This is a genomic window from Pseudomonas rosaeacicularis, from assembly GCF_057128745.1.
This window is the reverse complement of sequence record NZ_JBSKHT010000003.1, coordinates 385,130-442,800: the sequence shown is the minus strand read 5'-3', so window position 1 is coordinate 442,800 and position 57,671 is coordinate 385,130. Positions and strand designations below refer to the sequence as shown.

Sequence of the window (57,671 nt, the reverse complement as noted above, 5' to 3'; positions counted from 1 at the left end):
AGTGGGTAGTAGCAGCCAGTTCGGCATTGCCGCGCTGACGGAAGTTGATCAAGGTCACCAGCAGTGCCAGGACAGCCAGCGCGGCGGCCGCCAGCGGTACGCGGGTCAGGCCGAAGCCTTGTTCGATGACGGTGCCGCCGATCCAGGCGCCCAAGGCGTTGCCGACGTTGAAGGCGCCGATGTTCAGGGTCGACACCAGGTTTGGCGCATCCTTGCCGAAGGTCACGACATTGATCTGCAGCGCAGGAACGGCGGCGAACGCGGCGGTGGCCCACAAGAACAGGGTGATTTCGGTAGGGATCAACGCAACGCTGGTCCAGGTCAACGCGGTGGAAACCACGGCCATGGCGATAAACACGCCAATCAGCGTTGCTGCCAGACGTCGGTCTGCCAGCTTGCCGCCGATAATGTTGCCCAGCGTCAGGCCCAGACCGATCAGCAGCAGCGTCCAGGTGATGCCTTTGGGCGAGACGCCGGTGACTTCACCCAGCAGCGGTGCGATGTAGGTGAACAGGGCAAACATCGATGCCGAGAACAGCGCAGTCATGCTCAGCGACAGCCAGATGCCGGCGCCTTTCAACGCGCCCAGCTCGGCGCGCATGTCGAGCTTTTCTTCGTCGCGCTTGGTCGGCAGGAAACGAATCAGGCCGATCAGCGCGATGACGCCAATCACCGTGACGGCGAAGAACGTCGAGCGCCAGCCAGCGTATTGGCCCAGCGCGGTACCGAGCGGCACACCCAGCACGTTCGCCAGGGTCAATCCAGTGAACATCAGCGCCACAGCCGAAGCGCGACGGTTGGCCGGAACCAGCCCCGCTGCCACCACCGAACCGATGCCGAAGAACGCGCCGTGGCACAGGGCCGTGATGATCCGGGCGAACATCAGGATGTTGTAATCAGCGGCCACCGCACACAGCAGATTGCCGATGATGAAAATGCCCATCAGCGTGACCAGCGCAGCTTTGCGCGGCAGTTTGGCGGTGGCCATCGCCATGAACGGCGCACCGATGGCCACGCCCAATGCATAACCGGTCACCAGCCAGCCAGCGCCCGGAATCGACACGCCAAGGTCGGAAGCCACTTCGGGCAGCAAGCCCATGATGACGAACTCGGTCGTCCCGATAGCGAAGGCGCTCAGGGCCAGAATGAGAAGCGAAAGAGGCACGTGGCGTCTCCTGAAAATGGGTGGGTCAGAGCTGTTCTGAAAGCTCTTTCAAAAACGCCTCAATGGCGTCGTCGTTACGTCTGAAGAAATGCCACTGACCGTACTTTTTGCTGCTGATCAGGCCGGCACGTTGCAAGGTCGCCAAGTGGGCGGAAATCGTCGACTGAGACAGGCCGGCACGTTGGTCGATCTGACCTGCGCAAACACCGTTTTCCAGCGAGTGCTCCTGATCGGGGAAGCACGCCTGTGGGTCTTTGAGCCAGTCGAGGATCTGACGGCGAACCGGATGAGCCAGGGCTTTTATTATTTCGTCGAGGTCGATAGGCATGTCGTTCTCAATATGAGGTTTAGCGGTATATCGCGATGGGGCGAACTTTATATTGGTAGTTCGCGATATACAAATATGAAGGCGTGCTAAGGACAGTGCGAAACGGTATATCGGGTTATATCGATATAGGCTCGTTCGGGAAATTGGCGTAGGCTCGAAGCGCAGTGGATTGGCACGTCGATGATCCTGTGGGAGCGGACCTGTCCGCGAAGACGTGAGTACAGTCGCCACTTCTTATCGCTCGAACCTTTTGTATTCGCGGACAGGTCCGCTCCCACGGCATCGGGTATTTTCAAAAAATGCGGCAATTTCCAACAGGTAATCCATGAACTACCTCGCCCACCTCCATCTCGGCGGCCAACGCCCTGAGCAGTTGCTCGGCAGCCTGTACGGCGATTTCGTCAAAGGGCTGCTGCCGGGACGGTTCCCTTTTGAGATCGAGCAAGCCATCCGCCTGCACCGTCGCATCGACGCTTTCACCGACACTCACCCGCTCATCAAACAAGCGCTGGGCCGTTTCCCGGCAGAGCGTCGTCGTTACGCGGGGATCGTGCTGGACGTGTTTTTTGATCACTGCCTGGCGCGAGATTGGCAGCACTACGCCGATGGGCCGCTGGACGCGTTCACCGACAACGTCTACCGCGTGCTGGCCGACGAACCGCAATTGCCCGAGCGCCTGGCGTTCATCGCGCCGCGCATGGCCGCGCAGGACTGGCTGGGTTCGTACCGGGATTTTGAAGTGGTGGACGATGCGCTGGCCGGCATTGCCCGGCGCTTGTCACGCCCCGAAGGGCTGGCAGGCGCGATGCAGGAACTGCGCGGGCTCTACCAGCCGTTGAGCGAGGATTTCAAAGAGTTTTATCCACAGGTTCAAGCGTTTGCTCAAGCCGCTTTGGATTCAGGACGCGACACCACGGCCTGAGGGATCTCGCCGAACAAGGCCACTTGCACCGCCTGCTGAGCTTGGAACGCCAACGCCGCGCGTTCTTTGCCCAAGGTTTCGATCGGCGTCAGCAACTGGATATGCACATCGCCCTGTTCATTGGCGAACAGCCGACGCAGGTGCGACAGCAGGTCGTCATCCCCAATGAAAGGAGCAATCGGATCAGGTTTGCCGTCGCGCAAATACTGAATCGCCACCGGTTGAAGCGCGACGCCGGTTTCCACCGCGCTGGACAGCAGCCGCCCGTGGAAGGTACGCAGGCTGCGGCCGTCAGTGGTGGTGCCTTCGGGGAAGATCATCAGCGGATGATTGCCCAACAGATGTTGGCCGATCTGCTTTTGGATGAGTTTGCTGTCGCCCGAACCGCGACGAATGAACAGCGTGCCTGCTTTGAGTGCCAGCCAGCCCGCAACCGGCCAGGTCCGCACTTCGGCCTTGGACAGAAACGACAGCGGCGCGAGCATGCCCAGCAGCGGTATATCGGTCCACGACACATGATTGCTGACCCACAGCATCGGCCGTGTCGGCAGTTGCCCGCTGACGGTGACGCGAAACGGCAGCGCTCCAGCCAGATGCGCCATGAACCAGCTGCTCCAGCGTTGCCGACGGGCCATGGAATGACCGATCCGCAGGCGTTCCATCAGCGTAAAGGCGCCAGCGATGGTCAGCCCCAGCGCGATGACCCACAGCACCCGTGCGACGCGCGCATAGCTGCGCAACCGGCTCATTACACCGCTGCCTTGAAGTGACGGGCGTAACGCGGGCACAACTCGTCGCGCTTGAGAAGGATGAAGACGTCGGCCACCTGGAAATCTTCGTCCCAGCACGGCTCGCCGCAGATCTTCGCGCCCAGGCGCATGTAGGCCTTGAGCAGCGGTGGCATTTCGCAGATCACGTTGTTGGGCAGATCAAGATTGGGCAGCGGGTTTTTCGGTTCGGCGCGCAGGTTTTCGGTGCACAGATAACGTTCGCGCAGGCGCTGCATGATTGCGTGGGCCTGAATCCCGCCGTCCTGCATCGGGATGCTGGCGCAGCCCATCAAGTAGCTGTAGCCGCCTTCGTTGAGGATCTCGGCCAACTCGCTCCACAACACCGCGATGGTGCCGCCGTTGCGGTAGGCCGGGTCGACGCAGGTGCGGCCCAGTTCGAGGATCGGGCCCTTCAGATGGCTGAGGCCGTGGAGGCTGAATTCTTCTTCGCTGTAGAACTTGCCCAGCGTGCTGGCGGCCTTGTGGTCCAGCAGGCGGGTGGTTGCGACCAGTTGCCCGGTGGCCAGATCACGTACGCCAATGTGGGCGCAATGTACGTCGTAGTCGTCGATATCAAGACCCAGTTCGGCACCCTGGAGTTTGGCGTTGAACTCACCACTGAACACGCTGAACCGTAAAGCCTGGGCTTCCTGCAGGGCTTTGCTGCCAATCAGGCGTTCGGCCTGAAGTCGTCGGTCTGCGCGGGTGTCTCGAATGCTGGCGATCTGAGTCATGCGTCGTCTCCGTGGGCCAGCCGTGGAGTAAGGGCTGGTCGACTGTATGGTTTGAACCATTGCTTCACAGATGCAGGCTATTTAGGGGCGATGTCACCACCATTACGCTTTGGTGATGGTTGCGTGACATGGGCCGGTGACGCAGCGATGCTCGGCGCGCGAAAGAATGGACGCGGTACATTCGATACGTTGCGTCGTCAGCTTCGCGGGCAAGCCTCGCTCCAACGAGGATCTGGGCACCGCTGAAATCGGGGGATGGCGCAAAACTTGTTGGAGCGAGGCTTGCCCGCGAAGCTAACGACGGGTTTTTTCAGATGTACCGCGTCGGGCCTTCTCGCCAACAAGTCGGCTCCTACTGAATCCATGGCTTGTCATGAATCGCTGCTACGGTTTTCGAAGTCCTCTCCAGAGATGTTTCCATGGTCCGCCGTCTGTCTCTGTTCCTCGCGGTATTTCTGATTGCCTTTTCAGCCACCGCCCAACCCTGGCCCGGCGAGCACTGGGCCGCACAACCCGCAGCCACAACCCCGGCGCTGGCAGACCTTGAGCATTACGCCTTCCCACCCCGAGACGATCAGACCCGCAAGGGCATCCGCACCGATGCGTTGCTGGTCATCCGCGACGGCGAAATCATCTACGAGCGCTACGCCGCCCCAACCAGCGCAGACACGCCTCACCTCACTTGGTCGGTCAGCAAAAGCGTGATGGCGACAGTGCTGGGCGTGGCGTACGGGGAAGGGCGCTTCAAACTGGATGACCCGGTGACGATGTTTTACCCACCGTTCAGTGCCCATCCCGACGTGAGGATGCAGGACTTGCTGCACTGGGCGTCCGGGCTGGACTGGCAGGAAGACTACGAGTACGCGCCGCTCAATTCTTCGGTGGTGGCGATGCTCTACACCCGAGGGCGCGGGGACATGGCGCGCTTCACCGCCGAGCACAACGTCGCCAGCGCGCCGGGCACCTCCTATCGCTATTCCAGCGGCGACAGCACGGTATTGGCGGCGGCCCTCAAAAACATGGTGGGCGACAAGGCGTACCCCGACTATCCGTGGACTGCGCTGTTCGACCCGCTCGGTATCAAAAGCGCGACGTGGGAAACCGACACCACCGGCACCTTCGTCGGCTCGTCTTACGCCTACATGACCGCCCGGGATCTGGCGCGCATCGGTTTGCTGATGCAGCGCGGCGGTCGCTGGCAAGCGCATCAATTGCTGCCCAAGGCCTGGGTCGATTTCAACCTCACGCCCTTCACTCAAAGCGCGCCATTGCCAGCCAATGAAGTGCCGGGGGGCCAGTGGTGGCTCAATCGCCCGAGCACCCGTCAGGCAAGCCCGTGGCCCGATGCTCCGCAGAATACGTTCGCTGCGCTTGGGCATTGGGGGCAAGCGATGTATGTGATTCCTGACGCTAAGCTGGTCGTCGTGCGTTACGCCGATGATCGCGACGCCACCTTCGATCACAACCGGTTACTCAAGCTGGCGCTGGCCGCGTTCAAACAGGAGGGCAGGCCATGAGCCCAGGTTCTGGCGTTCTGCGTCTGCGTCCCTTGAGTCGTGTGCTAATCATCATCGCAGTGGCGCTGGCCGCTTTGATCTGGCAATACCGCATCCAGCTCCAGGCCTTTCCCGACATCATCAGCGCCTACACCGCCAAGGAATATTGTTCGTGCCGCTACGTGATGAACTACCCGGCCGAGTACTGCCGTGCTTACGTAAAGCAGTGGCTGCCCAGCGATGTGCAGGACGATGAAAGCAACAGAACGGTAAGCGCCAATGGTCTGGGCCGCAGCAACAGCGCGGCATGGATCGGTGCGCGACAAGGCTGTCGATTGCTGCCTCCCAAGCCGTAATACGAATCCCCCCGAACATAGCGGTTTGCCAGCGGTCAGACAGGCGGATAAGGTTGCCCCAATTGCTCATCTGGAGTTTGCATGCCCACCTTGATCTGCCCACTGCCGCGATGCACCTCGCTTGCTGACGTCGCCCCCACTTGTTTAGCCACAGCAGCAGCGCGCTGATATGGCCGGTGCGATTTTTCCATGGCGTGAAGAAAACAAGTTCGAGCTGTTGATCGATGGCCCTGCGTTTTTCCCGCGCATGATCCAGGCCATCGAGAAAGCTGAGCAACAAGTCGAGCTTGAGTTGTACCTGGTGGAGGCGGGGCTGTGCGCCGAGGCAGTGGTTCAGGCCTTGGTGGACGCTGCCAAACGCGGCGTCATCGTGCGCTGCCTGTTCGATGATTTCGGCTCGCTGGCCTTTACCCTCGGCCTGCGTAATCGCCTGACCGAAGCAGGCGTTATCCTGCGGTTTTATAACAAGGTCAACTGGCGGCGCGGCATTCGTAATTTCTACCGCGATCACCGCAAGCTGCTGCTGGTAGACAAGCAATTGGCTGTGGTGGGCGGCACCGGCGTAACGGACGAATTCTGGCGACCCAACCATGACACCAGCGAATGGCATGAGGTGATGGTCGAGATACGTGGGCCGCTGGTCATCGACTGGCAGGCGCTGTTTGATCGTCAGTTTCACGCCAACCAGCGGCGTACAGCCTGGCGTCCGGCGCAAAACTTCGGCTTACCGCGTCTGCCGCCAGCGCCTGTGATTGGGGAGGGGCTGGGACGCGTGGCCTATGCCGATGCCCGTCAGCATCGCGATATCCTGCAATCGCTGGTGCGCGCGCTGAACAGTGGCAAGCAACGGATCTGGCTGGCGACACCGTATTTTCTGCCGACCTGGAAAGTCCGGCGTTCGCTTAGACGCGCCGCCGCCCGAGGCATCGATGTGCGGCTGCTGCTGACCGGCCCGCGCACCGACCATCCCTCCGTGCGCTACGCCGGTCATCGCTACTACCCGCGTCTGCTCCGCGCCGGCGTGAAAATCTTCGAATACCAGCCGTGTTTCCTGCACCTGAAAATGGTGTTGATCGATGACTGGGTGAGCCTGGGCTCCTGCAATTTCGATCACTGGAATCTGCGCTTCAATCTGGAAGCCAACCTCGAAGCGCTGGACCCGGCGCTGACCCTGGCGGTCGCCCAAAGCTTCGAAAAGGACTTTGCGGTCAGCAATCTGGTGAGCCTGGAAGACTGGAAAGCCCGACCCCTGTGGCGCCGGGTGCAACAGCGGGTATGGGGCTGGCTGGACCGGCTGGTGGTCAACGTGCTGGATCGGCGGGGGTGAGTGTTCTGCAGGAGCGAACCTGTTCGCGAGAAGATATATCTGGCTCACCGCGTGAGTCTCTCTCGCCAACAAGTTGGCTCCTACAGGTGAACCCCAGCCACCCGTTGTAGTACTACGCTGTTACCCACCGGTGTCGATGCGCCTCAATACTTGGCCACATCAGACAACCACTCACCCGGAGGACAGCGGTCATGGCGGCAAAGAAAATTCTTATGCTGGTCGGCGACTACGTCGAAGATTACGAAGTCATGGTGCCGTTCCAGGCGCTGTTGATGGTCGGCCACACCGTGCATGCGGTATGTCCCGGCAAGAAGAAGGGCCAGACCATCCGTACGGCGATTCACGACTTCGAAGGCGACCAGACCTACAGCGAAAAACCCGGCCATAACTTCGCCTTGAACTTCAGTTTCGAGGACGTGAAGTCCGCTGATTACGACGCTTTGGTAGTGCCCGGTGGTCGCTCGCCGGAATACCTGCGGCTGAACGAACAAGTCCTGCAGCTGGTGCGTGAGTTTGGTCGCGACGGTAAGCCAATCGCCGCGGTTTGCCACGGTGCACAATTACTCGCGGCGACGGATGTGCTCAAGGGCAAATCTTGCAGCGCTTACCCTGCCTGCGCACCGGAAGTCCGACTGGCGGGCGGCGAGTACGTCGAGATCGGCATGGATGAAGCGCACACTGACGGCAATCTGGTAAGCGCTCCGGCATGGCCTGCACACCCGGCCTGGCTGGCAGCGTTTTTGAAAGTGCTGGGTACGCAAATCATTTTGTGATGGCGCAGATTCTGTAGGAGCCAACTTGTTGGCGAGGTTTAACCCGGTGTGTCAGGCAAGTCGTCTCGCGAATAAATTCGCTCCTACAGATTGATCAGGAGGTTTAACCATGTGCGAACTCTACGTAAAAGCAGACCCGATTCTTTACGAGTCCCGCTCGCGCTCACTGCGCATTTGCGGCGTGGTCACGACGTTGCGTCTGGAAAATCAGTTCTGGGACATCCTGTCCGAGATCGCTGGGCACGACGGCATGACCACCAATCAGCTGATCAGCAAGTTGTACGAAGAAGTCATGGACTACAGAGGCGAAGTCATCAATTTCGCCTCGTTTTTGCGAGTGAGCTGCATGCGCTACCTGAGCCAGCACAGGACCGTTGCCACGCCGCTGAGTCTGGTACGCGGCGTCTCGGCGATGACCGATACGGTGCTGGCGACAAGGTGATCAGTCCTGATCACCCGTCGAGAATTAGCTTTGTGTTTCACAGGTCACTGCGAGCTTCTTTGGCGCCCTTATTGCGGCGTGTACAAATGTTTGCTCGCCAGCTTGAAGTGTGGGGCGTCGCTGAACGGACCATGTTTGTGACCGAATACCCGCTTTAACACCGAGATTTTGGTGACGGGAGCGGTCGTAGCGCCTCCGTGTAATTTGCCGCTGACTCTGGCGGGCCCTTGCAGCGTGGCGACCCCGAGCAGGTGAATCTTGCTTCGGTATGCCTCGACCGGTCGCTTCAGCACGTTGGCAACGTTCTGCGCCGCTCCGGTTTTTCCCGCCCAGCAGGCCAGCAGCACGATTTTCTGTCCCTCCGGATAGCCCATGGCGGCCAGTCTTGGCGCGATGAGATGAGTCGCGACGTTGATTGCCGAGTCGGCGCTGCCTTGAGCATTCATGAGCTGGCCAAACGGGCTGCCGTGGGTGACGAAGGCTGCGTAGTCGTCATCCCAGAGCCGTTCGATGAACGCAACGTCACTGCTCCCCGGTTTTTTCTCGAACAGGACGTCAGCCTTACCGATTCGGTGAGCGACCCGAGGCGAAGCGGGTGCTGCGGCCAGACGCGATCCTGCGCGGCCCGAGCCACGTGCGGCGCGGGCCGACAACCTGCTGGCGGCGGCTGGCGCCATTTCCAGCCCCACTCCAAACAAGCCAGTGCCCAACGACACCCAGCCCAGAATGCTTGCGGCTTTTTCGTCGTGGCCGGTCGCTTCCAGAATCATCGAGGCGACGCCCGTGCCCAGCGAGATGGCGCTCAGGGTCGCCGCGCTGATGGCCATGGCGCCACTGGCGGTCAGCGCCGAGAAGCCAACCGCATACAGCGATGCAATGGCCGGTGACGCAGCGCCAAAGCTGGCAACCATGGCCGCCACGCCCAGTGCGATGCCCAGACCGCCCGTAAGCCAGGTCGACCAACTGTGGCCGTCCGGGTCAACGCGGTTGACCGGATCCCCGCCGCAATAAGCGTAAGGATTCAAACCGCCTCGTCCGAATGGGCTTTCGCTGTCGGGGCTGAGGAAGCACATCAGCACTGGATCATAGGGACGATAGCCGCCCGGGATCAGCCAGCCGGTGAAGCCATCGACGCGTTCACCGGCAAAGCCGAACGGGCTGCCAGAATGATCACGGGGTTCTGCGCCGTGAGCGGTATACGAACGTCTGCGTAACTGACCGTTGTCCTCGATACGCACGCTGCCTTGGCCGTCCGTGCCTAGCAGGGTGGTCTTGCGCACACCGGCGGCGAGCTTGCTCAGCGCAAACAGCGAACTGCCCTCTGCGATCAGGCTCAAGGTCTCATCGCCGCACTGCTCATGGGTCAGTTGTCCGCTGCTGAAGAAGCTGCGGGTCAGCGTGTCGTCGATTGTTCGGTCGGTCAGGTTGCCTGCGGGATCGTAGGCGTATTGGCAGGTTTTTCCCTGATAACTGACGCTGGCCAGCCGGTCCTGCGCATCCCAGGTGATAAGGCGTCCGAGGCTGTCTTCGATCAACCGGCCGCAGGCGTCGTAGTGCAGGTCGATGCGCGCCGGCCAAGAGGGGTGGGTGTGGGTGATCTGTATCACTTGCGTCGGATCAGTCGCGGCATAGCTGAACAGGGCTGTGTCTTGCGTGCCGTCGGCGAACTCGCTGATCACCTGCTGATAGCCATCCAGCGCATTGAGGGCAAATACCTGGCGCACGATGCGGTTGCCGAAGGGGTCGGTGGGTGCCGCGATGGCGTTGGCGGTGTAGAGAATCAGTCGGCTGCGAAGATCGTAGGCGTAGGTTTCCTCGCCTTGCTGAGCGCCATCGTTCCAGCTGCGCGAAATCACCTGATCCAGCGCCGAGTAGCCCAAGGACTGAACAAGGGTCTGCTGTTCGCCGTCTGTCGTCACCTCAAAAGTGCAACTGTGCTCACGGCCGAGCGTGTCGTACGCCAGGGTTTTAACCATTCGCTGACCACTGAGCCCGTCTTGGGTCGTGACCGAGGCTGGACGCGAAAACGCGTCGTAGGTGACGAATGTCTGCGTGGCACCGACGGTCAGTTGTTGCAAGCGGCCAAAGGCGTCGTATTGGTAGTCGTGGGTTATGCCGGACGCATCGTCAAAAGCGACCAGCAAACCGTTGAGCGAGTGGCGCCACGCAGTGGTGTGCTCTTGATCATCGACCGCCCACGTGTCCCGGTCAGGCAGGCCGGAAGCGGTGTAGCTCCAACGCTGTTGTCCGAGTTCTCCGCTGGCCGATACCTGCTGCGCCAGTCGTGGGTCATAGACGATTTGATGTGCGTTTTGGTTTTCCACCTTGACGCTGAGCAGTTGGTTATCGAGTTGTGGCTCATAGGTGAAGTCGATGCGTTTGCCATCGGGCAGCGTGTTGGCCCCAGGCGGCAACTGGCCGGTGTGGTAATGAAAGCGGGTGACACGCGTGCCGCTCTGGACAGTGCGTTGCCGACCCAGGCCATCGAAGGTCTGGCGACCGATAATCTGAGCGGCAGAAAGGGGAAGGTTCGTGCTCATGTTTGTGCCTCCTTGGCGGGTGTAACGCTGACGGTCTCTGGATGCTCCGCATCGCTGTGTGGCGCATACGTCCAGCTGATGAGCGTGCCGTCAGGCAGTTCGCGCTCGACCACACGCGAATAGGTGTCGAAGCGAGAGCGGGTGACGATGTCGGCTTGTCCATCGATCTTGATGCGTTCCTCGATCACGCGATCCAGGCCATCACGAACCAAGAGCGTGGTGCGGATCAGGCGGTCCGTTTCGTCATACAGTTCTCGCTGAGCCAGGCTTCCTGCGGTGTTGTTCAGGGACACTGTGCGGGGGCCGAGTCGAGTACCACTTTGTTGCCACTGCTCGGTGCAGCGCATCACCGGGTCATGACGGGTATGGGCGATCACCCCGTCCGGCGTTTCAATCTGGGAGACATTGCCCCAGTCGTCATACCGTTTGAGCGTGCTCAGCGCTAACGGCTGATCGATCCCGGGCAGCCAGTCCTGCCGAGTCTGCGTGATGTCTCGACCTTGTGCATCGTAGGCGGTGCGCGCGATTTCGCGGAATACGCCCGGTGCGTGGTCCAGGTCTTCCAGTTCCACCCGTATGGTCCGTCCCGCGCCGTCGAGCCAGCTGCGGCGACGTTGACCGGTCACGTCCGTTTGCTCGACCAGAACAGCATTTGCGCCGTCGATTGAATGGCCTTGGAGGTCGGATTGTGCGATGGCGTACCGAGCAGTTTTCACAGCCTCATACGGGCTGCCCTGAGCAACAACCGTTCGCACCACACGGCCAAGCGCATCGTATTGGTAGCCGGTGCGCATGCCGGTTTCATTCTGCTCGTAAGTCGTCAGTCCGCTGAAAAGCGATTGGGCGCTGCTGCTGGTGGAGCGGTTTTGCGGGGTGTTTTCAAATCCGTCGACAGTGACGTGCGTGATCAATTGATTTTTGCTGATCTCGTACCGATATGAAGTGGTCGTAGCTTTGCCATTGAGTGTATTGACCGAATGAATCTGGCGGCCATGGTGAGCGTCGCCGGTATCCGCATAGAGCTGCCGGGTGATTTCGATGACCTGATCATTGGTGGTGTCATGTGCCTGCTCGCTGACCACGACGGTATGGGGCGGTCCGTCTTGCAGCAGTGATTTGAGGGTTTGGTAGCTGTAAGTGATCGCGATCACCGCCGCCTCGGTCCCTGTCGGGCTATTGCCGCCGGCCGGGATAATCGTCTTTTGCTTGAGATATCTGACCATGCCAAGCCCGTCGGCCGGGCACCCCTCAGTGGCCGTCGCCGGGTAGTACTCGCTGCGTTCCTCCACACCGCTGGGGTAACGAATGAACAAGACATTGCCGTACTCGTCATAACGGGATTCGGTTTGCTCGGTGCGCTGAGCATTGGGCTTGCTGTGATCGATGTAGGTGGTGATTGTTTTGTGAGGCAGTTGGCACCACGCAGGTTGCTGCTCCCAGGTCAGATGGGGATCGATTCCATAGGTGGTGCTGACACGAACTTCACACTGGCGATGGGTCGATACTTCCTGGATCTGCAGGTGAAACCTGTTCCAGGTTCGAGTGATGGTGGCGAGCAATTGGTCATCGCGATCGCGCTGGGTTTCGACGACCTCGTACTCATAGTCACTTTCGACCTGATAAAGATTGTCGCGCCCCTGCTGCCAGTCGAAACGCTGGTCGCTGCCGAAGCCCAGAAAGTTGCGCTCGCCAATCCATTGATAGGTCCGATACAGCTCACCACCCGGCTGCCCTGAGGAGTGTGTCCAGCTCGCAACCCGAGGCAGGGATTGAAACGGTGCGTCTTCTGGCATTCGGTGGCCGTGCTCGCCTGTTGCCCAGTTCACGCTGTCCCAGGCTCCCAAAGGGCCGGAAAGTCCGTCCGGGCACAGCCAGTCGGCACCAGGCGCCACCGGGTATGTTTCATAGGAGAAAGCAAACGGCTGATCAATCTCCGGCACAAAAACATCACTAAGCCGATCATTACTCAACATCAGGCGCAGGGTGCTGCGGGCCTCTTCTTGGTCGGGATTGCTGATGACGTGCACTTCGCCTTCTTCGCGCACGATCTGCAGCAGCGTTCTGGTTTCATCGCGAATGGCGTCGACGATGCATTGACCGTTTTCGATGGGCAGCCAATCGACAAACACCCGCCGTCCTTCGGCTGTGCGCAGCTCGGCGAGGTAGTAATGACCGTTTTCCTGCTGTGTGAGGATTTCGCTATCGCCGGACTTGAGGTCCACACGGAAACTGGTCTCGCTGATCCGCGTGACCACCAGTGATCGCAGCTTGTAGTCGAGAAACACCAGTTTGCCGCCAATGCTGAGATCGGAGTTATCCCAGTCCACGGCGAACTGCTCTCCCGAGGTCAGACGCAGTGACGTGGCGTCCGGGTCAAGGGACAGCTGTGACAGATTAAGCGCCCAGCCGAGGCCGAACCCTCTGTTCTGCGTCGAGCCCATGCTGCTGAAGGCCAGGGTTGGCGTCAGTGCAGGTCCCGCCAGGTTGTTGGCCGGCGGCAGCGGCAGACTCATGGCAAGGGTGAATTGCCCGGTTCTCGGGTCGACTCCGGTTTTGACGAAGCCCAGATAGTTGCTGGCTTGGGAGTGAATTTCGTGCGTTGACATGATTTACCTGCTGGCGTGTTTGGCAATAAAGGCGCGCGGCGAGATAGCCCGGAATCACAGCCAGGGTTTATCCGACCGCACGTCTGGATCGTTTGAAGGGGTCAGCGGGTTTCAGTCAAAACGCTTGAAACCGATACGGTTGCCGTCGTCGGTTTGAGTGAATTCAATTTGTCGTTCATTACCGTACTGGTCAAAAACGCTCCAGATGCTTCGCTCCGATTCGTCTTCCGGCCTGTTGTAAATAAATTCGTCAGTCACCGTGCGAAGCAGATTCATCTGGCCTGCCCGGTGGTTCAACGTGACGGTGCTCGTGCCGAGGGTGACGTTTCGTTTAGGGCTGATCTCGAACGCGTAATGAGTTCGCCATGTGGCAATAGTGCTGAAATTTTCTCCCGTCCTCGTTGTGTGGCAATGACGGTAATACCAGTCCTCGTTATGAAAGTCGTTCCAGGACTCGCTGTAGTACTCGCTATGCGGAGCAGATTTGACAATTCGAAGTTTGGGGTTTTTGAATTTAAAAAAGTAAATGTCGATATCGGTAACACCGGTCCTCAGCGCATTCTCGGCATTGAGTTCAAAGTCGCTTTCTTCGTAACGCAGCGGGGTAATCGATTCCACAGTGATTGAAGAGTTGAACGAACCGCCATCGGTAACATGATGCGTGTTGCCGTCTTTTGAGATGCAGGCATAAATCTGATCTATCGAGCCACCGCCGCGCGACGACGAAATATAGAACCGCTTGCGTCGCACCGGCCCATTGAGCTCCAGATTGCTGGGCGGTGAACCGGTATCTGCGTAGTACTCATAAGCGGCGTCCCGTTCAGACGAAGCCTTGAGCTGTCCACTGAGTTCTCGATAGACACCGTCATCATCAAGCGTGACCAATGCAATCGAAGCCAGTTGTGCGTCGGTGATCGTTCCGCCGTTACGCGGGGCTACCGTTACAGTGGCTTCCAGCTGCTGGCGGCCATTGCCAAACACCCGGTTGGTGCTGGAGGTGATGTCGATTTTGAATCGGCTGAGCCAGGTATTGGCTGTGTTCGAGATATTCATAATTCCATCCTTGGGTTGTGAATGGAGTCCATTGAATAGCGTTGCGATGTTGCGGGGGAAATACATATTTATCGTGGTTGCCCGACCTTGTTTCCTGTTATGTACGGATGTTGTGGAGTGCAGCGCAATAAAAAGCCCGGCACAGTGGCCGGGCTTTTCGGGTGTTTCTGACGAAGGACTTACTGCACTTCTACTGCCAGACTCTCACTGATCTTCTTCTGCCAGATAGCAGGACCTGTGATGTGTACCGACTCACCTTTGCTGTCTACTGCAACCGTCACCGGCATGTCTTTGACCTCGAACTCATAGATCGCTTCCATGCCCATCTCAGGGAAGGCCAGCACTTGTGATTTCTTGATCGCCTGAGCGACGAGGTAAGCAGCGCCGCCGACGGCCATCAGGTAAACGGCCTTGTAGTCCTTGATCGCTTCGATGGCAGTCGGGCCGCGCTCGGATTTGCCGATCATGCCCAACAGTCCGGTTTGCTCCAGGATCTGGCGGGTGAACTTGTCCATGCGCGTGGCGGTGGTTGGTCCAGCAGGCCCCACGACTTCATCGCCCACCGGGTCGACCGGGCCGACGTAATAGATGAAGCGACCTTTTAGATCGACCGGCAGGGTTTCACCCTTGTTGAGCATCTCGACCATGCGCTTGTGCGCGGCGTCGCGACCGGTGAGCATTTTGCCGTTGAGCAGGACGGTTTCGCCCGGCTTCCAGCTCTGCACGTCTTCAGGGGTCAGGGTGTCGAGATTGACGCGACGGGCAGACGGGCCAGCTTCCCAGACGATTTCCGGGTAGGCATCCAGCGGGGGCGCTTCCAGGGAAGCCGGGCCGGAACCGTCGAGCACAAAGTGCGCGTGACGGGTGGCGGCGCAGTTAGGGATCATGCACACCGGCAAGGACGCCGCGTGGGTCGGGTAATCCATGATTTTGACGTCGAGCACGGTGGTCAGACCGCCCAGGCCCTGAGCGCCGATGCCCAGTTGGTTGACCTTCTCGAACAGCTCGATGCGCATTTCTTCGATACGGCTGGACGGGCCACGCTTGATCAGGTCGTGAATGTCGATGGACTCCATCAACACTTCCTTGGCCATCACCGCGGCCTTTTCAGCCGTACCGCCGATGCCGATGCCGAGCATGCCCGGTGGGCACCAGCCCGCACCCATGGTCGGTACGGTTTTCAGCACCCAGTCCACGATCGAATCGGACGGGTTGAGCATCGCCATCTTCGATTTGTTTTCAGAGCCGCCGCCTTTGGCCGCCACGTCCACTTCCACGGTATTACCCGGGACGATGGAGTAGTGAATGACCGCAGGGGTGTTGTCCTTGGTGTTTTTGCGAGCACCTGCAGGGTCCGCGAGGATCGAGGCACGCAGGACGTTTTCAGGCAGGTTGTAGGCGCGGCGCACGCCTTCGTTGATCATGTCGTCCAGGCCCATGGTGGCGCCGTCCCAACGCACGTCCATGCCGACGCGTACGAAAACGGTGACGATGCCGGTGTCCTGGCAGATAGGACGATGACCGGTCGCGCACATGCGCGAGTTGATCAGAATCTGCGCCATGGAGTCCCGTGCGGCGGGCGACTCTTCGCGCAAATAGGCCTCGTGCATGGCCTGGATGAAGTCAACGGGGTGGTAGTAGGAAATGAACTGCAGGGCGTCTGCGACACTCTGGATCAGATCATCTTGCTTGATCACGGTCATTGGGGCGCGCTCCTCTGATTTGGCGGGAACATTCGATTTGCTGTTTTCGACAGTACCGCTATGGTCTGACGAAAGCATCTTCATTAAGCGTTAGGCAGACTTGCCGGCTTTACAGACTCAACAGTCAGGCTCGGCAGTTCGGGCATAAAAAAGGCGCGGCAGTATAACCCGTGGTCGGAGCGGGCACATCGGTTCGTGGGTAATCATTGGTCGATGAGCGCACGGTTTTTTTTGTGCCAAGTGTCACTCAAGCAGAGCAGTACGGTTGTCTGGGGGCACTAGAATTAATTAGTCAATTTTCAGCGTAACCACTACAGTGGCAGGCTGCCTGCATCGCTGATCAGTCATTGGAGATTGGCCGCATCGCCTCGTTGGGCGATGCTGCGGGGCATCTTGCAATATGGGATGGATCCTTTTTTACGCATGATGAGTCATCAAGTGACCGACAAAGCCATACAACGCCTGTTGCTGAAACGGTTCGCCCTTGCTGCCGGCACCTACTTGCTGGTCATCGGGCTTGTCTGGGTGGCGATATTCGCCGGCTACTATCAGGCGCCCAAGTGGGTGGCAGTGATCAGCACTTCCCTTGTGCTGCTGATGCTGGCAACCCTGGCAATCGTTTTCCTGTCCGGTTTCAACTGCCGCTTCAAAGACCCGAGTCTCACTGAACTGCAAGTGTTACTGGCGCTCGGTTGGCAAACCTACCTGATCAGTCACCTCGACAGCGCCCGTGGCACCTTCTTGCTGGTCTATGTGCTGATTCTGCTATTTGGCCTGTTTCACCTTCCGCCGAAAATATTCGCCCGTGCAGCTTTGCTGGCGCTATTGGGTTTTTGCGGCCTGAATCTGTGGGAGGTCGTGAACCAGCGACTGCGTGACCCCAACCTGGCCGCGTTGCAGATATGCGCCCTGTTCATCGCGCTGTTCTGGTTGTGCCTGTATGCGCGTTTTGTGCAGCACTCACGCTTTCGCATGCACCAGCGGCGGGTGACGCTGCAAGCCCATCAGGACACCCTGCGGGGCATGATGTTTCAGCTTGAAGAACTGGCTGCGACCGACGAATTGACCAATCTCTATAACCGCCGCCATTTCCTGCGCATGGCCATGCGTGAACTGGAAAGCATGGACGGTAATTACACCCAAGGGCTGGCGTTGATTGACCTGGATCACTTCAAGCGTGTGAATGATGTTCACGGCCACGCCGCCGGGGACAGGGTGCTTCAGGCATTTGCGGCCAGCGCGATCAAATGCCTGCGTGAAGACGACATTCTGGCGCGCTATGGCGGTGAAGAGTTTGTACTGCTGATCCCGCGTTGCACCCGGGCGCAACTGTTCGATTGCTGCGAAACAATTCGTCAGATGTTCGAGCAAGTCCAGGTGGCCGGCCTGGCTCAACTCGATTTGAGTCTGTCCGTCGGCATGACCCTGCTCGAAACCGGCGACGACATGGACAGAGCCTTGCAGCGTGCGGATCAGGCGCTGTATCGCGCCAAGCATGATGGACGCAACCGCTGCATCGGGGCATGGGAACACGCTGATGCCTGAGTTACGTGTGGGCGATCGACATTGGCCGGTCGTTGCCTCCAGCAATCTGCTCGATGCATTGAACAGCGCCGGTGTTGCCGTGCCTTATAGCTGCCGTGCTGGCAGTTGTCATGCGTGTCTGGTGCGATGTGTTTCCGGTGAACCACTCGACGCGTTGCCGCAGGCTTTGGACGACAGCAAGCGTGAGCAAGGCTGGCGATTGTCCTGTCAATGCCGGGTGATCGAGGATCTCACTATTGAGGTCTTTGACCCGCTGCGCGACGGGAGGCCTGCGAAGGTCATCGGCGTGGATTGGCTCAGTGCCGATGTATTGCGCCTGCGCCTTGAACCCGAGCGGCCCCTGCGTTATCGCGCTGGTCAACACCTGGTGCTGTGGACCACAACCGGCGTTGCCCGGCCTTATTCTCTCGCCAGCCTGCCCGGCGAAGATTCGTTTCTTGAGTTTCACATTGATTGCCATCGTCCTGGCGCATTTGTCGATGCCGCTCGAACGTTGGCCATCGGCGATCCGATTCGCCTGGGGGAACTGAGAGGAGGCGCACTGCAATACGATCCCGACTGGCAGGATCGACCGCTGTTATTGCTGGCGGCCGGAACCGGGCTTGGTCCACTGTGGGGCGTGTTGCGAGAGGCGTTGCGTCAGGAACACCAAGGCCCGATTCGGGTGATGCACGTGGCGCGCGATAGCAGTGAACACTATCTGGTGGATGACCTTGGTCGACTGGCTGTCGACTATCCACAGTTCCAGTTCGAGTTGATCGCTGCGGCCGGTTTTGACGCAGCGATGGCGAGTTTGAGGATCGCTTCTCGTCAGACCATCGCACTGGTGTGCGGCTCGCCGGAGAGCGTGGAGCGTTATCGTAAACGGCTGTATATCGCCGGGATGCCGAGGGGGCAGGTACTGGCGGATGTGTTTGTCGGCCGTGAGTAGTTTGCTGCCCCTGTAGGAGCGAATTTATTCGCGAGGTTTTGCATCTCGGTTGCAGCATGGAGTGCTCGCCAACAAGTTGGCTCCTACAGATGCTCGTCTAATTACCTGCTAAAACAAAAAGCCCCGACTCTTGCGAACCGGGGCTTTGTTGTCGCTGCTGTCGTCTTAGACCATCGGGTCGCCGACGTGCAGGATCTTCATGCCATTGGTGCCACCGATGGTGTGGTAGCTGTCGCCCTTGGTGAGGATGACCCAATCGCCTTGCTCGACCAAACCGCGCTTGAGCAGTTCGTCAACCGCAGCCTGGCTGACTTGACCTGGCGGCAGGGCTGCCGGGTCGAATGGCACGGTGTATACGCCGCGGAACATGGCGGCGCGCGCCTGAGTGCCACGATGCGGGGAAAACGCATAGATCGGCACGGAGGAGCGGATGCGCGACATGATCAACGGGGTGTAGCCACTTTCGGTCAGCGCGATGATCGCTTTGACGCCAGGGAAGTGGTTGGCCGTGTACATGGCCGCCAGCGCAATGCTTTCGTCACAACGGGCGAACGAGTGGCCGATGCGGTGGCTGGACGTCTTGCCGGTCGGGTGACGCTCGGCGCCGACGCAAATCCGCGCCATGGCTTCGACCGCTTCGACCGGGTACGAACCTGCTGCAGATTCAGCCGACAGCATGACGGCGTCAGTGTAGTCGAGCACGGCGTTCGCCACGTCCGACACTTCAGCGCGAGTTGGCATCGGGCTTGAAATCATCGATTCCATCATCTGCGTTGCCACGATTACCGCTTTGTTGTGGCGACGTGCGTGCAGGATGATTTTCTTCTGAATGCCGACGAGCTCCGCGTCGCCGATTTCCACACCCAAATCGCCACGGGCAACCATCACTGCGTCACTGGCGCGGATCAGGGCATCGAGGGTTTCGTCGTTGGCAACGGCTTCAGCGCGTTCGATCTTCGCGACCAGCCAGGCAGTACCACCGGATTCGTCACGCAGCTTGCGGGCGTATTCCATGTCGGCAGCATCGCGCGGGAAAGAAACGGCCAGGTAGTCCAGGTCCATTTCAGCGGCGAGCTTGATGTCTTGCTTGTCTTTTTCGGTCAAGGCCGGGGCTGTCAGGCCACCGCCGCGGCGGTTGATGCCTTTGTGATCAGACAACGGGCCGCCGATCAGCACGGTGCAATGCAGTGAGTCAGCGGTCTGCGTATCGACACGCATGACCACGCGTCCGTCGTCCAGCAGCAGTTCGTCGCCTACGCCGCAATCTTTGACCAGATCGGGATAGTCGATGCCTACGATTTCCTGGGTGCCGTCGGTCAGAGGATGGCTGGTGGAGAAGGTGAATTTGTCACCAACTTTCAGCTCGATCTTCTTGTTGGTGAACTTGGCGATACGGATTTTCGGGCCTTGCAGGTCACCCAGCAGCGCCACAAAGCGACCATTTTTGGCAGCAATGTCACGAATCAGCTTTGCCCGGGCTTTGTGCTCATCGGGGGTGCCGTGGGAGAAGTTCAAACGGGCGACGTCCAGGCCCGCGAGAATCAGCTTCTCGATAACTTCTGGCGAATTACTTGCAGGGCCAAGTGTGGCTACGATTTTGGTGCGGCGAACGGACATGCACAAACTCCTTAAATGAAGCGCAGCGAGAGGCTACTACTCTCCGGCGCTGTAGTCATTGTTCCTTTGCACTACCTTGCTCCCGGATGACTGGGCAATCGGCACCTCAAACGGCCTTGAAGAATTGCCGGCAGGCGCCGATACAATGCAGAGCACAGGAGAGTCTCATGCGAATCGTGATGATTATAATCGTGATGGCCGCACTCGGCGGTTGCACACGTTGGTCGATGAACAGCCATTTGAACAATGCCAACCGCGCCTATGCGCAGGGTGACTGCGATACGGTCCTGTACAACCTTTCAAAAGTGGACCGGGAAAGCCGTTCGCGCCGCTATGTTCAACCGGAAGTTTCGATGCTGCGCGGGCAATGCCTGGAGCGGCAAAAGTTTTACCTCGATGCGATGCAGACCTATCAGTTCATCATCACCAACTATCCTAATAGCGAGTATGCCTACAGAGCTCAGGCGCGCATGGACACCTTGCAGCAGCTTGGGCATGACCGTGGCGCGCAGCCCGCAGTCGTCAAACCTGCTTCACTGTGATTACACCTGAACGGATGGGTGGTATCGTTTTGGATGCCTCGGTAACGATCTTCAGCTAGGCTGCCACTGGCAGAGAGATGAAAGCGCGATGCTCGGAGGGGGACAGCGGCTGGTTATCGTGAAACGAATATCGGCGCGTGACTTCGAGCGATATTGGTGTGTCAGATGACGTTCCCGTCGTATAAATAGGTAGGTTCCATCGTTACGCCGTTATGTTGTCTCCTGCGATCGAATCTTCAATGCACTAGCGCGACCGTGCTAAATGGTAATTCCAAGGCGAATGTCCAATGCTGATCGAAAGGCGAATCGAGCGTCATCAGTTGCCGTACTACCTTCAGGTTATCAATCGATACACCAATAAACCGATTGGGTGCCTGGGCAACGTATCCGAGCATGGCCTGATGCTGATCAGCGACTTGCCGGTGCTCGTGGGAGCGGATTATCAACTGCGACTCCAGGTGCCCGGTTTGCAGAACGAACCGACGATTATCGACATCAACGCCAGTTGTCTGTGGTGTCAGGAAGATGAAACACCGGGAGTCTGGGATTCCGGATTCCGGTTACAAGCTGCGCCGTTGGAATACCACCAACTGATTCAGGCCTTACAGCGCTATTTCAGCTTCCACACGCTGGAAGCATCAGCCTAACGGCGGCGCCTGTTTACAAGGTGCCGGCTCTCTTCCAGCTCAGGTAACGACTGACCAATTCTGGCCCCAGCGCACCGGGGCGTACATCCAGCACGGGAATGCCATGAGCGATCAGACGCTCATGCAGCGTGGCGCGTGCGTTGAGAAAGTCCACGGCCCCGCAGTAATCCAATGCCTCCTGCCACGTCTCGATTGGCGTCTGACGCAGGTCATCAAGCACCTCCTCGCGCAGACTGGCGACTAAAACCCGGTGATGCCGGCTCAGCTGCTTCACGGCGGCCAGCAACTCCTCATCGTCCTCGTCGCGCAGGTTGGTCATCAACACCACCAGCGCACGGCGCTTCTGTCGGATCAGCAGGGCGCCAATCGCTGCACTGTAATCGGCCGGACGTTGTGTGCTGTCAAGGTCATACACCGTATTGAGCAAAAGGCTCAACCGCGCCGAACCTTTCACCGGAGCCAGGTAGCGGTTGTGCTCGGCAGCAAAGGTCGACAATCCCACAGCATCGCCCTGGCGCAAGGCGACGTGGCTGAGCAGCAGAGCGGCATTGAGTGCGTGGTCGAAGTGCGTCAGGTCGCCATCCTGACTGCGCATGCGGCGACCGCAATCGAGCATAAACATGATTTGCTGGTCGCGTTCATCCTGATATTCCCGAGCAATGGGGACGCGTTGACGGGCGGTGGCCTTCCAGTCGATCTGACGCAGGCTGTCACCCTCCCGAAATTCCCGAAGCTGATTGAATTCCAGACCCATGCCCCGGCGCTGACGCTGACGGACGCCAAGCTGGCTCAGCCAATTATCCACAGCCAGCAGTTGACCGCCATGTAGCCGAGCGAAGTCAGGGTAGACCCGCGCTGAACTGACAACGGACAGGTAGCGTCGCGAGGACCACAAGCCAAGCGGAGCCGGGATGCTGATTTCGACCCTTTCGAAGCTGAAATGACCACGGCTGGTGGGACGTAGCCGATAACCCAGTTCAGCGGTCCGATCAGGACGAAGCAGGATGGTCTGCGCAAGGCTCTCCACATCGAAGCGGTTAGTCAGGCCGGCTGGTCCGTGATCGATGACGCTTAACAGCAGCGTTCTGCGGTACTCATGCTCAATCGCAATGCGCACTTCGCTCCAACGGCCCAAAGCGAGGCTGCCGCCCAGTTGACGCCTCAGGCGTGGCGACGGCATTCGCCACAGCGAGGCTGCATCCAGCACGCTCAGCAGTCCCAGCACCAACAGCAAAGTCCAGAAAACGCCAGCAAGTTTTGCCGTAGGACCCAGGCTCAGTGCGTCCAGTATCCCCAGCAACACTGCCACCCCCGACAGCAGTGTCAGGCAGCGGAGCAAGCGCGAGGACGGCTTGAGCATTTGCTTCATTGACGAGGCGCCGGCACCTGGTCGAGCAATTGCCTGAGCACCTGATCTACGGACATCCCTTCTATATCGAGTTCAGGCGATAAGCGGACCCGGTGTCTCAATACGGCTAATCCGCAGCCTTTGATGTCATCCGGTATGACGAAGTCGCCACCGCGCAGCAACGCTCGAGCCCGAGCGCCTCGAACCAGTGCGATGGACGCACGAGGGCCGGCACCGAGTGTCAGTCCTGGCCACGTTCGAGTGGCGCGCGCCAGCCGTACTGCGTAATCGAGCACATGCTCGTCCACCGGCAGGTCCCCGGCAATGCGCTGCAATGCCAAAACGTCTCTGGCTTGCAGCAGCGTGCGCAGAGGCTGTACGTCGAGCATGTCGGAGCGCGTCGATTTGCTGACTTGCCGAACCATTTCCAGCTCCTGCGCGGCGTCGGGGTAATCCATGCGCACCTTTAGCATGAAGCGATCAAGCTCGGCTTCGGGCAGGGGATATGTGCCTTCCTGCTCGATAGGGTTCTGCGTTGCCAGCACCATGAACGGTTGCGGGATCGGCAGGGCTCGGCTTTCGAGAGTTACCTGGCGCTCCTGCATTGCCTCCAGCAAGGCTGCCTGAGTCTTGGCGGGTGCTCGGTTGATTTCATCCGCTAGCAGCATGTTGGTGAACAGCGGGCCTTTGCGCAGTTTGAATTGTTCGGTGTGCATGTCATAAACGGCATGCCCCGTGATATCACTGGGCATCAGATCGGGGGTGAACTGTATCCGTGCGAATTCGCCCCCGAAGCACCGGGCGAGCGCTCGAACCAACAGCGTCTTGCCCAAGCCCGGCACGCCCTCCAGCAGCACATGGCCGCCGCCGATCAGCGCGGTCAACACATCGTCAATGACCGCATCCTGGCCGATAATCGCCTTTTGCAATTCGTGCCGAATAGCCTGGGCCAGATGAATGGCACGTTGGCGTTGCTGCGCCGGGTTGCTGGTGGGTGTCGGCGGTTCGCTCGCTGCATGTTCGGGTACAGCAGGCCCCGATACTGGATCAGTGACAGTCTCAAGGCTATTCGCCGGGTCGGTCGGGAGATCACTCATAAGGCATTCCTGAGGGTTTGCAGGTAGGCAACCTGCCGGGTGAATTCGGTTCGGGAAATACGTGTGTCGAGACGTGGCCGCAGTGCATGGCCAATGGCGCTGGTTGGTTGTCGGGTCAGTCGTGCAAGAACTTGCCACTGTTCGGCGACAGCCAACCGCTCAAAGCCGGGATGGCGTTGCTGCGCTCGGTGCAGGATATCGGTCTGCAGGCCGCGCAATAGAGTCTGCTGGCCTCTGCGGCGTATCAGAAAGTCAGCACTGGCGCGTAGATGTTCGGTCAACTGACGCCGTGTACGTTCTGGCTCCGGTTGCAGAGGGCCTTGTCGCATGCCCGCTCGCCATAATGCCAGCAGCGTCAGAACGCCCAATGCGGTCAGCGCCAATGGAAAGTACTTGGCAAGCAGGCTGAAAAGGTCTGCATGTTCGGTGCGTAATAGCAGGGTCACGGCACTGTCCTGGGACAGGTACCAAAGAAGCCAGGCGTTGTCGTATTTACCGATGGCGCGGTTCTTCCAGATGTCTGCATCGGTGAGTACGGTGATCAGACCTTTGCCATAAACCATTTGCAGCATGTGCGTGGCATCGGCGCTGTTAGCCCACGACTGTGCATGATCCTGCGGGTCGTCCAGATGAAACGCCGGATCGAAACTCATGTAGGCCGGGTCGGTTTCTCGTTCGACGTAAAGACGGGTCAGTTCCGGCCATGGCGTTTCGGGAGCGGGCAGAAGGGTAGGGGTCAACGGAATGACCGGCTTGATCATCTCCAATTCCCGACGCCGATCCTGCTCGCGAAGGTCCCGAGTAAGAAACTGATGGATCTGTAGCTGATCCAGCAGCAGGTCGCCGCTGCGGCCCTTTTTTTCGTCCCATAATTGTTCAGCGACAAACAACAGCCGCCCTCCGGCGCGGGTCCAGGTCAGTACTCGCTCCACGTCTGCTGGCGTCATGTTTTCGCGGCTGTCGAGCAGCATCAGCGTTTGCGTCTGCGGCCCAGAATCCGGCAGACCACGCAGCGTTTCGGTCGCGTTCACAGAGATCGAACGCTGACGCAGGAAAGTCTCGGCCGCCAAGTAAGGATTGGCGCGTGCTTCGGGAGACGGCCCCTGATTGATAACCTCCTGATAGTGCTCCAGTCGTTGCAACAGTGGCACGCTGATTATCGCGATCAGCACCAGCACCAATACGGCGACCCAGCCTTGGGCGCGCCGAGTCATGCAGAGGGCCTAATCGCGAACAGCCGCCGCCAGTCATCACATAGTGTCTGCTGCGCATCGACTGGTGGCAGGCGATGACCATAGGCGAGGTTTTGCCAGTGGTTTGTCAGCGTCCTGCTGAAATGCTCCAGCGATGGCTGGTCGAGAGTGGCGATCCGCTCAAGCACCTGCCCTTCGGTGTCCGAATTTTTGAGAGGCAGTTGGTAATCGGTCATTAAACGGCTGAGCAGCGCCCGATATAGCAGACTCAAGGCCTCGCGTGGTTGCTGATGCCAGAGTCTTTCAACACTGCCTGCCACGTCGACCGGCAGGCTCTGCGGCACGATCTGCAGCCCGAACAATTGTTGTGGCGTGGTCGGGCGGGGAGCTGCCTTAGGCTTGCGGCGGCTGACGAATGTGCTGATCCAGCTTCTGTACCGCCAGGCCAATCCGATCAACAACAGAAGAGCCGCGCTCCAGAGCAAAACCTCAATGGCGTTGGCAAACAGTGTCGTGACAGCCAGAAGACCGCGGATCAAACTCACCAGCCAGGCAGGTGTGTCAGCGCTCTTTGCTGATTTTTTTACGTCTGAGTGCTCTGCGATGCGCCAGCCGGAAACGGTTTTGAGGTTTTTGAATGGCGGATTTTCCAGCACCGACTTGATGGCCGTTTCCGAACCCTTGCTGCTGAGTGTTTGATTGAGCAGACGAGGGCTGGAGGGGGCCGCAACCGCGTCTTCGGATTGGGGCAGATCCAATGGCGGGAGCGGGCAGCTCAATTGCTGCGAATCTGGCGGGATCGATGAGCCTTCATTGGCCATGGCCGACATCGGCGGCGTTGACAGTAACAGTGTGCATCCAAGCAGCAACGCATAGGCACTGCCGATCAATCGTTGGCGGAGGCGCCGAAACGTCAGCTCAATATCCCAGGCTTCGAGTTCGGTGCGGCGGTTCAGATAAAGCGTAAATCCGCAGGCAACGTAAATCGGCCCCCAGACAATCAGCACCAATGCATAAAAGGCGTTGGTCAGGTGTTCGAGCCAGTTCCAGTCCCCCTCGACATTCAGCAGGCTTTGCCACGACCAGTCAATTTCCAGTTGTTGCGGCAAAAAAGCGTAGAACAGCACCATCAATCCTACCCAGAAACACATCTCCAGCGAGCTGCCTACCGACGTCAGGCAGCGAGCGGCGCGCAGGCCTTTCTGGCTGAGCATTGCGATGCGTTGAGCTCGCTCCGGTCCCGAAAGGCCTTCGAGTTGCTGGATCGGTAATTTAAAGCTCCTGCTCAAACTCAGTCGGCGCCACGTCAGGCTCGCCAACAGTTGCGTTTTTAGCGTGCCGGGCCACGCGCCAAGGGCTTGCTTGAGTGTAGGCGTGGCGCCAAACAACGCTTGCGACAGGATAAGCAACGTCAGCCGTTCATAAAGCGGTTTCAGCCACCAGAACATAAAGAGCGCCAAGGACGGGTAATCCCAGAGCATAAGGCTGAGCAAAGTGAAAACCGGCAATGTGACAATCGCCCAACTGGTCATCAGCAAGCCACGATGTTTTCGCGCCAGCAATACGCCTAGGTCGATGGCTTCCCAGGGGTTGCGTGGCCGAATGGCGACAGTGGCATCAGTCAGGCGCATGAGAGACTTTTCCGGCGAGCAGCAGATACGCGGCGACCAGCGCCCAAAGTGCCGCACCCACGAGGTATTTGGTCAGTGGCGCGGGCCAGCTCATCGAAGACCAATACGCTTCGATGAAGGCAGCGATCAGCAGAAAAATGATCACGCCTGCGATCAGACGCACGCTGGTTTTGGCAGCCACTCTCAATGCTTCGCCGCGCGATAGCGAGCCGGGCGCCAGCAGCGCCCACCCCAGTTTCAAGCCGGCAGCCCCGGACAATGCGATGGCGGTTAATTCGAAGGCTCCGTGACCTATTACGAAGGACCAGAACGTTTCGCCGTAGCCCACATCGGTCAGGTATCCAGCGACGGCACCGATCATAAGCCCGTTGAAAAACAGGAAGAACACACTCCCCACCCCGAAGATCAGTCCGCTGGCGAAGGTCTGAAAGCCGATGCCAATGTTATGCATGATGTAATAACCGAACATCATCCAGTCCTCGCTCGAACCCCTATCAGCAGCCTGACCGATGCGTCTTGCCGCCGGATCGTACATGGCCTCCATGTCGCCGACGTCAGTTGGGCTTACCACGCTGTAAACAAGGTCCGGGAAGCTGTAGACCAGCACACCCATCAGTACGAGGCTGCCGAAGAACAGCGCTGCGGCAATAGCCACCAGGCGCCACTCAGCACGGACTGTCCTTGGAAAACCGGCGACAATGAATGCGAGCAATTGCGCGCCCAATTGACTGCGATGGCGATAGAGTTGTTGGTGACCACGCATCGCCAGTTGGTGCAGGGGGTCTACAAGATGACTGCTATAGCCACGCTCCTGCGCCAGTGCCAACTGCAGGCAAATACGTCGATAGTCCGCTGCGAAGGATTCACTCGCTTCAACAGTGCGCCGGCTGCGCTCAAGCACTTCCAGCCGCTCGGCAAAGCGTTCCCAGTCGTGCTGATGACGGGCCTCGAACTGGCTCTGTTTCATGCTGGGTAGACTTTCATGTTCGCCCCAATAATCCACGTGCGATGCCATTCAGGCGGGTGATCGCTTGATCCGGTAATACGTGAAACGGTTGTGCAAGGACTGCAGCCAGCTCTTGACTCCGGGCGGGGGACAACCCCGTCTGACGCTCGGCGAAGGCCATGATTGCCCGCTGCTCATCCACTGTTAGCGGTATTGGCGCAATGACCGGCTCGGCGTCGGGCAGTTCAGGGCGGTTGATGGGGACATCGCGATAGATCACCAGCGTACCCGCGGCAAGATCGCCCAGCCTTTTGAACATAGGATGTTGCAGGCATGTGAACGCGCCGACGCTGTAGCCGAATGGCAGCATGTCGACAAATCGCAGCAGGTTGCGCAGCAGTGAGGCGGACCAGCCAATTGGCGTGCCGTCGTCATGCACCACGCGCAGGCCCATGAACGATTTTCCCGGCGAGCATCCCTGATTCAGCACCTCGAACAGCACCATGTACCACCAGGTCACGACAAACAACGCCAAAGCACTCAAGCCCATACCGAGCTTGTCGAACGGACGAAGCACGAGAAACAGCACACCCAGAATCATGGCCCGGATCAGCAGATCAATACTGAACGCCATTGCTCTCGGGATCAGACCTGCGGGGCGCAGCAACAGGTAAATGCCTTCGGGTGTTTCCATGCGGATGCGGGTGTCCAGCGGTGCAGGCTGCGGAGCATTCCTTGGCGTAGCGTGCGAAGAGGACATTGTCTGGGGGGATACACCTTGAAATGAAAGACTGATGCTAGCCAGCACGGGTCAGCTAAGCAACTGGGCACTGTCTGCGCAGGATGTAAGAAAGTGCGTCGGCTTGCTGAAGTAAATTTTCGGGAGAAATGTCCGTCCTTCGGCAGTCGCATTTTCGGTGTGCGAACCTCGCGTGTGTCCTACAGAGCCGGGCCGAAGTGTTCTGATAGACTTTGCAGGACTTCTGTTCAGGATCAGCCCGTGACCTCAAGCATCTTCTGGTACGACTACGAAACCACCGGGATCAATCCGCGAAATGATCGGCCGCTGCAGGTTGCAGGCATCCGCACGGACGATCAGCTCAATGAAATCGCTGATCCCATCAACATCTATTGCCAGCCCAGTGACGATATCTTGCCTCACCCTGCGGCTTGTCTGGTGACCGGGATCACCCCTGAACGACTCGCGGAAAAGGGGTTATGCGAAGCTGATTTCATGACCCGCGTGCATGCCGAACTGGCAGCGCCCGGCACCTGCGGCGCGGGCTATAACACGCTGCGTTTCGATGACGAGATGACGCGATACAGCCTTTATCGCAACTTTTTCGACCCGTATGGAAGGGAATGGCAGGGCGGCAATAGCCGCTGGGACTTGATAGATGTCGTTCGCACTGCTTACGCGTTGCGCCCGGAAGGGATCGTATGGCCTGAGGAAGAAGGCCGCGTCACGCTGAAACTGGAGCGGCTCACCGCGGCTAATGGAATCGACCATGGGCATGCGCACGATGCCTTGTCCGATGTACGTGCGACGATTTCTCTGGCCCGCCTGATCCGCGATAAACAGCCCAAGCTATACGACTATCTTTTTCAGTTGCGAAGTAAACACAAGGTGCAGGATCAGATTCGCCTGATGCAACCGCTGGTGCATATATCAGGACGTTTTTCTGCGGCGCGAAGTTATTTGGGTGTGGTGTTGCCGCTGGCATGGCACCCCACCAACAAAAACGCGTTGATCGTGTGTGACCTTCATCTTGATCATGCCCCTCTGTTGCAAGAAACCCACGAGATGTTGCGCCGTCGCTTATATACCCGACGTGACGACTTGAACGAAGGCGAACTCCCGGTCCCTCTGAAGTTGCTGCATATAAATAAGTGCCCGGTTATTGCGCCCTTAAGCGTACTGCGGGAGGAAGACCGCCTGCGTTTGGAATTGGACATGGCTGTCTATAAGGAGCGCGTGCACCGGCTCATTGAAGGGCAGGGGTTGTGGCAGGATAAATTGAAATCCGTTTATGCCAGCGATGACTTTGCTTCGAGCGAGGACCCCGAGCAGCAGTTATATGACGGGTTTATTAACGATCGTGATCGTCGCCTTTGTGAACAGGTTCGCTTGGCAGAGCCACAGCAGTTAGCCAGTGAGCCCTGGCCTTTCGATGATGAGCGCTTGCCTGAGTTGTTATTCCGATACCGGGCGCGCAACTTTGCAGAAACGTTGAGCGCGCAGGAGCAGCAGCGTTGGCTGAGCTTTTGCCAGACACGCCTGACCGACCCGTCGGCAGGTGCGCCCAACACGCTGAAGGGTTTTACCAAGGCGTTGATTGCGGCATCGCTCACGGCTTCGCCCGCTCAGCTAAAAGTGTTGGCGCAGTGGCAGGATTACGCACAGCAACTGAGCTTGCGACTGGGCATGTAAGCAAACGACTGAAAGTGGAGCAATAAAAAACGCCAGCAAGCTGGCGTTTTTAGTGTTGTGCGTTACTGCACAACTGTCCCTGATTTCGGGTGATCAGCCCAGCAAAGTTGCCCAGCCTTCAACCTCATCACCGCCCCACTTGGCTTTCCACTCTTTCAAAGTCTTGTGATTGCCGCCTTTGGTTTCGATGATTTCACCGTTGTGCGGGTTCTTGTACTGCTTTACTTTACGGGCGCGTTTGGTGCCGGTGGTTTTCGCCACGGCGCCACGCGGGGCTTTGTTAACTTTCGACTCAGGATCAAGCAACGCGATGATATCGCGCAGGGATTTCTGGTACTCGCCCATCAGGGTGCGCAATTTGCCTTCGAACTCAAGCTCAGTCTGCAGTTTGTCGTCTTGTTTCAGGTTTTGCAGGCGGGCCTGGAGCTCTTTGATGGCTTCTTCTGTTGCGCGGTATTCGTTGATCAGGGACATGAGGATTACCTTATGTTGTGATGTTCGGGGTGTATGGGCGCAATAATAGTCACAGAGTTTGTGCAAGTAAACATCAAACAATGTTTATTTGTGGACGTTTCAAATAATGCTCGCTCTATAGCACTCGTTAAATTAATAGCGCGGTTGTAGGCGGGCAGTCGATCTGACTATTTATTGCGCTTGAGGAGGCCTTTTATGGCGTCATCAATCAGACGTGGCGCTTACCTGGTTAAGCCACCGACCGAGTTCCGCGTGTTCGCCCCTTCATTCAACGCATTCCAATACTGCACAGTTGTTGAGTAATCGCTAGAATAGCCGCCCTTGCGAAGTTCTGGAGTTTCCCTAATGCGCACTTTTCGTCTGGTGATTGCCTGCCCGGACCGTGTCGGTATCGTTGCCAAAGTCAGTAACTTTCTGGCGTCCTACAACGGCTGGATTACCGAAGCGAGTCACCACTCGGACAACCTCAGCGGCTGGTTTTTCATGCGTCACGAGATTCGTGCCGACACCTTGCCGCTTGAGCTGGACGCTTTTCGCGAAGCGTTCAAGCCCATCGCCGAAGAGTTTTCGATGGACTGGCGCATCACGGATTCGGATCAGAAGAAGCGCGTGGTGCTGATGGCCAGTCGCGAGTCCCACTGTCTGGCCGACTTGTTGCACCGCTGGCACAGTGATGAGCTCGATTGTGAAATCGCCTGCGTCATCTCCAACCACGAAGACCTGCGCAGCATGGTTGAGTGGCACAACATTCCTTACCACTATGTGCCAGTGAACCCGACCGACAAAGAGCCGGCCTTTGCCGAGGTGTCGCGCCTGGTCAAACAGCATGAAGCTGATGTGGTGGTACTGGCGCGCTACATGCAGATTCTGCCGCCGCAGTTGTGCCGCGAATACGCGCACAAGGTGATCAACATTCACCACAGTTTTCTGCCGTCGTTCGTCGGCGCCAAACCTTACCATCAGGCATCTTTGCGTGGCGTGAAGCTGATAGGCGCAACTTGCCATTATGTGACCGAAGAACTCGACGCCGGGCCGATCATCGAGCAGGACGTCGTCCGCGTCAGCCATCGAGATAGCATCGAAAACATGGTTCGTTTTGGTCGGGACGTGGAAAAAATGGTTCTTGCTCGGGGTCTGCGTGCGCACCTGGAAGATCGCGTGCTGGTGCATGACAACAAGACTGTTGTGTTCGACTAAGCATTTGATGGAAAAACCGCCCATGGCTGATCCACTCGACAAAGCCACGTCCAAAGCCCCGCCTACAGTAGGTGAGGGCTGCCTGAGCCGTTACGATATCGATGAACTGACCCCTGAAGATGGCGCCGAGTTTGAAGGCGCCGCCCAACTGTGGCACCAAACTCATGGGTCTTCAGAGGTTACCGCGGATACTAAGCCGGACAGCCACGACGAGTGATCAGACGCGTTTCACGCGCATCAGCTTATTAAGCAGCGGACGCCCGACCATCAAGAAAAACACCGGGCCGCCAGCGACCAGGTAAAAGTAATACGTCACCGCCCGCCAGATCAAAATCGCAGCGGCGGCGGTGGATTTTCCTACCAACGGCGCCAGTAACGCCGCAGAAGTCAGTTCTGCAGTCCCCGCGCCCCCCGGCGACAGACTGAACTGCCCGGCGCTCAAAGAAAGCATTTGCACCAGAAAAGTCCAGGCCCACTGGATATCAGCCCCCAGCCCTTGCAGCGTCAAATACAGCACGCTGTAACGCAGCCCCCAGTGGATGCACGTCAGCACGAACACTTTGAACAGCGTGCGGTGGGGCATTTTCCAGGTGTCGGCCAGCGCATCGCGAAAGTGCAGCAGCTTTCGGGCCCAACGGGTACGCGTTGTCGCTTTGGTGTTGAAGCGTTTGAGCAGAAGGCCGTTTAGAACAATGATCCGACGGTGGTAACGCGCAAAACCTGCGCAGGCTACAAGCCCGGCACCGATCAGCAGTGCGCTGACAATCAGCATCCACTCAAGTCGTTCACTCAGGTTATGGAACAGCGCGTAGATCAGGATGCCGATCAAGGCGAGCAGGAAGAACACCAAGTCCATGAGTTGGTCGGTGGCAAACGCAGCTGTGCTCTTCGCCGGGCCAATGCCATTGCGCGACAGCAGCGCCACCAGTGTCAGCGGCGCACCACTGCCGCCCGGCGTTGCACTGTAAGCAAACTCGGTGGCCATGACGATGCCGAGGCTTTTGCGAATACCCAGGTCGATGGCGCTTTCGCCTAACAACAAGCGCAATCGCGCTGTGTTGCAGCACCAGCCAACCAATACCATGCCAAACATAATCAGCAGCAAGTCGCGGGGAAACGCGCGCAAGCGTTCGAACATTTCCGTACCGCCCATAAACAGCGGAATCAACAATGCCACGACCAATGCGGCTGCAAGCCATGCAAGTCGCTTCACGCCGCAGACCTCTGGCCGGGCGCGAGTTTTAGCGCTGAAAGCCGGGCAAAAGGTGTGCGGCGTTTTTCAATCAATAGCTGCAAAGTAATTAACCAAGTAAGTGCGAGAAAATTCATGGCCCATGTCCGCCGGGTGCAGTTCAAGCCCGAGTGCCAAGTGTGCTTGCCCCAAGGGAGCAAAATTCACCCTGCCAGTCTTTGATCCGGCTCATCGTTACCATGAAGATTGTAGGAATCAGGCTCATCGTTGCACGGATGATAACCGTGCAACGCCTGTTCATCACCTCGTTCGCAAAAACCGGCCGTGAGCGCTGCGCCGAGCGGCAGAGATGTCGATGATGTGGATGTAGGTCCCTGGGGTGTTGCATCGTCCCCACCGGTTGACCACTCTTGCTAATAGTTGTTCGGTTATCGGTGCGCCGCCGCCTGCTCCTTCAACAGGCAGCAGGTGTGTCGGCTAGAGTGAACAAGCGCGATTGAAGCAGGACACACATGTTCGTAGACGCGAGGCGGGGTTGCGCTCACGGGATGTTGGCGTGCTATGAATACGAACTTTCAAAATGGCGGGGAACGACATGCCTGATTCACAACAAATCGTCTTTGGCGCCAGTCTCGACGGCCAGCCGGTAGGGCAAGCGCTGCGTTTGTCGAACCGTCATGGATTGATCGCCGGTGCCACGGGTACTGGCAAGACCGTCACCCTGCAACGGTTGGCCGAAGCATTCAGCGATGCCGGCGTTGCGGTGTTTGCCGCTGACATCAAGGGCGACCTGTGCGGTTTGGGCGCTGCCGGCAATCCACAGGGCAAGATCGCTGAGCGTATTGCCAGCATGCCTTGGCTGAATCACATCCCACAAGGTTATCCCGTTTGCTTGTGGGATGTGCATGGCGAGTCGGGGCATCCACTGCGCACCACCTTGTCGGAAATGGGCCCGCTGTTGCTGGGCAGTCTGATGGAGCTGACTGACAGCCAGCAATCAACCTTGTATGCAGCGTTCAAGGTGGCAGACCGTGAAGGGTTGCTGCTACTGGATATCAAGGATCTCAAGGCGCTGCTCAATCATCTGCGCGAGCATCCTGAGCTATTGGGAGAAGACAGCGCCTTGATGACGACTGGTTCCAGTCAGGCGTTACTTCGCCGGTTGGCGGTGCTTGAGCAGCAAGGCGCGCAAGCGTTGTTCGGTGAGCCTGCGTTACAGCTTGAAGACATCCTGCAGCCCGCAAGCGATGGCCGGGGGCGGATTCACCTGCTTGATGCCAGTCGCCTGGTGCATGAAGCGCCCAAGGTTTACGCGACTTTTTTACTTTGGCTACTGGCCGAGCTGTTCGAGCAATTGCCGGAGCGCGGTGATGCGGACAAGCCATTGCTGGCGCTGTTTTTTGACGAAGCGCATTTGCTGTTTGCCAATACGCCCAAGGCTTTGCAAGAGCGCCTGGAGCAGGTAGTCCGGCTAATACGCTCAAAAGGCGTGGGCGTGTATTTCGTGACTCAGTCACCGAGCGATTTACCGGACAACATCCTCGCGCAACTGGGTTTGCGCATTCAGCACGGCTTGCGCGCTTTCACCAGCAAAGAGCAACGGTCATTGCGCGCCGTGGCAGACGGCTTTCGTCCCAACCCTGAGTTTGACGCGTTAGCGGTGCTCACTGAGCTGGGCACGGGTGAGGCGTTGGTCGGCACGCTGCAGGAAAAGGGCACGCCTGAGGTAGTCCGTCGCGTGTTGATTGCGCCGCCTCAATCGCGAATCGGGCCGTTAACTGAAGCGGAGCGAGCCAGTTTGATTGCGCAGTCACCGCTTGCCGGGCGCTACGACAAGCCTGTCGACCGGGAGTCGGCCTATGAAATGCTGATGGCACGCAAAGTGGCGGCTCCCGATCCAGACGCAGCGCCGGCCAAGGGGGAGGGTGGAGGTTTCGCTGATATGGCGGGCGGATTCCTGGGCGGTTTGGCAGGGCAGGCAATGAAGAGCGCTATGCGCACTGCAGCTAATCAGATTGGCCGAGACCTGGTTCGCGGTTTGATGGGTTCGTTGTTAGGGACGGGGAAGAAGCGCAAGTGAACCCCTTAAAACACTTGTGGGGGCGGACCTGTCCGCGAAGAGGCCAGTACATTCGAGCGCTATGTCGAGTGAACTGACTTCTTCGCGGACAGGTCCGCTCCCAAGCTCAGGTATTCCTTGGCTATTACGCCAGCGCTTTCGACGCCAGCCAGAACAGTCCAGCGGAGAGTGCGACAGTCGCCGGCAAGGTCAGCACCCATGCCAGCAGAATGTTGCGCACGGTGCCGCCCTGAAGGCCGCTCTTGTTGGCGACCATCGTTCCGGCTACACCCGAGGACAGAATGTGCGTCGTTGAAACCGGCAGAGCGAACACGTTAGCCGCCGCAATCGCGCAGGCCGTGGTGATCTGTGCCGACATCCCTTGGGCGTAGGTCATGCCTTGCTTTCCGATCTTCTCGCCGATGGTCAGTACAACGCGTTTCCAGCCGACCATGGTGCCGATGCCCAATGCCAGCGCCACTGCGAATATCACCCAGAACGGCGCGTATTCAGTGGTGGTGGTCAAGTCTTTGCGCAGTTTCTCGAGATCGGATTTCTCACGGGCATCGAGCGTCGGCAATTTGCCAACCTTGCGCGCGGTATCGTCCAGACACAGCAAGTAACGACGTACTTCGATCCGGTGTTCCGGCGAGATGGCGCGGTAGTCGGACACACCCTTCAAATTGGTGAGCAGTGCGTCAATGGTGGGTTCAGTCTGTTCCGGATTGCAGCTGAAGCGTTCAGGAAGATCGCCCGTTTGCGACTTGCCCAATGCCAGATATTCACCCAGCGTGGCATTGTTGCGCTGATAGAACTGGCTCAGATGCTGAGTGGCATCACGGGTGCGTTCGATCTGGTAAGTAGTGCTGCTCAAATCAAGCACGAACTGTGCAGGCACGATCCCGATAAGCACCAGCATGATCAAGCCAATGCCTTTCTGTCCGTCGTTGGAGCCGTGAACGAAGCTGACAGCCATGGCGGAAATCACCAGAACCAACCGATTCCAAAAGGGCGGATGCTTCTTTTTGTCATTGCTCTTGCGACGCATGTCCGGAGTTTTGTGCATGTTCGACAGTGGGCGCCAAGCCTTCAGGGCAAGTAGCCCCAGTGCCGCGACAATGAAGCCAGCCAGCGGCGAGAACACCAGCGAGGCGCCGATATCGATCGCTTTCTGCCAGTTGACGCCATCCGCCAGGGGAATGTCGTTGATTAGCGCGTTGGCCAGGCCCACGCCGAGAATCGATCCGATCAACGTATGGGAGCTGGAAGCAGGAATACCGAAGTACCAGGTACCGAGGTTCCAGGTAATAGCGGCCGCCAGCAGCGAGAACACCATGGCCAGGCCATGACCTGTGTTGACGTTGATCAGCAACTCGACCGGCAGCAGGTGGACGATGGCATAAGCCACACCCACACCGCCGAGCAACACGCCGAGAAAGTTGAATATCCCGGAAAAGAATACGGCCAGATGCGGCGGCATGGCTTTGGTGTAGATGACTGTCGCCACCGCATTTGCGGTGTCATGAAAGCCGTTGATGAACTCGAAGGTGAGGACGAAAGCGAGGGCGAGCACCAGGCTCACAATTACCCAAGCATCCAGCCCGCTGAATAAATCGATCATGGAAGGTTTTCTGACCCGGTATTAAGGGGGCGGGATTATGACAGAAAAAAAACTAATCGATAGGCACGCTGCTAATTGGTAGCAACCTGCAACGAAATTTCAGGCCCGCACACCTGTTGACTTCCTGTCCGGAAGCAAATGCATGCACCTGCGCTTCAACAGTAGCTGAAACGAGGAGCCTTGGCTGAAACCGGGTTAGAACAATGACCAACCGTTAGACGAGGTGACATTCATCGGCGCCGTGGGTCAGGCGCTCAAGGCTCTTCTTTCAGCTCTTTTTCCATCTTTTGCAGCTCTTGCTGAAATGCTTGATCCAGCAGGCTGGCTCTTTTGCGCCAGGGTTTGCGTTCCGGCTCCGGTTGTGCGGCGTAGGTGGTGACTTCCCCGCCGTATACATCCTTGAAACGTTGTTCCTGGCGCTCTAGTTCCGCGCGCAGTTCATCTTTGGTCACGGTGTTACCTTATTTAGTTTAAATGGATTCTGGTGACGACGCGGGGGTGAGAAGTGTTGAATGTTGTCAGCGATTGAGCGGTTGGATAACGGCTCGTCGTGTGCTTTCAACGAATGAAGTAATCACTTCTGCCTCTGCGGCTACGAGCACCAGAAAAACACAGCTGTCGTAGCGACAATCTATTTTGGGTTGCCAGGCTGCTGGCGATTGACCAGGCTTCTGGCCTGTCTATCTCTGCGCAATGCACATTCACGATGCATGCGTCGCGTGATCGGATCCATACCGGTAGGCACTGGTTGAATCACATCGCAGCGGTATAGCGTGTCAATTGCTCGCTACTATCTCCAAGACCAATGAAAGTGTCAACTGCCCATGTTCAGCACTTTCTATTAGCACGGAAACCTAATGTTTTTTTGTACGAAGATTCCGAAGTTAGGGAAGGCAAAATTATGACGAAAGTTGTTATTCAAATGACAGGCGCCGCAGGACAAATTTCTGGCGACATAAATCCAATGCAAAGCGTCTGTCAGATGTTTTTGGCTGTTGTGTCGGATTTCATACAACTCATATTTTCGCAATGCATTGAAATGACACACAAGAAAGAAAAACGGCCTCGCGGTTAGCAAGGCCGTGCCTGGGACTTCTCAGTGGGTACCTGACCAGTATTTCCGAGAAGCCACATGGTGGCAGGTGAAAGGTATAAGCAACGTAACGACGGGTCAAATGCGATTATCGGCCAGTCGTTCGATAATCGCCCAAAACGTGCTTGCCACTGTCGTCGAACCGGGCGAGAGTGGCTAACTGCAAGGCTGTGCAAGCCACGACGAACGGTATGGAAAAATGAACGATCAACTACGCAACTCATTCGCCTCCCTGGCTCCGCCGATCGTCGCCTCGCCCGCCAAGCGCATCCAAGCGCTGACGGGTGATCCAGATTTCATGACATCGCTGGCACGTGGTCTGGCAGTGATTCATGCCTTCCAGGAGCGCAAGCGGCATCTGACCATCGCGCAGATCAGCCACCGCACCGAAATCCCGCGCGCTGCCGTCCGCCGCTGTTTGCACACGCTGATCAAACTGGGCTATGCCACTACTGATGGCCGAACCTACTCGCTGTTGCCAAAGGTGCTGACGCTGGGGCACGCCTATTTATCCTCTACGCCATTGGCTGTGTCTTCGCAGCCGTACCTTGACCGGATGAGCAACCAGCTACATGAGGCGTGCAACATGGCGACGCTTGAAGGCGACGACATTCTGTACATCGCCCGCTCGGCCACCACTCAGCGCCTGATATCGGTGGACCTCGCCGTCGGCGGGCGTTTGCCTGCCTATTGCACGTCCATGGGACGGATTCTTCTGGCAGCACTGGACGATGTATCGCTGCAGGAATACCTCGATCACGTTGACCTTCAGCCCAAGACCAGTCGTACATTGCGCACCGCTGAAACACTCCTTGAATGCTTGCAGCAAGTTCGTCAGCAAGGCTGGTGCATCGTCGATCAAGAGTTGGAGCAAGGCCTGCGCTCGATTGCCGTTCCGGTCTATGACGCATCTGGACAGGTGTTGGCCGCATTGAATGTCAGCACCAGCGCCGGCCGCGTGACCCGCAATGAGCTGGAGCAAAAGTTTCTGCCGATCATGCTCGACGCCAGCCGGGATCTGAGTACGCAGCTGTTTACGTGAGAGGGTGATTTTGCAGGAGCCAACTTGTTGGTGAGACGTTCAAGGCGGCGCGGCAGGAAAATAGTCTCGCGAACAAGTTCGCTCCTACAGACATCCGCTTTATGTTGTTCGGTAATCGAACACTTAGTCGATTATCGGATTGTCCGTTTACGCTCCCAGGCATAACCTCAATCTCACTACGGCGCAGTCCATCGCGCTAGTGATCATTGAGCGTTTGAACCTGGAGCACCTCATGGCTGAAATCATTTTCCTGCACGACGCCGTGAAGCAATTCGTCGACGATGGCAACACCGTTGCGCTGGAAGGCTTCACTCATTTGATTCCTACTGGGGCCGATATCCGGAAGCGCGAACCGCTGCCGCTCACGGTCAAGCGCCTGGAGAAACATGATGCGTGACGTTTTTATCTGCGACGCAATTCGCACCCCTATTGGCCGGTTTGGCGGGGCGTTGGCCACGGTTCGCGCGGACGACCTGGCAGCGCTGCCGATCAAGGCTTTGATGGAGCGCAACCCTTCGGTGAACTGGAACGAAGTCGATGAGGTGTTCCTCGGCTGTGCCAATCAGGCCGGTGAAGACAACCGCAACGTCGCTCGCATGGCTTTGTTGCTGGCTGGCTTGCCGGAAACCGTCCCCGGCGTGACGCTCAACCGCCTTTGCGCCTCCGGGCTGGATGCCGTGGGCACAGCGTTTCGCGCCATTGCGTGTGGCGAAATGGAGCTGGCGATTGCCGGCGGCGTCGAGTCGATGTCTCGCGCGCCGTTTGTCATGGGCAAAGCCGACACCGCTTTTAGTCGTGGCCAGAAGCTCGAAGACACAACCCTGGGCTGGCGCTTCGTCAATCCACAGATGAAAGAGCAGTACGGCGTCGAAACCATGCCGCAAACCGGTGACAACGTTGCCGAAGACTTCAAGATATCCCGCGAGGATCAGGACGCTTTCGCCCTGCGCAGTCAACAGCGGGCGGCGGCAGCGCAGGCTTCGGGCTTTTTCGCTGAGGAAATCATCCCGGTGCGTATTGCTCACAAGAAGGGCGAAACCGTCGTCGACAAGGACGAACACCCGCGTGCCGACACCAGCCTGGAAGGCTTGAGCAAACTCAAACCGGTTAACGGCGGCGCGAATACCGTGACGGCAGGCAATGCGGCCGGGCTCAACGACGGCGCTGTCGCGCTGATTCTGGCGTCTGCCGAAGCGGTGAAAAAACACGGCCTGACACCACGCGCTCGGGTGCTGGGCATGGCCAGCGCTGGCGTTGAGCCGCGCGTCATGGGCATCGGTCCGGTGCCAGCGGTGCGCAAACTGGTCAAGCGTCTGGGTCTGGCGGTGTCGGATTTTGACGTCATTGAGCTCAATGAAGCGTTTGCCAGCCAAGGCCTGGCGGTGATGCGTGAACTTGGGCTGGCTGATGATTCGCCGAAGGTAAATCCTAACGGCGGCGCCATTTCCCTGGGCCACCCGTTAGGCATGAGCGGCGCGCGTCTGGTATTGACCGCACTGCATCAACTGGAAAAAACGGGCGGCAGCAAAGGCCTTGCCACGATGTGTGTCGGCGTAGGGCAGGGGCTGGCATTGGCGATCGAACGGTAAAACGCCTTCTGCAAACTCAATCACCCAGGTCCGCGACTGCCTCCACGAACAGGCAGATCGCGGGCCTGGGTGATTATTCTTGTGATGGAACAGACTTACTGCTTAAGTCTTAGTGTTACGGGTTATGTCGTAGACTGGCAGCTTATGGCCGGCTTTAACCGGCTGTTTTTAAAACTGGGGAAAAATAATGACAACGACTCACTACACCGGTGAAGAGCGGCGCAAGAGGATTTTTGCGATCGTGGGGGCCTCTTCGGGCAACCTCGTCGAATGGTTCGACTTTTACGTGTACGCCTTCTGCGCGATCTATTTCGCTCCTGCGTTCTTCCCGTCTGATGACCCGACTGTTCAACTGCTCAACACCGCTGGCGTGTTCGCGGCAGGCTTTTTGATGCGTCCGATCGGCGGCTGGCTGTTTGGTCGAGTGGCCGACAAACATGGCCGCAAGAACTCCATGATGATTTCGGTCCTGATGATGTGCGCAGGCTCGCTGGTCATCGCCTGTCTGCCGACCTACGCACAGATTGGTGCCTGGGCACCGGCACTGTTGCTGATGGCGCGCCTGTTTCAAGGTCTGTCGGTGGGTGGCGAATACGGCACCACAGCGACTTACATGAGTGAAATTGCATTGCGCGGGCAGCGTGGTTTTTTCGCCTCGTTCCAGTACGTGACATTGATCGGCGGGCAGTTGCTGGCAGTTTTGACCGTCGTCATCCTGCAGCAGTTTCTCAGTGCTGATGAGCTGCGAGCCTACGGCTGGCGTATCCCGTTCGTGGTCGGCGCCATTGCGGCGGTGATCTCGCTGTTGCTGCGTCGCACGCTGAAAGAAACCACTACTGCAGAAGCACGTCAGGACAAGGACGCCGGCAGCATTGCCGCCCTGTTCAAGCACCACAAAGCAGCGTTCATCACCGTGCTGGGTTACACCGCTGGCGGCTCGCTGATTTTCTACACGTTCACCACGTACATGCAGAAATACCTGGTTAACACCGTTCACATGGACCCGAAAGTCGCCAGCTACATCATGACGGGCGCGCTGTTCCTGTACATGTGCATGCAGCCGGTGTTCGGTGCCCTGGCTGACAAAATCGGGCGTCGCAATTCGATGTTGTGGTTCGGCGGCCTGGGCACGCTGTGCACCGTGCCGCTGCTGATGACCCTCAAAACCACCACCAGTCCGGTGCTGGCCTTTGTGCTGATCACGTTGGCGCTGGCGATTGTCAGCTTCTATACGTCCATCAGCGGTCTGGTCAAAGCCGAGATGTTCCCGGTGCAAGTGCGGGCGTTGGGTGTGGGCCTGGCGTATGCCGTGGCGAACGCGATCTTCGGTGGTTCGGCTGAGTTCGTGGCACTGAGCTTCAAGAACGCAGGCATCGAGAACACCTTCTATTGGTACGTCACGGTGATGATGGCCGTGGCTTTCCTGTTCAGTCTGCGCTTGCCCAAGCAACCGGCTTATCTGCACGAAGATCATTGATTGATCTGCGCGCGCCTGATTCCGGGCGCGCGTCATCCATACTCTAATTCGATAACCATCACCTGAGTGCTCAAACAAAGAGGAGCTGCCATGGCTTTCGTACAACTTGATGACGGTGAAATGCACTACCAGATCGAGGGCCCGCAAGGCGCTCCGGTGTTGGTGCTGTCTAATTCTCTCGGTACCGATCTGCACATGTGGGACGCGCAAGTTGAGGCGCTCAGCAAAACGTTTCGGGTGTTGCGCTATGACACCCGTGGGCACGGCAAATCTTTGGTCAGCCAAGGTCTTTATACGATTGAGCAGCTGGGTCAGGACGTTCTGGCGCTGCTGGACGCGCTCAACATTGAAAGTGCGCATTTTTGCGGCTTGTCGATGGGTGGGTTGATCGGTCAGTGGTTGGGCATTCACGCCAACGACCGTTTGCACAAGCTGATCCTGTGCAACACCGCAGCCAAGATCGGTACGCCTGACATCTGGAATCAGCGGATCGCTTTGCTGGAGAGTGAAGGCACGCAGGGCATGGCGTCGCTGGCTTCGACTGCGCCGCAGCGTTGGTTCACGCCCGAATTTACGCAGCAGCATCCCGACAAAGTGAAGGCCGTGACTGACGTGCTGGCCGCTACTTCACCTCAGGGCTATGCAGCGTGTTGCGCTGCGGTGCGCGATGCGGATTTCCTCAAGCACGTCGGCAACATCACGGTAGACACGCTGATCATCTGCGGCAGCCACGACGCGGTCACTACAGTCGCTGACGGGCATTACCTGCAAAACCATATCCACGGCTCGCAGCTGTCCGATTACTACGCGGCGCACCTGTCCAGCGTGGAGTTGGGACAAGTGTTTACGTTGCGCGTAACGGAGTTCTTGTTGAGTTGACCCGTACTCCGATTTTGTGGGAGCGGACCTGTCCGCGAACAGGCCGGTGCGTCCGATAGAAATGTGTCGATTGGCAGATATCATTCGCGGACGGGTCCGCTCCCACGGGTGCTCTGATCTCCCCCAAAATCAATAAGTGAGCGTCCATAAAAAAACCCACCAATCGGTGGGTTTTTTGTTGCCGCGTTAGATCAGAACATCCGCATTTTTGGTACATCACCTGCGGTCGGTTGCTTCTGACCAGTCGGAGTCTGCTCATACCAGCCGCCGCCAAGCGCCTTGTACAAGTTAACTTCACTGGTCAGTTGCGACAGGCGATCAGTGATCAACGACTGCTGCGCGCTGAACAACGAGCGTTGGGCGTCGAGGAAGGTCAGATTGCTGTCGATCCCGATGCGATAACGCCGCTCGGCCAGACGGTAGTAATCCTGGTTGGCCTGCACGAAATCGCTCTGCGCCTGGAGTTGATCCTTGAACGTCTTACGTGAAGTCAAGCCGTCGGAGACTTCCTGGAACGCGGTCTGAATCGTCTTCTCGTAATTGGCCACGCCGATGTCCTTCTGGATCTTCGAGTAATCCAGGCTCGCCCGCAGGCTGCCAGCGTTGAAGATCGGCAGGTTGATCTGCGGTGTGAACAACCACGTACCCGAACCACCTTTGAACAGGCCGCTCAAGTCGCCGCTGGCCGTACCGGCACTGGCCGTCAGGCTGATGCTCGGGAAGAACGCCGCACGGGCTGCGCCGATGTTCGCGTTGGCAGCTTTCAAGTTGTATTCGGCTTGCAGGATGTCGGGACGACGCTGCAACAGATCCGAAGGCAGGCCCGGTGGCAACTCAGTCAGCAGGTCATTGCTCAGCGGCTTGGAAGGCGGCAGGTTCTGCGGCAGGGCAGTGCCGAGCAACAACGTCAGGTTATTCACGTCCTGAGCAACCTGACGCTCGTAACGCGAGAGGCTGACGCGAGCACTTTCGACCGAGGTACGCGATTGGGCCAGATCCAGCGCCGAGGCCACGCCGACTTCACTGCTGCGCGAGGTCAGACGGTAACTTTCTTCAAACGCACCCAATGTGTCCTGGGTCAGCTTGAGCAGTTCCTTGTCCGCCTGCCAGGTCAGATAAGCGTTGGCGACGCTGGCCACCAGGCTGATCTGCGTGCTGCGACGCGCTTCTTCGGTTGCGAAGTACTGTTGCAGCGCTTGCTCGCTGAGGCTACGAATGCGCCCGAACAAATCCAGCTCGTAGGCACTGATGCCCAGACCGACCGAATACTGACTGGTAATACCCGCCTGGCCGGTTTGCGACAAGTCGGCCGGCACTCGCTGACGGGTGCCGCTGCCTTCGGCATTCACGGCCGGGAACAGGTCCGCACGTTGAATGCGGTACTGCGCACGGTAGGCATCGATGTTCAAAGCCGCGACACGCAGGTCGCGGTTATTAACCAGCGAGGTCTGGATCAACTGCTGCAGCGCAGGATCATGGAAGAACTGACGCCAGCCTTGTTCGGCGGCTGCAACGTTGGCCGCTTGCGCCGGCGAATAGGCCGGCCCTTGCGGATACTGTGCGGCGACCGGCGCGGCAGGCTGGTTGTAATCGGGGATCAACGAGCAGCCGCCGAGAATGAACGCGGAAACTGCCAGCGAGATCAGGGACTTGCTCATTGGCCAGCCTCGTCGTGTGGGGTGTTGTCTTTTGGAGTGATATGTCGCTGTTTGCTCTTGAACAGTCCGGAGATCGATACAAAGAACAGTGGCACCCAGAAGATCGCCAGGACCACAGCGGTGATCATACCGCCGATTACACCCGTACCGATCGAGTGTTGGCTGCCTGAACCTGCGCCGGTGGAGATCGCCAGCGGCACAACGCCGAGGATGAACGCCATGGAGGTCATGACGATCGGGCGCAGACGCATGCGGCACGCTTCGATCGTCGCATCCACCAGGCTCTGGCCTTGCTCATGCAGCTCTTTGGCGAACTCGACGATGAGGATAGCGTTCTTCGCCGCCAGACCCACCGTCACCAAGAGGCCAACCTGGAAGAACACGTCGTTGGACAGTCCTCGCAAGCTGGTGGCCATCAAGGCACCGATAACGCCCAGCGGGATCACCAGAATCACCGCAATCGGAATCGACCAGCTTTCGTACAGCGCCGCCAGACAGAGGAACACCACCAGAATCGACAAGGCGTACAGCGCAGGTGCCTGAGATCCGGACAAACGTTCCTCATAAGACAGGCCAGTCCAGGACAGGCCGATGCCAGGTGGCAGTTTCTTGGCCAGTTGCTCGATCTCGGCCATCGCTTGGCCGGTACTGTAGCCAGGCGCTGGAGTACCCAGTACTTCCTCAGCCGGTACGCCGTTGTAGCGCGACAGTTTCGGCGAACCGAACACCCACTCGCCACTGGCAAAGGAGGCAAAGGGCACCATTTCGCCGGACGTATTACGCACGTACCATTTTTTCAGGTCTTCGGGTTTCATCCGTGCGTTGGCTTCACCTTGCACATACACCTTCTTCACTCGACCCCGGTCGATGAAGTCGTTGATGTAGTTGCCGCCCATCGCGATGGAGAGGGTGGTGTTGATGTCCGACAGGCTCACACCCAAGGCTTGGGCGCGCTCGTCATCGATGATCAACTGGTACTGCGGTTCATCGTTCAGGCCGTTCGGACGAACACCCGCCAGCACTTTACTTTGCGCAGCCATGCCCAGCAGTTGGTTACGCGCCTCCATCAACTTGGCGTGGCCCACGCCGCCCTGATCCTGCAGGTACACGTCGAAACCGGTTGCGTTACCCAGTTCGAGTACCGCAGGAGGTACGACCGCAAACGTCATCGCATCACGGAAACCAAAGAAGTGCTGCTGAGCGCGTTTGGCCAGCTCGAACACGCTGTTGGACGAATCACGATCACCCCACGGTTTGAGCATGATGAACGCCAGACCGGAGCTCTGCCCACGACCTGCGAAGTTAAAGCCGTTGACCGTAAACACGGAGTTCACAGCGCCGGATTCCTTCTCAAGCAGATACTTGCGCATGTTGTCGATGACGACCTGCGTGCGCTCGGCCGAAGAGCCGGGTGGCGTTTGAACCTGGGCGAAAATCACGCCTTGGTCTTCTTCCGGCAGGAACGCGCTCGGGATGCGGGTGAACATCCAGATCATGCCCAGGAAGATCAGCAGGTAAACCAGATAGGCCGGAATCTTGTGCTTGATCATGTTGCCAACGCCGCGCTCGTAACTCAGTACGCTGCGGTCGAAGGTGCGGTTGAACCAGCCAAAGAACCCACGCTTGGGTTGACCATGCTTCTCGTGGTCAATGGGTTTGAGCAAGGTCGCGCACAGGGCGGGCGTGAACACCAGGGCCACAACGACCGAAAGCGCCATTGCCGAGACGATGGTGATCGAGAACTGCCGGTAAATCACACCGGTTGAACCGCCGAAGAACGCCATCGGCAGCAATACGGCCGACAGTACGAGGGCAATACCGATCAGAGCGCCCTGAATCTGCTCCATGGACTTGATGGTCGCTTCACGCGGATCCAGCTTGTCCTCCGCCATGACCCTCTCGACGTTTTCCACCACGACGATGGCATCGTCCACCAGCAGACCGATGGCCAGAATCATACCGAACATGGTCAGGGTGTTAATGCTGAAACCGGCTGCCGCGAGGATGCCGAACGTACCCAGCAAAACAACCGGAACCGTCATCGTGGTGATGATGGTTGCGCGGAAGTTCTGCAAGAACAGGTACATCACCAGGAACACCAGAACAATCGCTTCACCCAAGGTATGAACAACCCCGGAGATCGATTCTTCCACCACTGGAGTGGTGTCGTACGGGTAAACGACTTTCATGCCGGCAGGCATGAAGGGTTCCAGCTGGGCAATGGTGGAGCGAATCGCTTTGGCGGTATCCAGCGCGTTGGCGCCGGTTGCCAGTTTGATTGCCAGACCCGATGCCGCTTTACCGTTGAACTGCGCGTCAATGCTGTAGTTCTCACCGCCCAGGCCGACTTTGGCGACGTCCTTCAGACGTACTTGCGAACCGTCCTGATTGACCTTGAGCAGAATGTTGCCGAACTGCTCTGCAGTCTGCAGTCGAGTCTTGCCGATAATGGTCGCGTTCAGCTGCTGGCCCTTGAGCGCAGGCAAGCCACCGATCTGACCGGAAGATACCTGAACGTTTTGGGCGGTGATTGCGGATTTGACGTCGACCGGGGTCAGCTGGAAGTTATTCAGCTTGGCCGGATCCAGCCATATGCGCATCGCGTACTGCGCACCGAAGACCTGGAAGTCACCCACACCGGAAGTACGGGAGATCGGGTCTTGCATGTTCGACACGATGTAGTTGGACAAGTCTTCCTTGGCCATGCTGCCATCTTCGGACACCAGGCCGACCACCATCAGGAAGTTCTTAACCGCCTTGGTCACGCGGATACCCTGCTGTTGCACCTCTTGGGGCAGAAGCGGGGTGGCCAGGTTGAGCTTGTTCTGGACCTGTACCTGCGCGATGTCGGGGTTGGTGCCCTGGTTGAACGTCGCAGTGATGGTCATGCTGCCGTCGGAGTTACTTTCCGAGGCAACATAACGCAGGTTGTCGATACCGTTGAGCTGCTGCTCGATAACCTGAACCACGGTGTCCTGCACGGTTTGTGCGGACGCGCCTGGGTAAGTCACCTGGATCGCAATGGCCGGAGGAGCAATGGCCGGGTACTGATTGATAGGCAATTTGAGGATCGACAGCGTCCCCACCAGCATGATCACGAGGGCAATTACCCACGCGAAAATAGGCCGGTCGATAAAAAATTTCGACATGAATTACTCCCCTTTGCTGCCTGCGGCTTCATCAGTTGCCGGGGCAGGGGCCGGGTTAGCTGCCTGGACGTTGGTGGCTTCGGCGACTTTCACCTCAGCACCCGGTTTCACGTACTGCAGGCCTTCGGTGATAACACGATCACCTGCGTTCAGACCCTTCTCCACCAGCCAGTCGCTGCCGATCGTGCGATTGGCAACCAGGGTGCGCGTTTCTACCTTGTTGTCCTTGTTCACGATCAACGCGCTAGGTGCGCCTTTGAGGTCACGTGTAACGCCTTGCTGTGGGACCAGAATTGCGTTGGCCGCAACGCCGGATTGCAGGCGAGCGTGCACGAACATGCCTGGCAGCAGGGTGTGGTCAGGGTTCTGGAACACTGCGCGCAGAGTCACCGAGCCAGTGGTCTGGTCAACGGACACTTCGGAGAACTCAAGCTTGCCTTCGATTGGATAAAGGCTGTTGTCCTCAAGCACCAGTTTTACTTTGGCCGCGTTGTCACCGGCTTTCTGCAACTGCCCGCTTTCAAGTGCGCGACGCAGTTTCAGCATCTCAGCCGAAGATTGCGTGACGTCGACATAGATCGGATCCAGTTGCTGGATAGTGGCCATCGCGTCGGTTTGCGCATCATTTACCAGCGCCCCTTCGGTGACCGCAGAGCGTCCGATACGGCCGGAAATGGGTGCGTAAACCTTGGTGTAGCGCAGATTGATTTCGGCGGTCTGTACGGCAGCCTGAGCTTCGCGCGCAGACCCTACTGCAGTGTCGTATTCCTGACGGCTGACAGCTTTCTCATCGATCAACTGTTTATAGCGACCGGCGAGCGAGTTGCTCGACTGAAAGGTGGCCTTGGCGCTGTCGACGTTTGCCTGATAGATCGACGGGTCGATCTGATAAAGCTGTTGACCTGCCTTGACGTCGGCACCTTCGGTAAACAGACGCTTGAGGATAATGCCATTGACCTGAGGACGGACCTCAGCGATGCGGAACGCAGTCGTGCGGCCCGGCAGTTCGCTGGTCAAGGTATAGGCTTGGGTTTTGAGGGTAACTACGCCGACCTGAGGGGGCGGTGGTGCAGCGGCCGCTTCTTCCTTTTTGCTGCATCCGCTGAGCAGCGATGCCAGGGCGACGGCAGTGACCAGTACGGTAACAGCTGGCTTGAATTGCATGAAGATCCTCGGGTCAGGAGCTAGCGCTCATGAAAGTGGAAAGGGCGAAAACATTTTCCGGCTGGATAAGTAGCAAGCTAATGAATATACTTACGTTCACGGTTGTTTGTAAATACCCGGCCCTGCGACAATCAGGCGCAGCAAGCAACCCATAGTAAGGCTGGGACAAGGCGATACAAGGGCCGCCCGGCGAGCTGTCCAGGCCACCGGACCTGGCAGCATGAAGGAAATTCATTGAGGTATTACTGCCATGGTCCGACGTACCAAAGAGGAAGCCCAGGAAACCCGCAAACAGATCATGGAAGCGGCGGAGCAGGCTTTTTACGAACGAGGCGTCGCCAGGACGACTCTGGCAGACATTGCGGCTTTGGCTGGTGTCACCCGTGGCGCGATTTACTGGCACTTCAGCAACAAGTCCGATTTGGTGCAGGCGATGCTCGACAGCCTGCACGAGCCGCTGGAGGAAATGGCCAAGAACAGCGAAAGTGAGGACGAAGTCGACCCACTGGGCTGGATGCGTAAACTTCTGATTCATTTGTTTCAACAAGTTGCAGTGGACCCCAAAACCCGTCGCATCAATGAAATTCTCTTCCACAAAATCGAATTCACCGACGAGATGTGTGACATGCGTCGCCAGCGTCAGATCATTTCTCTGGACTGCAACGAACGCATCGCCCTGACACTGAGTAACGCTGTGCGTCAGGGGCAGTTACCTGCTGAATTAAATCCTGTACGCGGAGCGATCTGTTTGCACGCCTATATCGACGGCATCCTCGGTCAGTGGCTGTTGGTTCCAGATAGCTTTTCGCTTTTCGAGGAAGCCGAGCGCTTGGTGGACACTGTCCTGGACATGCTTCGCCTGAGTCCTGCTTTGCGCGGCTAGCGTGTTGAACCCCGGGTTCGTGCGCAGGGCTCGGACGTCGCGGCAGATACTGACTGGGTCATCCATCCCTCCGACTATAACTGCATGGCGCTTAGCCTGCATCTATACCTTGGTCCTCGCCGATTGAACAGTCGGTTTACTCAGCCTTTACCTATTACCAAACATCATTCAGCCGCCCGACAGCACCTTCATGCCCACAGGGCTCGGCGCATCAACGGCACGAATCCTTCCCTATCGCTGTTCCCCGGCTACGCTGTGAGCCAAATGCTCCTACAAAACCAATAACAATGAGGGTCGGCGATGCTGCCTGTATCAAGAAGTCATGCTGTCAGAAATGCGGTGGTCTTACTGTTCGCCTGCCTCTGTGCCGCTCAACTGTGGGCTGCCGGGGACGAGGCGCAGGAAGCGCCCGCCGCCAAGGCGCTGCTGGAAAAAGCCGTCGCACGTTACCGTCAGGACGGAGACAAGGCGCTGGCCCAATTCAGTCGCCAGGGCGAATTTGTCGATGGCGAACGCTACGTCTTCGTCACAGACACCAACGGCATCATGCTGGCCAGTGGCGGCCCGTCGGTGGTGTTGATCGGCCGTGACGTTTCCTCGGTGCTCGACCCTGAGCTGCAAAAAAGTTTCAAGCAAGTCCTGCAAACGCCGGAAAGTGCGGGCATCCAAGAGGCTGAGTACCGCTGGCAGAACTGGGCGGATGGCAAGGTTGAACGCAAACGCGTTTACTTTCAGCGCGTCGCCAATCGTGTGCTGGCGGTCGGTTACTACCTGCCACGAGCAGCACCGGCGCAAGCCAAAGCGTTGCTCGACAAGGCGTCCAAAGCGCTAGTTGCAGATGAGAAGGGCACCCTCGATGCGATCAACAGCCTGAAGGGCGGATTCTTGCAGGACGATCTCTATGTGTTCGTGGTCAATATCGACACCAAGCGCTACGTCGCCCACGGGACCAATTTGAGATTGGTCAACACCGACTTCAGTAAGGTCAAGGACCCCGAAGGTAAGCCCGTCGGTCTGCCGATGCTGGAGTTGCTCAAGAAACAGAACGAAGGCGAGTATGAATACCGCTGGCGTAACCCGGTCACCAACAAGATCGAGCACAAGCACGCGTACATGCGCAAAGTGGGCAATTTTCTGGTGGCTGTCGGTTACTACAACGGCTAAGTGATTACGAGCGGGGAGGCAGTCACCCGCTTGTCACCTTACCTGTCCTTGTCACCGCGACCGCGCAACAGGTGATTGGGCATTGCCGTCGCGGCAGCCAGTCCTAATAAGGAGACGGCTGCGCTGGCCAGCAATAAATGCTGAAACGTCACCGCCAGTTGCCCGCGCAATAATTCCAGGGCCGGCCCACTGACGGCGTGCAGGCTGTCCATCAACACGTTGCCGGACGCACCTTCGCCACCGATCGGGCCGCTGCCTGGGTTGGCCACACCCGAACCTGCCAGCATCGCCAGTAAAAGTGCGGACATCGACGCCACCCCGACAGCGCCACCCAGTGACCGAAACAAATTGGTCGTGCTGGTGGCGACGCCCATGTCTTTGGCGTCGACCGAATTCTGCGTGCCCACCAGCGAGGTCGGAAACTGCATCCCGCTGGCAATGCCGGTCAACACCATGAGCAGGCCCGTCAGCACCACCGATTGCGGCGGCGTGAACGCGATACCGGCGATCGCGAACGGCATCAATAACGCGCCGGTGAAAATGATCGGCTTGTAACGCCCGGTCAGCGATGTGCGACGGCCGCCAAAATACGCGCCTATTGGCATACCAATCGCCAATGGCATCAGATGCAGCGCGGCACTGTCTGAACCGCCTCCAGTGATCGTCTGAAAACGCAGCGGTAGCAGTACGATCAGGGAGATCGCCTGAAAGCTGGTGAAGAAAATCGTGCACCAGCACAGCACCGCGCTGCGATTGGCGAACAGGTGCATCGGTAACAGCGGCTCGGCGGTGCGGCGTTCGTAAATCACGAACAGCACCAGCGCCAGCAAAGCCAGCCCCAACTGAGCAAGCACCCTTTGATCACGCCAGCTGTGGCCTTGGCCGATTTCGGTGATACCTAGCAGCAGCGCGGTCAGGCCGATGATCATCAGCACGGTGCCGAGGTAGTCGATCACCGGTTTGCGCTGGGGTATCGGCAGGCCAACCAAGGTTTTGCGCGCCACCCACCAAGCGGCGAAGCCCAGCGGCAGATTGATCAAGAACACCCAGCGCCACGACACGTATTCGGTCATGAAACCGCCGAGCACTGGCCCCGCGACGCTGGCTGCCGCATACATCCCGCTGAAATAGCCCTGATAGCGACCGCGTTCGCGGGGCGGGACGATATCGCCAATGATCGCCTGGCTGACCGATACCATGCCGCCTGCGCCTATGCCCTGCAGCACCCTCGCCAGAATGAGCTGCTCCATGCTTTGCGCCATGCCGCAAAACAACGAGGCCAGCGTGAAAGTGCCCAGGCCAAACAGCATCAAGCGTCGGCGGCCATACAAATCACCGAGCTTGCCGTAGATCGGCACTGCCACGGTCAATGCCACCATGTAGGCGGAGATCACCCAGGCGAGGAGATCAAAGTCGTTGAATTGAGCAGAAATGGCCGGCATCGAGACCGCAACAATGGTCTGATCCAGCGCGCTGAGGAAGACGGCCATCATGAGCGCAAACAATATGCTGCGGATGTCCGGTCTGGTTTGATTGAGGCTGGTCAAGGCGAGGACCCAAACTGGCAGATTGGCCCGCCGAAACACGGCGGGAGAGCTCGCTCAGTCTAGTCCGTTAGCTTGCTAATCGATAGCCGCCTTCATCGGTCTGGCCATTCTGTTCACCTACCGTAGCGCGCTGAAACTTGCCGCCGTCGGCATGCAGTGACCAAAGGTGCAAACCGCCACGCGTGGGGTCTGGCGCAGTTGCTCGATTCGATACGCGCCAGCACCGTACAGGGAAAGTACAAACGCGACAGCCAGTACATAAACGCATTGTCTTTTTATTGTAGTTTTCATGCTGCGTACCTCGATCCGACTTAAAAAGATTTTTAAACGGGACAAGGTGAGTGTAGGACCGTATTGGGATGATGCCATGCAGCTGGCACATTGAATGTTTGTATCAGGGCGGGTCTTGAGCCACAAAACGGCTTTGCGTCGGCGTACGAACGGGATCTGACATCTGCTTCGGCCCTTGCGCTCAACGCCGATCCTGTAGGAGCTGACGACCAGCGGGAGGCTGCGATATCGGTATGCCTGATCCAACGCAATCGCAGTCTCCCGCTGGTCGGCAGCTCCTACAACGGAAACTGAGGCCTGATCCGTCGCCTTTTTCAGCCGCGCTTTCTAGCGCAGGAACGGGATCGTGTGCCACGCCACGCCACGCCACGCCACGCGCAGCGAGGGACGATCAAACGCGTGAGGCTTCTTCCCGCGCAGACGCCTGCGCAAGCAACCAGTCAATCAACTCCTGCAACTGAGGCGATGCGCCGGCACGGTTGGGGTAGACGAAGTAATACGCCGCGCCCGTTCGCACCTTCAGATCGAACGGCATCACCAGCCGCCCCGCGCTCAGGTCCTCGCCGATCAACGCCCAGTCACCAATCGCAACCCCAGAGCCTTGTGACGCCACGGTCATCGCCAGGTCCAGCGTGTCGAAGTGCTGACCCTTGCCGATGTTGCTCAGCGTCGTGCCCGCGACTTTCAGCCACTGCTCCCAATCTCGCTGATCGCGAGTCGGATGCAGCAGCATGTGCTGTTCCAGATCACTCAACGCTGCGAGCCGCTGCGGGCCGTCGAGCAACTGCTGCGAGCAGACCGGTGTCAGTTGTTCATCGAAAATGTGGTGAACCTGCATCGAGCCGTCTGGCCGGGAGCCATACACCACGGCGGCATCGAACTCTTCACGGCGAAAATCCACTGCATGCTGCACGGTGGTGGTCAATTCCACCGGCACGTCCGGGCGCTCCTTCTGCCATTGCAGCAAACGCGGGAGCAACCATCGCATCATGCAGGTCGGCGCCTTGAGTTGCAGTGCCTCGCGCTTGACACCCACCTGATCCACCGCTTCATCGATCAGCGCGAAGATCTGCTGAATCCTTGGAAACAGCTCACGCCCCTGCGCGGTCAGGCTCAAACCTCGCGCCTGACGTTGAAACAGGCTGTAGCCCAGATGGCTCTCAAGCCCGGAAATCTGCCGACTGACCGCGCCCTGAGTGATGTGCAGCAGCTCGGCGGCACGCGTGAAATTGCAGCACTGAGCCGTGATCAGAAAGGTGTGCAGCGCGGGGAGGGGAGGCAGCCGTTTCATGGATGGGCGCAGGCATGAGTTGAGGACATGCCTAAGCATGACATTTTTTGCGTTGTCACAGATATGGCTGCGCAGGTCCAATGATCCCCACTGCTGTTGGTTCTTCGCTTGCGCGTTGAGGACACTCAAACGGCCCCATTTTTGAGCGACACCCGAGAATAAGGACTCAGAGACATGGCAACCTGCGGCGAAGTGTTGGTGAAATTACTCGAAGGCTATGGCGTCGAGCAGGTGTTCGGTATTCCGGGCGTCCACACCGTTGAGCTGTATCGCGGGCTGGCCAGCTCGAGCATCAATCACGTGACCCCGCGCCATGAGCAGGGCGCAGGCTTCATGGCCGATGGTTACGCGCGCACCAGCGGCAAGCCGGGCGTGTGCTTCATCATCACCGGGCCCGGAATGACCAACATCACCACGGCCATGGGTCAGGCGTATGCCGACTCGATCCCGATGCTGGTGATCTCCAGCGTGCAGTCGCGCAACCAACTGGGCGGCGGTCGCGGCAAGCTGCATGAATTGCCAGCGCAGGGGGCGTTGGTGGCAGGCGTCGCAGGCTTTTCCCATACATTGATGTCGGCCAAAGACTTGCCGACAGTCCTGGCCCGCGCTTTTGCACTGTTCCAGGCCGGTCGCCCGCGCCCGGTGCATATTGAAATTCCGCTGGACGTGCTGGTCGAGAACGCCGACGACCTGCTCGACAGCGAGCCTGTCAGCATCACCCGCGCCGGACCGTCTCCGGCGGCGATCAAGCAGATGAGCACCTTGCTCGCCAACGCCAAACGCCCGCTGATTCTGGCCGGTGGCGGCGCGATCGATGCTGCTGCAGCGTTGACCCAACTGGCCGAACGGCTGGAAGCTCCCGTCGCGCTGACGATCAACGCCAAAGGCATGCTGCCTTCCCATCATCCGCTGCTCATCGGTTCTACCCAGTCCCTTGATCCCACCCGCGAGATCATCGAAGCGGCCGATGTGGTTTTGGCAATCGGCACCGAGCTGGCCGAAACCGACTACGACATCACTTTCCAAGGCCACTTCAAGATCCCCGGCACCTTGTTGCGCATCGACATCGATCCCGATCAAACCGTGCGCAACTTCCCGCCGAAAGTGGCGCTGGTGTCCGATTCGCGGACTGCCGCTGAAGCCTTGGTCGAGTCGCTGGCCCATGAACACTTGGCGCCGCGCAACGAAGACTGGGGCCACAAGCGCGCCGCAGCACTGCGCGCCACTCTTGATGCATCGTGGGATGAAGCCACCCGGGGGCAGACGCTGTTTCTGAAAACCGTGCTGGAGGTGCTGCCGAACATCGTTCTGGTGGGCGATTCAACCCAACCGGTCTACACCGGCAACCTCACGCTGGATCTCGATCACCCGCGACGCTGGTTCAACTCGTCCACCGGTTACGGCACGTTGGGCTACGCCTTGCCTGCTGCGGTCGGCGCATGGCTCGGCAGTCAGGACAAAGGTGAGCGCAATCCCGTCGCGTGTCTTATCGGCGATGGCGGGCTGCAATTTACCCTGTCGGAACTCGCCAGCGCGGTGGAGGCGCGCACGCCGATCATCGTCCTGCTGTGGAATAACCAGGGCTACGAAGAGATCAAGAAATACATGGTCAACCGCGACATCGAGCCGGTGGGCGTGGACATCTACACCCCGGACTTCATCGGCGTCGCCAAAGCGCTGGGTTGCGCGGCCGAAGCGATCAGCAGCGTCGAGCAGCTCAAAGCGGCATTGAGCGCAGCCAACGACCGCCAAGGCCCGACCGTGATCGAAATCGATCAGCGCAGCTGGATGAATGGATTGAACGCATCGTGAGTGAAGCCACTGTTTTGAACCCTGCTTTGAATCAGGTACGGGCCGGTCTGTACATCGATGGGCAATGGCGCTCGGGCAACGAGTCGCTGGTGGTGATCAATCCGGCAACCGAAGAGCGACTGGCAACGGTGGCCGGTGGCGATGGCAAATCGGTTGATTTGGCGGTGCATGCCGCCAGTGCTGCTTTCTCGGGCTGGTCGACGACCCCTGCGACCGAGCGGGCGAAGATTTTGCGCACGATCGCAAGTGGCGTTGCAGCCCGACGCGAAGCGCTGATGCAGTTGCAGTCGAGCAACAACGGCAAGCCGGGTTTCGAAGCGGCCATCGATGTTGACGACGTGATCGCCACGTTCGAGTACTACGCGGGCTTGGCCGAGGGTCTGGACGTTCAGCAAAACCGTCCGGTGGGGCTGCCCAGCGAAGACTTTTCAGCGCATCTGCGTCGCGAAGCCTGTGGCGTGGTGGGGCTGATCGTGCCGTGGAATTTCCCGATGGTCACCACCGCCTGGAAACTCGCCCCTGCGTTGGCTGCAGGATGCTGCGTGGTGCTCAAACCCTCGGAAGTCACGCCGCTGGCTGAACTGGAACTGGCGCGGATCATTGCCGAAAGCGGTCTGCCGGCAGGCGTTTTCAACGTGGTGTGCGGCACCGGGTTGTCGGTCGGCGCGCCGCTGTCGGCCCATCGCGGGCTGGCGAAAATCTCCTTCACCGGCAGCAATGCCGTGGGCGTGCAAGTCATGCAGCGCGCGGCGGAAACAGTAAAGGGTGTGAGCCTGGAGCTGGGCGGCAAGTCGTCATTGATTGTGTTGGAAGACGGTGATCTGGACCTCGCTGTCGAACTCGCCAGCGGCGGTGGATTCTTCAATGCTGGGCAAATGTGTTCCGCTACCAGTCGGGTGTTGGTGGCTCAAGGCTTGATTAACGCCTTCGTTGAACGACTGGTCGCCAAGGCGCAATCCATTAAGGTCGGCGGGCCTCTGGAAGACAGCGCCGAAATGGGCCCGCTGGTCAATAAAGCTCAATATCAGCGGGTGCTGCGCCACATCGACGCCGGTAAAAAAGCCGGCGCACGCCTGTTATGCGGCGGCGAGCGTCCAGACGATCAGCCGTTGGGCTTCTTTTTACGACCTGCCGTGTTCACCGACGTGCCCCTGGACAGTGCGTTGTGGCGCGAGGAGATCTTCGGCCCAGTGCTTTGCGTGCGCGCTTTTTCCAGCGAGGCCGAAGCGATTGCTCTGGCCAACGACAGCGAATTCGGCCTGGTGGCGAGCGTCGTTGGCCGCGACGCGGGTGCTACCGAACGCGTCGCCAACGCGCTGCAGGCGGGGCTGGTGTGGATCAATGCGCCGCAGGTGATATTCCCGCAGACCGCCTGGGGCGGTTACAAACAAAGCAGCCTTGGGCGGGAGCTAGGCCCGTGGGGTTTACAGGCTTTTCAGGAAATTAAACACGTCGTTCGCGCTCTCTGAACTGCTCTCTAATGGCCCACGCATGCCTCGCGAGAAGGCATGCGCCGGACACATGGCTCCAATGAAAAACTTTCGATTGTTGAGGGTTGTCCGCCCCCGCAGGATGACCCCGCCGACTCGCTGAACGGCCCGGAGCACGGGCGCTGCAGCATGGTCCGGATGTGCGAATTCCCTCAAACCTGCAGCCGAAAAACAATGGAGTCCGACGTGGACAAACATGATTTGAACAGAAGGCAATTCATCAAGGCCGTGGGCATTGCATCGGTGGGCGCCGCAGCCCTGTCCATGCCCTTCATCCGGGCGAGCGCAAGCGACACCAAGTTCCAGGGCAAAACCCTGCGTCTGTTGACTTGGTCCGATGACACTGGGCTGGCTGCACTGCGCAACATCGCCGCCACGTTTGAAGCCAAGACGGGCGCCAAAGTGATCGCCGACCGCACCGGCAGCACCTCGGAAATGGTCGCCAAACTCAAGGCC

The 57,671-nt window shown here is 58.5% G+C and carries 47 protein-coding genes and 1 pseudogene (2 of these 48 running past the window's edge); 24 read left to right on the top strand and 24 right to left on the bottom strand.

Features of this window, described 5'->3' with window-relative positions; all coding sequences use genetic code 11:
- Together ACWKWM_RS06595 and ACWKWM_RS06590 are read right to left on the bottom strand one after the other, a co-directional pair.
- Positions 1-1,165 carry the 5' portion of an MFS transporter gene (locus ACWKWM_RS06595; RefSeq protein WP_483845342.1) on the bottom strand. Its footprint begins 2 nt before the window's first position, so the window shows 1,165 of its 1,167 coding nt (coding positions 1-1,165); it begins with the start codon at positions 1,163-1,165; only part of the stop codon is in view: it crosses the left edge, with 1 base visible at position 1.
- 25 nt (positions 1,166-1,190) lie between these two features.
- Positions 1,191-1,493 carry an ArsR/SmtB family transcription factor gene (locus ACWKWM_RS06590; protein ID WP_483845341.1) on the bottom strand — a complete coding sequence of 101 codons (303 nt, stop codon included), beginning with the start codon at positions 1,491-1,493 and terminating at the stop codon, positions 1,191-1,193.
- Between the two features lie 325 nt (positions 1,494-1,818).
- Between ACWKWM_RS06590 and ACWKWM_RS06585 the strand changes: the two genes are divergently transcribed.
- Positions 1,819-2,415, top strand: a complete 597-nt coding sequence (locus ACWKWM_RS06585) for an acyl carrier protein phosphodiesterase (protein ID WP_483845340.1) — start codon at positions 1,819-1,821, stop codon at positions 2,413-2,415.
- On the opposite strand, the gene ACWKWM_RS06580 is transcribed toward ACWKWM_RS06585, so the two are convergent.
- Complete coding sequence (locus ACWKWM_RS06580; protein WP_483845339.1) at positions 2,376-3,164, bottom strand: lysophospholipid acyltransferase family protein; 789 nt, start codon at positions 3,162-3,164, stop codon at positions 2,376-2,378. The two genes, ACWKWM_RS06585 and ACWKWM_RS06580, sit on opposite strands and share 40 nt — an antisense overlap.
- Positions 3,164-3,919 carry an L-ornithine N(alpha)-acyltransferase gene (olsB, locus tag ACWKWM_RS06575; RefSeq protein WP_483845338.1) on the bottom strand — a complete coding sequence of 252 codons (756 nt, stop codon included), beginning with the start codon at positions 3,917-3,919 and terminating at the stop codon, positions 3,164-3,166. Before olsB ends, ACWKWM_RS06580 begins: the two co-directional genes overlap by 1 nt.
- 419 nt (positions 3,920-4,338) lie before the next feature.
- Between olsB and ACWKWM_RS06570 the strand changes: the two genes are divergently transcribed.
- From ACWKWM_RS06570 to ACWKWM_RS06550, 5 genes are all read left to right on the top strand, one after another.
- Entirely contained in the window at positions 4,339-5,436 is a 1,098-nt protein-coding gene (locus ACWKWM_RS06570; RefSeq protein WP_483845337.1) for a serine hydrolase domain-containing protein, read from the top strand.
- Positions 5,433-5,771, top strand: coding sequence for an amidase (locus tag ACWKWM_RS06565; RefSeq protein ID WP_483845336.1), 339 nt, complete (start codon positions 5,433-5,435; stop codon positions 5,769-5,771). Before ACWKWM_RS06570 ends, ACWKWM_RS06565 begins: the two co-directional genes overlap by 4 nt.
- A 169-nt stretch (positions 5,772-5,940) precedes the next feature.
- A complete protein-coding gene (locus ACWKWM_RS06560) occupies positions 5,941-7,098 on the top strand; it encodes a phospholipase D-like domain-containing protein (RefSeq protein ID WP_483845335.1) in 1,158 nt (385 codons plus the stop codon).
- A 191-nt stretch (positions 7,099-7,289) separates the two neighbouring features.
- Positions 7,290-7,871, top strand: coding sequence for a DJ-1/PfpI family protein (locus tag ACWKWM_RS06555; protein WP_483845334.1), 582 nt, complete (start codon positions 7,290-7,292; stop codon positions 7,869-7,871).
- A 109-nt stretch (positions 7,872-7,980) separates the two neighbouring features.
- Positions 7,981-8,313, top strand: a complete 333-nt coding sequence (locus ACWKWM_RS06550; protein ID WP_483845333.1) for a ribbon-helix-helix domain-containing protein — start codon at positions 7,981-7,983, stop codon at positions 8,311-8,313.
- A gap of 68 nt (positions 8,314-8,381) precedes the next feature.
- Here ACWKWM_RS06550 and ACWKWM_RS06545 read toward each other — a convergent pair whose 3' ends face one another.
- From ACWKWM_RS06545 to ACWKWM_RS06530, 4 genes are all read right to left on the bottom strand, one after another.
- A complete protein-coding gene (locus ACWKWM_RS06545) occupies positions 8,382-10,853 on the bottom strand; it encodes an RHS repeat domain-containing protein (RefSeq protein ID WP_483845332.1) in 2,472 nt (823 codons plus the stop codon).
- A complete protein-coding gene (locus tag ACWKWM_RS06540; RefSeq protein WP_483845331.1) occupies positions 10,850-13,459 on the bottom strand; it encodes an RHS repeat domain-containing protein in 2,610 nt (869 codons plus the stop codon). Before ACWKWM_RS06540 ends, ACWKWM_RS06545 begins: the two co-directional genes overlap by 4 nt.
- A gap of 111 nt (positions 13,460-13,570) precedes the next feature.
- Positions 13,571-14,512 carry a hypothetical protein gene (locus ACWKWM_RS06535; RefSeq protein WP_483845330.1) on the bottom strand — a complete coding sequence of 314 codons (942 nt, stop codon included), beginning with the start codon at positions 14,510-14,512 and terminating at the stop codon, positions 13,571-13,573.
- Between the two features lie 179 nt (positions 14,513-14,691).
- Positions 14,692-16,215 carry a fumarate hydratase gene (locus ACWKWM_RS06530; protein WP_483845329.1) on the bottom strand — a complete coding sequence of 508 codons (1,524 nt, stop codon included), beginning with the start codon at positions 16,213-16,215 and terminating at the stop codon, positions 14,692-14,694.
- Positions 16,216-16,653: 438 nt separating this feature from the next.
- On the opposite strand from ACWKWM_RS06530, the gene ACWKWM_RS06525 reads away from it, so the two are divergent.
- Both ACWKWM_RS06525 and ACWKWM_RS06520 read left to right on the top strand, forming a co-directional pair.
- Positions 16,654-17,760 (top strand): GGDEF domain-containing protein, encoded by a 1,107-nt coding sequence (locus tag ACWKWM_RS06525; RefSeq protein ID WP_483845379.1) that lies wholly within the window; start codon positions 16,654-16,656, stop codon positions 17,758-17,760.
- Positions 17,753-18,691: an iron-sulfur-binding ferredoxin reductase gene (locus tag ACWKWM_RS06520; protein WP_483845328.1), complete on the top strand. Its 939-nt coding sequence runs from the start codon at positions 17,753-17,755 to the stop codon at positions 18,689-18,691. Before ACWKWM_RS06525 ends, ACWKWM_RS06520 begins: the two co-directional genes overlap by 8 nt.
- 165 nt (positions 18,692-18,856) lie before the next feature.
- On the opposite strand, the gene pyk is transcribed toward ACWKWM_RS06520, so the two are convergent.
- Positions 18,857-20,308 (bottom strand): pyruvate kinase, encoded by a 1,452-nt coding sequence (pyk, locus tag ACWKWM_RS06515; RefSeq protein WP_483845327.1) that lies wholly within the window; start codon positions 20,306-20,308, stop codon positions 18,857-18,859.
- Positions 20,309-20,475: 167 nt separating this feature from the next.
- Between pyk and ACWKWM_RS06510 the strand changes: the two genes are divergently transcribed.
- Positions 20,476-20,850 (top strand): tetratricopeptide repeat protein, encoded by a 375-nt coding sequence (locus ACWKWM_RS06510; protein ID WP_483845326.1) that lies wholly within the window; start codon positions 20,476-20,478, stop codon positions 20,848-20,850.
- Between the two features lie 287 nt (positions 20,851-21,137).
- Positions 21,138-21,497 carry a PilZ domain-containing protein gene (locus ACWKWM_RS06505; RefSeq protein WP_483845325.1) on the top strand — a complete coding sequence of 120 codons (360 nt, stop codon included), beginning with the start codon at positions 21,138-21,140 and terminating at the stop codon, positions 21,495-21,497.
- Positions 21,498-21,510: 13 nt separating this feature from the next.
- Here the strand turns inward: ACWKWM_RS06505 and ACWKWM_RS06500 are convergent, their stop codons facing one another.
- From ACWKWM_RS06500 to ACWKWM_RS06475, 6 genes are read right to left on the bottom strand one after another with little or no spacing between them, the layout of a single operon-like run.
- A complete protein-coding gene (locus tag ACWKWM_RS06500) occupies positions 21,511-22,866 on the bottom strand; it encodes a DUF58 domain-containing protein (protein ID WP_483845324.1) in 1,356 nt (451 codons plus the stop codon).
- Positions 22,863-23,942, bottom strand: a complete 1,080-nt coding sequence (locus tag ACWKWM_RS06495; RefSeq protein WP_483845323.1) for an AAA family ATPase — start codon at positions 23,940-23,942, stop codon at positions 22,863-22,865. The genes ACWKWM_RS06500 and ACWKWM_RS06495 overlap by 4 nt, the downstream gene beginning before the upstream one ends.
- Positions 23,939-25,156 (bottom strand): DUF4350 domain-containing protein, encoded by a 1,218-nt coding sequence (locus tag ACWKWM_RS06490; protein ID WP_483845322.1) that lies wholly within the window; start codon positions 25,154-25,156, stop codon positions 23,939-23,941. The genes ACWKWM_RS06495 and ACWKWM_RS06490 overlap by 4 nt, the downstream gene beginning before the upstream one ends.
- The gene (locus ACWKWM_RS06485) at positions 25,153-26,766 is read right to left on the bottom strand and encodes a DUF4129 domain-containing protein (protein WP_483845321.1); all 1,614 of its coding nucleotides are present in this window, start codon (positions 26,764-26,766) and stop codon (positions 25,153-25,155) included. The genes ACWKWM_RS06490 and ACWKWM_RS06485 overlap by 4 nt, the downstream gene beginning before the upstream one ends.
- The gene (locus ACWKWM_RS06480; protein ID WP_483845320.1) at positions 26,753-27,733 is read right to left on the bottom strand and encodes a stage II sporulation protein M; all 981 of its coding nucleotides are present in this window, start codon (positions 27,731-27,733) and stop codon (positions 26,753-26,755) included. Before ACWKWM_RS06480 ends, ACWKWM_RS06485 begins: the two co-directional genes overlap by 14 nt.
- A gap of 13 nt (positions 27,734-27,746) precedes the next feature.
- Positions 27,747-28,472, bottom strand: coding sequence for an RDD family protein (locus tag ACWKWM_RS06475; protein WP_483845319.1), 726 nt, complete (start codon positions 28,470-28,472; stop codon positions 27,747-27,749).
- Between the two features lie 240 nt (positions 28,473-28,712).
- On the opposite strand from ACWKWM_RS06475, the gene sbcB reads away from it, so the two are divergent.
- Complete coding sequence (gene sbcB / locus ACWKWM_RS06470) at positions 28,713-30,143, top strand: exodeoxyribonuclease I (RefSeq protein WP_483845318.1); 1,431 nt, start codon at positions 28,713-28,715, stop codon at positions 30,141-30,143.
- Between the two features lie 93 nt (positions 30,144-30,236).
- Here sbcB and mvaT read toward each other — a convergent pair whose 3' ends face one another.
- Positions 30,237-30,617, bottom strand: coding sequence for a histone-like nucleoid-structuring protein MvaT (mvaT, locus tag ACWKWM_RS06465; protein WP_483845317.1), 381 nt, complete (start codon positions 30,615-30,617; stop codon positions 30,237-30,239).
- A gap of 345 nt (positions 30,618-30,962) precedes the next feature.
- On the opposite strand from mvaT, the gene purU reads away from it, so the two are divergent.
- Positions 30,963-31,814, top strand: coding sequence for a formyltetrahydrofolate deformylase (gene purU, locus ACWKWM_RS06460; protein WP_483845316.1), 852 nt, complete (start codon positions 30,963-30,965; stop codon positions 31,812-31,814).
- Between the two features lie 22 nt (positions 31,815-31,836).
- Positions 31,837-32,031, top strand: a complete 195-nt coding sequence (locus ACWKWM_RS06455) for a hypothetical protein (protein WP_483845315.1) — start codon at positions 31,837-31,839, stop codon at positions 32,029-32,031.
- On the opposite strand, the gene gpgF is transcribed toward ACWKWM_RS06455, so the two are convergent.
- A complete protein-coding gene (gene gpgF / locus ACWKWM_RS06450; RefSeq protein WP_483845314.1) occupies positions 32,032-33,027 on the bottom strand; it encodes a glucosaminyl phosphatidylglycerol flippase in 996 nt (331 codons plus the stop codon).
- A 574-nt stretch (positions 33,028-33,601) separates the two neighbouring features.
- Here gpgF and ACWKWM_RS06445 point away from each other — a divergent pair.
- A complete protein-coding gene (locus ACWKWM_RS06445) occupies positions 33,602-35,086 on the top strand; it encodes a helicase HerA-like domain-containing protein (protein WP_483845313.1) in 1,485 nt (494 codons plus the stop codon).
- Positions 35,087-35,210: 124 nt separating this feature from the next.
- Here the strand turns inward: ACWKWM_RS06445 and ACWKWM_RS06440 are convergent, their stop codons facing one another.
- Together ACWKWM_RS06440 and ACWKWM_RS06435 are read right to left on the bottom strand one after the other, a co-directional pair.
- Positions 35,211-36,686 (bottom strand): inorganic phosphate transporter, encoded by a 1,476-nt coding sequence (locus ACWKWM_RS06440; RefSeq protein WP_483845312.1) that lies wholly within the window; start codon positions 36,684-36,686, stop codon positions 35,211-35,213.
- Between the two features lie 254 nt (positions 36,687-36,940).
- Positions 36,941-37,138 carry a hypothetical protein gene (locus tag ACWKWM_RS06435; RefSeq protein ID WP_483834243.1) on the bottom strand — a complete coding sequence of 66 codons (198 nt, stop codon included), beginning with the start codon at positions 37,136-37,138 and terminating at the stop codon, positions 36,941-36,943.
- A gap of 840 nt (positions 37,139-37,978) precedes the next feature.
- Here ACWKWM_RS06435 and pcaR point away from each other — a divergent pair.
- The 5 genes and pseudogenes from pcaR (at position 37,979) to pcaD (ending at position 42,766) form a co-directional block, all read left to right on the top strand.
- The gene (pcaR, locus tag ACWKWM_RS06430; protein WP_483845311.1) at positions 37,979-38,821 is read left to right on the top strand and encodes a pca regulon transcriptional regulator PcaR; all 843 of its coding nucleotides are present in this window, start codon (positions 37,979-37,981) and stop codon (positions 38,819-38,821) included.
- A gap of 232 nt (positions 38,822-39,053) precedes the next feature.
- A pseudogene (locus tag ACWKWM_RS06425) lies at positions 39,054-39,200 on the top strand (CoA transferase subunit A); the annotation flags it as partial.
- A 7-nt stretch (positions 39,201-39,207) separates the two neighbouring features.
- Positions 39,208-40,410, top strand: coding sequence for a 3-oxoadipyl-CoA thiolase (pcaF, locus tag ACWKWM_RS06420; RefSeq protein WP_483845310.1), 1,203 nt, complete (start codon positions 39,208-39,210; stop codon positions 40,408-40,410).
- A gap of 187 nt (positions 40,411-40,597) precedes the next feature.
- On the top strand, positions 40,598-41,887 hold the full coding sequence (locus ACWKWM_RS06415) for an MFS family transporter (RefSeq protein ID WP_483845309.1): 1,290 nt from the start codon (positions 40,598-40,600) through the stop codon (positions 41,885-41,887).
- Positions 41,888-41,977: 90 nt separating this feature from the next.
- Complete coding sequence (gene pcaD, locus ACWKWM_RS06410; protein WP_483845308.1) at positions 41,978-42,766, top strand: 3-oxoadipate enol-lactonase; 789 nt, start codon at positions 41,978-41,980, stop codon at positions 42,764-42,766.
- A gap of 191 nt (positions 42,767-42,957) precedes the next feature.
- Here pcaD and ACWKWM_RS06405 read toward each other — a convergent pair whose 3' ends face one another.
- The 3 genes from ACWKWM_RS06405 to ACWKWM_RS06395 are packed head-to-tail and all read right to left on the bottom strand — an operon-like array spanning position 42,958 to position 48,737.
- Positions 42,958-44,424: an AdeC/AdeK/OprM family multidrug efflux complex outer membrane factor gene (locus tag ACWKWM_RS06405; RefSeq protein ID WP_483834248.1), complete on the bottom strand. Its 1,467-nt coding sequence runs from the start codon at positions 44,422-44,424 to the stop codon at positions 42,958-42,960.
- Positions 44,421-47,573 (bottom strand): efflux RND transporter permease subunit, encoded by a 3,153-nt coding sequence (locus ACWKWM_RS06400; RefSeq protein WP_483845307.1) that lies wholly within the window; start codon positions 47,571-47,573, stop codon positions 44,421-44,423. The genes ACWKWM_RS06405 and ACWKWM_RS06400 overlap by 4 nt, the downstream gene beginning before the upstream one ends.
- Positions 47,574-47,576: 3 nt before the next feature.
- Positions 47,577-48,737, bottom strand: a complete 1,161-nt coding sequence (locus tag ACWKWM_RS06395; protein ID WP_483845306.1) for an efflux RND transporter periplasmic adaptor subunit — start codon at positions 48,735-48,737, stop codon at positions 47,577-47,579.
- Between the two features lie 250 nt (positions 48,738-48,987).
- On the opposite strand from ACWKWM_RS06395, the gene ACWKWM_RS06390 reads away from it, so the two are divergent.
- Both ACWKWM_RS06390 and ACWKWM_RS06385 read left to right on the top strand, forming a co-directional pair.
- Positions 48,988-49,620 carry a TetR family transcriptional regulator gene (locus ACWKWM_RS06390; RefSeq protein ID WP_483845305.1) on the top strand — a complete coding sequence of 211 codons (633 nt, stop codon included), beginning with the start codon at positions 48,988-48,990 and terminating at the stop codon, positions 49,618-49,620.
- A 300-nt stretch (positions 49,621-49,920) separates the two neighbouring features.
- Positions 49,921-50,784 carry a cache domain-containing protein gene (locus ACWKWM_RS06385; protein ID WP_483845304.1) on the top strand — a complete coding sequence of 288 codons (864 nt, stop codon included), beginning with the start codon at positions 49,921-49,923 and terminating at the stop codon, positions 50,782-50,784.
- Positions 50,785-50,822: 38 nt separating this feature from the next.
- On the opposite strand, the gene ACWKWM_RS06380 is transcribed toward ACWKWM_RS06385, so the two are convergent.
- Together ACWKWM_RS06380 and ACWKWM_RS06375 are read right to left on the bottom strand one after the other, a co-directional pair.
- Entirely contained in the window at positions 50,823-52,331 is a 1,509-nt protein-coding gene (locus ACWKWM_RS06380; RefSeq protein ID WP_483845303.1) for an MDR family MFS transporter, read from the bottom strand.
- Between the two features lie 682 nt (positions 52,332-53,013).
- The gene (locus ACWKWM_RS06375; protein WP_483845302.1) at positions 53,014-53,913 is read right to left on the bottom strand and encodes a LysR substrate-binding domain-containing protein; all 900 of its coding nucleotides are present in this window, start codon (positions 53,911-53,913) and stop codon (positions 53,014-53,016) included.
- Between the two features lie 174 nt (positions 53,914-54,087).
- Between ACWKWM_RS06375 and ACWKWM_RS06370 the strand changes: the two genes are divergently transcribed.
- The 3 genes from ACWKWM_RS06370 to ACWKWM_RS06360 form a co-directional block, all read left to right on the top strand.
- The gene (locus ACWKWM_RS06370) at positions 54,088-55,725 is read left to right on the top strand and encodes a 5-guanidino-2-oxopentanoate decarboxylase (protein WP_483845301.1); all 1,638 of its coding nucleotides are present in this window, start codon (positions 54,088-54,090) and stop codon (positions 55,723-55,725) included.
- Positions 55,722-57,194 carry an aldehyde dehydrogenase family protein gene (locus ACWKWM_RS06365; RefSeq protein WP_483845300.1) on the top strand — a complete coding sequence of 491 codons (1,473 nt, stop codon included), beginning with the start codon at positions 55,722-55,724 and terminating at the stop codon, positions 57,192-57,194. The genes ACWKWM_RS06370 and ACWKWM_RS06365 overlap by 4 nt, the downstream gene beginning before the upstream one ends.
- A 207-nt stretch (positions 57,195-57,401) precedes the next feature.
- Positions 57,402-57,671, top strand: partial view of an ABC transporter substrate-binding protein gene (locus tag ACWKWM_RS06360; RefSeq protein WP_483834257.1) — the 5' portion only. It continues 834 nt past the right edge of the window; only the first 270 of its 1,104 coding nucleotides appear in the window; its start codon is at positions 57,402-57,404; its stop codon lies off the right edge, out of view.

Coding starts and splice junctions, on each gene's coding strand:
- ACWKWM_RS06400 (WP_483845307.1), bottom strand. CDS start 47,573: ATGTCGAAATTTTTTATCGACCGGCCTATTTTCGCGTGGGTAATTGCC.
- ACWKWM_RS06560 (WP_483845335.1), top strand. CDS start 5,941: ATGGCCGGTGCGATTTTTCCATGGCGTGAAGAAAACAAGTTCGAGCTG.
- ACWKWM_RS06375 (WP_483845302.1), bottom strand. CDS start 53,913: ATGAAACGGCTGCCTCCCCTCCCCGCGCTGCACACCTTTCTGATCACG.
- purU (WP_483845316.1), top strand. CDS start 30,963: ATGCGCACTTTTCGTCTGGTGATTGCCTGCCCGGACCGTGTCGGTATC.
- ACWKWM_RS06585 (WP_483845340.1), top strand. CDS start 1,819: ATGAACTACCTCGCCCACCTCCATCTCGGCGGCCAACGCCCTGAGCAG.
- ACWKWM_RS06590 (WP_483845341.1), bottom strand. CDS start 1,493: ATGCCTATCGACCTCGACGAAATAATAAAAGCCCTGGCTCATCCGGTT.
- ACWKWM_RS06535 (WP_483845330.1), bottom strand. CDS start 14,512: ATGAATATCTCGAACACAGCCAATACCTGGCTCAGCCGATTCAAAATC.
- ACWKWM_RS06520 (WP_483845328.1), top strand. CDS start 17,753: ATGCCTGAGTTACGTGTGGGCGATCGACATTGGCCGGTCGTTGCCTCC.
- ACWKWM_RS06370 (WP_483845301.1), top strand. CDS start 54,088: ATGGCAACCTGCGGCGAAGTGTTGGTGAAATTACTCGAAGGCTATGGC.
- olsB (WP_483845338.1), bottom strand. CDS start 3,919: ATGACTCAGATCGCCAGCATTCGAGACACCCGCGCAGACCGACGACTT.
- ACWKWM_RS06550 (WP_483845333.1), top strand. CDS start 7,981: ATGTGCGAACTCTACGTAAAAGCAGACCCGATTCTTTACGAGTCCCGC.
- ACWKWM_RS06495 (WP_483845323.1), bottom strand. CDS start 23,942: ATGAGTGATCTCCCGACCGACCCGGCGAATAGCCTTGAGACTGTCACT.
- ACWKWM_RS06565 (WP_483845336.1), top strand. CDS start 5,433: ATGAGCCCAGGTTCTGGCGTTCTGCGTCTGCGTCCCTTGAGTCGTGTG.
- ACWKWM_RS06510 (WP_483845326.1), top strand. CDS start 20,476: ATGCGAATCGTGATGATTATAATCGTGATGGCCGCACTCGGCGGTTGC.
- ACWKWM_RS06405 (WP_483834248.1), bottom strand. CDS start 44,424: ATGAGCAAGTCCCTGATCTCGCTGGCAGTTTCCGCGTTCATTCTCGGC.
- ACWKWM_RS06415 (WP_483845309.1), top strand. CDS start 40,598: ATGACAACGACTCACTACACCGGTGAAGAGCGGCGCAAGAGGATTTTT.
- ACWKWM_RS06580 (WP_483845339.1), bottom strand. CDS start 3,164: ATGAGCCGGTTGCGCAGCTATGCGCGCGTCGCACGGGTGCTGTGGGTC.
- ACWKWM_RS06445 (WP_483845313.1), top strand. CDS start 33,602: ATGCCTGATTCACAACAAATCGTCTTTGGCGCCAGTCTCGACGGCCAG.
- ACWKWM_RS06530 (WP_483845329.1), bottom strand. CDS start 16,215: ATGACCGTGATCAAGCAAGATGATCTGATCCAGAGTGTCGCAGACGCC.
- pcaD (WP_483845308.1), top strand. CDS start 41,978: ATGGCTTTCGTACAACTTGATGACGGTGAAATGCACTACCAGATCGAG.
- ACWKWM_RS06555 (WP_483845334.1), top strand. CDS start 7,290: ATGGCGGCAAAGAAAATTCTTATGCTGGTCGGCGACTACGTCGAAGAT.
- ACWKWM_RS06500 (WP_483845324.1), bottom strand. CDS start 22,866: ATGAAGCAAATGCTCAAGCCGTCCTCGCGCTTGCTCCGCTGCCTGACA.
- ACWKWM_RS06505 (WP_483845325.1), top strand. CDS start 21,138: ATGCTGATCGAAAGGCGAATCGAGCGTCATCAGTTGCCGTACTACCTT.
- pcaR (WP_483845311.1), top strand. CDS start 37,979: ATGAACGATCAACTACGCAACTCATTCGCCTCCCTGGCTCCGCCGATC.
- ACWKWM_RS06540 (WP_483845331.1), bottom strand. CDS start 13,459: ATGTCAACGCACGAAATTCACTCCCAAGCCAGCAACTATCTGGGCTTC.
- ACWKWM_RS06390 (WP_483845305.1), top strand. CDS start 48,988: ATGGTCCGACGTACCAAAGAGGAAGCCCAGGAAACCCGCAAACAGATC.
- ACWKWM_RS06395 (WP_483845306.1), bottom strand. CDS start 48,737: ATGCAATTCAAGCCAGCTGTTACCGTACTGGTCACTGCCGTCGCCCTG.
- mvaT (WP_483845317.1), bottom strand. CDS start 30,617: ATGTCCCTGATCAACGAATACCGCGCAACAGAAGAAGCCATCAAAGAG.
- pyk (WP_483845327.1), bottom strand. CDS start 20,308: ATGTCCGTTCGCCGCACCAAAATCGTAGCCACACTTGGCCCTGCAAGT.
- ACWKWM_RS06480 (WP_483845320.1), bottom strand. CDS start 27,733: ATGAAACAGAGCCAGTTCGAGGCCCGTCATCAGCACGACTGGGAACGC.
- ACWKWM_RS06485 (WP_483845321.1), bottom strand. CDS start 26,766: ATGCGCCTGACTGATGCCACTGTCGCCATTCGGCCACGCAACCCCTGG.
- ACWKWM_RS06570 (WP_483845337.1), top strand. CDS start 4,339: ATGGTCCGCCGTCTGTCTCTGTTCCTCGCGGTATTTCTGATTGCCTTT.
- ACWKWM_RS06455 (WP_483845315.1), top strand. CDS start 31,837: ATGGCTGATCCACTCGACAAAGCCACGTCCAAAGCCCCGCCTACAGTA.
- ACWKWM_RS06440 (WP_483845312.1), bottom strand. CDS start 36,686: ATGATCGATTTATTCAGCGGGCTGGATGCTTGGGTAATTGTGAGCCTG.
- pcaF (WP_483845310.1), top strand. CDS start 39,208: ATGATGCGTGACGTTTTTATCTGCGACGCAATTCGCACCCCTATTGGC.
- ACWKWM_RS06490 (WP_483845322.1), bottom strand. CDS start 25,156: ATGACTCGGCGCGCCCAAGGCTGGGTCGCCGTATTGGTGCTGGTGCTG.
- ACWKWM_RS06385 (WP_483845304.1), top strand. CDS start 49,921: ATGCTGCCTGTATCAAGAAGTCATGCTGTCAGAAATGCGGTGGTCTTA.
- ACWKWM_RS06545 (WP_483845332.1), bottom strand. CDS start 10,853: ATGAGCACGAACCTTCCCCTTTCTGCCGCTCAGATTATCGGTCGCCAG.
- ACWKWM_RS06475 (WP_483845319.1), bottom strand. CDS start 28,472: ATGTCCTCTTCGCACGCTACGCCAAGGAATGCTCCGCAGCCTGCACCG.